Source organism: Burkholderia sp. AcTa6-5 (assembly GCF_017815075.1).
GTDB classification, from domain to species: domain Bacteria; phylum Pseudomonadota; class Gammaproteobacteria; order Burkholderiales; family Burkholderiaceae; genus Burkholderia; species Burkholderia sola.
The window spans coordinates 1-57671 of the sequence record NZ_JAGIQE010000013.1 but is presented as its reverse complement, the minus strand read 5'-3'; the positions used below and the strand labels follow the sequence as shown (position 1 = coordinate 57671).

48 protein-coding genes and 1 pseudogene (1 of these 49 running past the window's edge) are annotated in these 57671 nt (G+C 66.6%); 26 read left to right on the top strand and 23 right to left on the bottom strand.

The window, feature by feature from the left end:
* On the top strand, positions 1 to 557 hold the 3' end of the coding sequence (locus J8I33_RS18590) for a porin (RefSeq protein ID WP_209924178.1). It extends 616 nt beyond the left edge of the window; only the last 557 of its 1173 coding nucleotides appear in the window; its start codon lies off the left edge, out of view; it ends in the stop codon at positions 555 to 557.
* Between the two features lie 80 nt (positions 558 to 637).
* On the opposite strand, the gene J8I33_RS18585 is transcribed toward J8I33_RS18590, so the two are convergent.
* From J8I33_RS18585 to J8I33_RS18575, 3 genes are all read right to left on the bottom strand, one after another.
* Positions 638 to 1102 (bottom strand): sodium:proline symporter, encoded by a 465-nt coding sequence (locus J8I33_RS18585; RefSeq protein ID WP_209938541.1) that lies wholly within the window; start codon positions 1100 to 1102, stop codon positions 638 to 640.
* A 60-nt stretch (positions 1103 to 1162) separates the two neighbouring features.
* On the bottom strand, positions 1163 to 1828 hold the full coding sequence (locus J8I33_RS18580) for a hypothetical protein (RefSeq protein ID WP_050015628.1): 666 nt from the start codon (positions 1826 to 1828) through the stop codon (positions 1163 to 1165).
* A gap of 220 nt (positions 1829 to 2048) precedes the next feature.
* Positions 2049 to 3011, bottom strand: a complete 963-nt coding sequence (locus J8I33_RS18575) for a LysR substrate-binding domain-containing protein (RefSeq protein ID WP_050015630.1) — start codon at positions 3009 to 3011, stop codon at positions 2049 to 2051.
* A 57-nt stretch (positions 3012 to 3068) separates the two neighbouring features.
* On the opposite strand from J8I33_RS18575, the gene J8I33_RS18570 reads away from it, so the two are divergent.
* From J8I33_RS18570 to J8I33_RS18560, 3 genes are all read left to right on the top strand, one after another.
* Positions 3069 to 3968: an EamA family transporter gene (locus J8I33_RS18570; protein ID WP_124555163.1), complete on the top strand. Its 900-nt coding sequence runs from the start codon at positions 3069 to 3071 to the stop codon at positions 3966 to 3968.
* A gap of 570 nt (positions 3969 to 4538) precedes the next feature.
* Positions 4539 to 5693, top strand: coding sequence for a branched-chain amino acid ABC transporter substrate-binding protein (locus J8I33_RS18565; protein ID WP_050015633.1), 1155 nt, complete (start codon positions 4539 to 4541; stop codon positions 5691 to 5693).
* A gap of 87 nt (positions 5694 to 5780) precedes the next feature.
* Positions 5781 to 6083: a hypothetical protein gene (locus tag J8I33_RS18560; RefSeq protein WP_050015635.1), complete on the top strand. Its 303-nt coding sequence runs from the start codon at positions 5781 to 5783 to the stop codon at positions 6081 to 6083.
* A gap of 95 nt (positions 6084 to 6178) precedes the next feature.
* Here J8I33_RS18560 and J8I33_RS18555 read toward each other — a convergent pair whose 3' ends face one another.
* The gene (locus J8I33_RS18555; RefSeq protein WP_209938539.1) at positions 6179 to 9226 is read right to left on the bottom strand and encodes an FAD-binding and (Fe-S)-binding domain-containing protein; all 3048 of its coding nucleotides are present in this window, start codon (positions 9224 to 9226) and stop codon (positions 6179 to 6181) included.
* Positions 9227 to 9379: 153 nt separating this feature from the next.
* Between J8I33_RS18555 and J8I33_RS18550 the strand changes: the two genes are divergently transcribed.
* Positions 9380 to 10270 (top strand): LysR substrate-binding domain-containing protein, encoded by an 891-nt coding sequence (locus J8I33_RS18550; RefSeq protein ID WP_124679234.1) that lies wholly within the window; start codon positions 9380 to 9382, stop codon positions 10268 to 10270.
* 21 nt (positions 10271 to 10291) lie between these two features.
* Here J8I33_RS18550 and J8I33_RS18545 read toward each other — a convergent pair whose 3' ends face one another.
* Complete coding sequence (locus tag J8I33_RS18545) at positions 10292 to 11140, bottom strand: LysR substrate-binding domain-containing protein (protein ID WP_050015640.1); 849 nt, start codon at positions 11138 to 11140, stop codon at positions 10292 to 10294.
* Positions 11141 to 11251: 111 nt separating this feature from the next.
* Here J8I33_RS18545 and J8I33_RS18540 point away from each other — a divergent pair, with 111 nt between their 5' ends.
* Complete coding sequence (locus J8I33_RS18540) at positions 11252 to 11899, top strand: LysE family translocator (RefSeq protein ID WP_050015704.1); 648 nt, start codon at positions 11252 to 11254, stop codon at positions 11897 to 11899.
* 59 nt (positions 11900 to 11958) lie between these two features.
* Here J8I33_RS18540 and sfnG read toward each other — a convergent pair whose 3' ends face one another.
* Positions 11959 to 13062 (bottom strand): dimethylsulfone monooxygenase SfnG, encoded by a 1104-nt coding sequence (gene sfnG / locus J8I33_RS18535; protein WP_209938538.1) that lies wholly within the window; start codon positions 13060 to 13062, stop codon positions 11959 to 11961.
* Between the two features lie 37 nt (positions 13063 to 13099).
* Positions 13100 to 13660: an FMN reductase gene (msuE, locus tag J8I33_RS18530; protein WP_089490148.1), complete on the bottom strand. Its 561-nt coding sequence runs from the start codon at positions 13658 to 13660 to the stop codon at positions 13100 to 13102.
* A 453-nt stretch (positions 13661 to 14113) separates the two neighbouring features.
* Here msuE and J8I33_RS18525 point away from each other — a divergent pair, with 453 nt between their 5' ends.
* Together J8I33_RS18525 and dhaL are read left to right on the top strand one after the other, a co-directional pair.
* Positions 14114 to 15241, top strand: a complete 1128-nt coding sequence (locus J8I33_RS18525) for a sigma 54-interacting transcriptional regulator (RefSeq protein ID WP_209938535.1) — start codon at positions 14114 to 14116, stop codon at positions 15239 to 15241.
* Between the two features lie 246 nt (positions 15242 to 15487).
* Positions 15488 to 17188 carry a dihydroxyacetone kinase subunit DhaL gene (gene dhaL / locus J8I33_RS18520; protein ID WP_124555170.1) on the top strand — a complete coding sequence of 567 codons (1701 nt, stop codon included), beginning with the start codon at positions 15488 to 15490 and terminating at the stop codon, positions 17186 to 17188.
* A gap of 19 nt (positions 17189 to 17207) precedes the next feature.
* Here dhaL and J8I33_RS18515 read toward each other — a convergent pair whose 3' ends face one another.
* Positions 17208 to 17495 carry a DUF1330 domain-containing protein gene (locus J8I33_RS18515; protein ID WP_209924171.1) on the bottom strand — a complete coding sequence of 96 codons (288 nt, stop codon included), beginning with the start codon at positions 17493 to 17495 and terminating at the stop codon, positions 17208 to 17210.
* A 263-nt stretch (positions 17496 to 17758) separates the two neighbouring features.
* On the opposite strand from J8I33_RS18515, the gene J8I33_RS18510 reads away from it, so the two are divergent.
* The gene (locus tag J8I33_RS18510; protein ID WP_124592552.1) at positions 17759 to 19141 is read left to right on the top strand and encodes an MFS transporter; all 1383 of its coding nucleotides are present in this window, start codon (positions 17759 to 17761) and stop codon (positions 19139 to 19141) included.
* Positions 19142 to 19448: 307 nt separating this feature from the next.
* Positions 19449 to 20381, top strand: a complete 933-nt coding sequence (locus J8I33_RS18505; protein ID WP_209924169.1) for an MBL fold metallo-hydrolase — start codon at positions 19449 to 19451, stop codon at positions 20379 to 20381.
* Positions 20382 to 20521: 140 nt separating this feature from the next.
* On the opposite strand, the gene J8I33_RS18500 is transcribed toward J8I33_RS18505, so the two are convergent.
* The 8 genes from J8I33_RS18500 to J8I33_RS18465 all read right to left on the bottom strand — a co-directional run bounded on the left by J8I33_RS18500 (position 20522) and on the right by J8I33_RS18465 (position 29767).
* The gene (locus tag J8I33_RS18500; protein WP_209938534.1) at positions 20522 to 21916 is read right to left on the bottom strand and encodes an aspartate aminotransferase family protein; all 1395 of its coding nucleotides are present in this window, start codon (positions 21914 to 21916) and stop codon (positions 20522 to 20524) included.
* A 20-nt stretch (positions 21917 to 21936) separates the two neighbouring features.
* Positions 21937 to 23415 (bottom strand): NAD-dependent succinate-semialdehyde dehydrogenase, encoded by a 1479-nt coding sequence (locus tag J8I33_RS18495; RefSeq protein ID WP_209924168.1) that lies wholly within the window; start codon positions 23413 to 23415, stop codon positions 21937 to 21939.
* A 121-nt stretch (positions 23416 to 23536) separates the two neighbouring features.
* Positions 23537 to 24007: an Lrp/AsnC family transcriptional regulator gene (locus J8I33_RS18490; RefSeq protein WP_034208857.1), complete on the bottom strand. Its 471-nt coding sequence runs from the start codon at positions 24005 to 24007 to the stop codon at positions 23537 to 23539.
* 13 nt (positions 24008 to 24020) lie between these two features.
* Positions 24021 to 25046, bottom strand: coding sequence for a N(2)-acetyl-L-2,4-diaminobutanoate deacetylase DoeB (doeB, locus tag J8I33_RS18485; protein ID WP_124651813.1), 1026 nt, complete (start codon positions 25044 to 25046; stop codon positions 24021 to 24023).
* A gap of 4 nt (positions 25047 to 25050) precedes the next feature.
* Complete coding sequence (gene doeA, locus J8I33_RS18480) at positions 25051 to 26259, bottom strand: ectoine hydrolase DoeA (RefSeq protein WP_124679240.1); 1209 nt, start codon at positions 26257 to 26259, stop codon at positions 25051 to 25053.
* A 10-nt stretch (positions 26260 to 26269) separates the two neighbouring features.
* Positions 26270 to 27274, bottom strand: a complete 1005-nt coding sequence (locus J8I33_RS18475) for a cyclodeaminase (protein ID WP_209938528.1) — start codon at positions 27272 to 27274, stop codon at positions 26270 to 26272.
* Position 27275: 1 nt separating this feature from the next.
* Complete coding sequence (gene eutB, locus J8I33_RS18470) at positions 27276 to 28247, bottom strand: hydroxyectoine utilization dehydratase EutB (RefSeq protein WP_209938526.1); 972 nt, start codon at positions 28245 to 28247, stop codon at positions 27276 to 27278.
* A gap of 107 nt (positions 28248 to 28354) precedes the next feature.
* A complete protein-coding gene (locus tag J8I33_RS18465) occupies positions 28355 to 29767 on the bottom strand; it encodes a PLP-dependent aminotransferase family protein (protein ID WP_209938523.1) in 1413 nt (470 codons plus the stop codon).
* A gap of 356 nt (positions 29768 to 30123) precedes the next feature.
* Here J8I33_RS18465 and J8I33_RS18460 point away from each other — a divergent pair, with 356 nt between their 5' ends.
* From J8I33_RS18460 to J8I33_RS18435, 6 genes are all read left to right on the top strand, one after another.
* Entirely contained in the window at positions 30124 to 30603 is a 480-nt protein-coding gene (locus tag J8I33_RS18460) for a MarR family transcriptional regulator (RefSeq protein ID WP_050015660.1), read from the top strand.
* The gene (locus J8I33_RS18455; protein ID WP_209938520.1) at positions 30600 to 32723 is read left to right on the top strand and encodes an FUSC family protein; all 2124 of its coding nucleotides are present in this window, start codon (positions 30600 to 30602) and stop codon (positions 32721 to 32723) included. The genes J8I33_RS18460 and J8I33_RS18455 overlap by 4 nt, the downstream gene beginning before the upstream one ends.
* A gap of 34 nt (positions 32724 to 32757) precedes the next feature.
* A complete protein-coding gene (locus J8I33_RS18450; RefSeq protein ID WP_006481008.1) occupies positions 32758 to 32970 on the top strand; it encodes a DUF1656 domain-containing protein in 213 nt (70 codons plus the stop codon).
* A gap of 1 nt (position 32971) precedes the next feature.
* Positions 32972 to 33949: an HlyD family secretion protein gene (locus J8I33_RS18445; protein WP_209938513.1), complete on the top strand. Its 978-nt coding sequence runs from the start codon at positions 32972 to 32974 to the stop codon at positions 33947 to 33949.
* Positions 33946 to 35442, top strand: coding sequence for an efflux transporter outer membrane subunit (locus tag J8I33_RS18440; protein WP_209938511.1), 1497 nt, complete (start codon positions 33946 to 33948; stop codon positions 35440 to 35442). Before J8I33_RS18445 ends, J8I33_RS18440 begins: the two co-directional genes overlap by 4 nt.
* Positions 35443 to 35609: 167 nt before the next feature.
* Positions 35610 to 36035 carry a TOBE domain-containing protein gene (locus tag J8I33_RS18435; protein ID WP_050015667.1) on the top strand — a complete coding sequence of 142 codons (426 nt, stop codon included), beginning with the start codon at positions 35610 to 35612 and terminating at the stop codon, positions 36033 to 36035.
* A gap of 118 nt (positions 36036 to 36153) precedes the next feature.
* On the opposite strand, the gene J8I33_RS18430 is transcribed toward J8I33_RS18435, so the two are convergent.
* Both J8I33_RS18430 and J8I33_RS18425 read right to left on the bottom strand, forming a co-directional pair.
* The gene (locus J8I33_RS18430) at positions 36154 to 37215 is read right to left on the bottom strand and encodes a DMT family transporter (protein WP_209938509.1); all 1062 of its coding nucleotides are present in this window, start codon (positions 37213 to 37215) and stop codon (positions 36154 to 36156) included.
* 470 nt (positions 37216 to 37685) lie between these two features.
* Positions 37686 to 38402, bottom strand: coding sequence for a ProQ/FINO family protein (locus tag J8I33_RS18425; RefSeq protein WP_245170035.1), 717 nt, complete (start codon positions 38400 to 38402; stop codon positions 37686 to 37688).
* Between the two features lie 649 nt (positions 38403 to 39051).
* Here J8I33_RS18425 and J8I33_RS18420 point away from each other — a divergent pair.
* Positions 39052 to 39636 carry a DUF2889 domain-containing protein gene (locus J8I33_RS18420; protein ID WP_209938507.1) on the top strand — a complete coding sequence of 195 codons (585 nt, stop codon included), beginning with the start codon at positions 39052 to 39054 and terminating at the stop codon, positions 39634 to 39636.
* 107 nt (positions 39637 to 39743) lie between these two features.
* Here the strand turns inward: J8I33_RS18420 and J8I33_RS18415 are convergent, their stop codons facing one another.
* Both J8I33_RS18415 and J8I33_RS18410 read right to left on the bottom strand, forming a co-directional pair.
* Positions 39744 to 40235 (bottom strand): NAD(P)H-dependent oxidoreductase, encoded by a 492-nt coding sequence (locus tag J8I33_RS18415; protein ID WP_209924159.1) that lies wholly within the window; start codon positions 40233 to 40235, stop codon positions 39744 to 39746.
* Positions 40236 to 40408: 173 nt separating this feature from the next.
* Positions 40409 to 41062: a TetR/AcrR family transcriptional regulator gene (locus J8I33_RS18410; protein ID WP_209938505.1), complete on the bottom strand. Its 654-nt coding sequence runs from the start codon at positions 41060 to 41062 to the stop codon at positions 40409 to 40411.
* An 84-nt stretch (positions 41063 to 41146) separates the two neighbouring features.
* Between J8I33_RS18410 and J8I33_RS18405 the strand changes: the two genes are divergently transcribed.
* From J8I33_RS18405 to J8I33_RS18390, 4 genes are all read left to right on the top strand, one after another.
* Positions 41147 to 42271, top strand: a complete 1125-nt coding sequence (locus J8I33_RS18405; RefSeq protein ID WP_124637407.1) for an MBL fold metallo-hydrolase — start codon at positions 41147 to 41149, stop codon at positions 42269 to 42271.
* 127 nt (positions 42272 to 42398) lie between these two features.
* Positions 42399 to 43415, top strand: coding sequence for an AraC family transcriptional regulator (locus J8I33_RS18400; RefSeq protein ID WP_050015681.1), 1017 nt, complete (start codon positions 42399 to 42401; stop codon positions 43413 to 43415).
* Between the two features lie 1635 nt (positions 43416 to 45050).
* A complete protein-coding gene (locus J8I33_RS18395) occupies positions 45051 to 45746 on the top strand; it encodes a ParA family protein (protein WP_006497839.1) in 696 nt (231 codons plus the stop codon).
* Positions 45739 to 46770: a ParB/RepB/Spo0J family partition protein gene (locus J8I33_RS18390; RefSeq protein WP_124555189.1), complete on the top strand. Its 1032-nt coding sequence runs from the start codon at positions 45739 to 45741 to the stop codon at positions 46768 to 46770. Before J8I33_RS18395 ends, J8I33_RS18390 begins: the two co-directional genes overlap by 8 nt.
* A gap of 95 nt (positions 46771 to 46865) precedes the next feature.
* Here J8I33_RS18390 and J8I33_RS18385 read toward each other — a convergent pair whose 3' ends face one another.
* Complete coding sequence (locus J8I33_RS18385) at positions 46866 to 48182, bottom strand: replication initiation protein (protein ID WP_069619691.1); 1317 nt, start codon at positions 48180 to 48182, stop codon at positions 46866 to 46868.
* Between the two features lie 2347 nt (positions 48183 to 50529).
* Between J8I33_RS18385 and J8I33_RS18380 the strand changes: the two genes are divergently transcribed.
* Entirely contained in the window at positions 50530 to 50838 is a 309-nt protein-coding gene (locus J8I33_RS18380; protein WP_124651852.1) for a DUF4148 domain-containing protein, read from the top strand.
* Positions 50839 to 50992: 154 nt separating this feature from the next.
* Here J8I33_RS18380 and gcvA read toward each other — a convergent pair whose 3' ends face one another.
* Positions 50993 to 51898 carry a transcriptional regulator GcvA gene (gene gcvA, locus J8I33_RS18375; protein ID WP_209924155.1) on the bottom strand — a complete coding sequence of 302 codons (906 nt, stop codon included), beginning with the start codon at positions 51896 to 51898 and terminating at the stop codon, positions 50993 to 50995.
* Between the two features lie 140 nt (positions 51899 to 52038).
* On the opposite strand from gcvA, the gene J8I33_RS18370 reads away from it, so the two are divergent.
* Positions 52039 to 53337, top strand: a complete 1299-nt coding sequence (locus J8I33_RS18370) for an adenylosuccinate synthase (RefSeq protein ID WP_209938503.1) — start codon at positions 52039 to 52041, stop codon at positions 53335 to 53337.
* A 299-nt stretch (positions 53338 to 53636) separates the two neighbouring features.
* Positions 53637 to 54587 carry a LysR family transcriptional regulator gene (locus tag J8I33_RS18365; RefSeq protein WP_209938502.1) on the top strand — a complete coding sequence of 317 codons (951 nt, stop codon included), beginning with the start codon at positions 53637 to 53639 and terminating at the stop codon, positions 54585 to 54587.
* Positions 54588 to 54756: 169 nt separating this feature from the next.
* Here J8I33_RS18365 and J8I33_RS18360 read toward each other — a convergent pair whose 3' ends face one another.
* The gene (locus J8I33_RS18360; protein ID WP_245172200.1) at positions 54757 to 55611 is read right to left on the bottom strand and encodes an AraC family transcriptional regulator; all 855 of its coding nucleotides are present in this window, start codon (positions 55609 to 55611) and stop codon (positions 54757 to 54759) included.
* Positions 55612 to 56332: 721 nt separating this feature from the next.
* On the opposite strand from J8I33_RS18360, the gene J8I33_RS18355 reads away from it, so the two are divergent.
* Both J8I33_RS18355 and J8I33_RS18350 read left to right on the top strand, forming a co-directional pair.
* A complete protein-coding gene (locus J8I33_RS18355; protein WP_069619685.1) occupies positions 56333 to 57214 on the top strand; it encodes a LysR family transcriptional regulator in 882 nt (293 codons plus the stop codon).
* A gap of 224 nt (positions 57215 to 57438) precedes the next feature.
* Positions 57439 to 57671 (top strand): annotated as a pseudogene (locus J8I33_RS18350) (efflux transporter periplasmic adaptor subunit); the annotation flags it as partial.

Genomic DNA, 57671 nt, shown 5'->3' with positions numbered 1-57671 from the left:
TGTCGCTCGGCGCCGGCTTCTTCTACGCGAACGGCGGCACGACGGTCGCGAACGGCGTGCGCACGTGGTCGAGCAGCTCGGACACGCTCTTCAACACCGTGATCAACCAGGGCTTCTCGAGTGCGAAGTCGATCCAGATCGTGCGCGTGGCCGGCCAGTACGTGGCCGGGCCGGCGACCTTCGGCCTCGCGTATTCGAACACGCAGTACGGCGCGGACACGCTGTCGGCATTCAGCCAGAACGCGAAGTTCAACAACGGCTCGGCGTTCTTCAACTGGCAGTTCTCGCCGGCGCTGCGCGCGGGCGTCGGCTACAACTACACGTCGCTGACGGGCCCGGCTTCCGCGCACTACAACCAGGTCAACCTCGGCGCGGATTACGCGCTGTCGAAGCGCACCGACCTGTATGCGCTGTTCGGCTATCAGAAAGCGAGCGGCAACACGCTCAACGCGAGCGGGGCGACCGTGAAAGCGGCCGCGTCGGTCGGCTCGTACGGCGTGAACTCGGGCACCGATACGCAGGAACTCGCGATCGTCGGCATCCGCCACAAGTTCTGATCGTCGCGTCGCACGACGATCGTTCCGACAGGCGCGCACCGCCGTGCGCGCCATACCGCAACGCAGCAGGTTCGAAGCCATTACGCCGATTCGCGTCGGGCCGCATAGTAGACCGCGGCTGCCGTGATCCCGAAGACCAGATGAGCGATCAGCGTGATCGCGCCGCGAACCGGGATGAACCACGGAAAGATCGCCGTGAACCCGTACAGGTTCACGCCGTACAGGAGCAGCCCGAACGCGCCGCCCGCGAACAGCGCGGCCACGCACGACAGACTGCGGACCAGCCGTGCCAGCACGGCCGCATAGACGAGCGAAAGCATCGCATGCACGAGCGTCGCCACGCCCATCACCAGCGGATCGAAGCCGCCGGACGGCCCGAGCACGCTTCGCCCCATCACGATCGCGGTCGTGAGGCGCGCGTCGCGGAACAGATTCTGGATGGCGTCATCGCCGGCGATTGCCCAGAGCAGCAATTCGATGACGGTCGATCCGACCGCCGCGCCAACCGCTGCCCAGAGAATCGACACCACACGCGCTTGCTTCAATGCTCGTCCTCATGGCGGCCCGATCGATGCATCAAGCGAACCGCCGTGCAAACCGGCGTACTACGCCCCTTCGCAGTCCGACCAGTACGCAAACGGGTCGCGATGTTTCGGATAGTGCTCGTCCAGCCATTTCAACAGCGTCGCGCGGGCATTGTCCATGTCGGCCTTCAACGACGACGTCGTCAGTTCGTGCACTTCGACGGACTTTTCCCGATCGATCACGAAGCAGTTCCAGTCGGGGCCGTCGAGATCCGGATCGTCGGATGCCTTCGACGACTTGCTCCAGCCGAAACGCTTGCGCGCATCGATGTAGTAGCGCGGATGCACCTTCAGATACGACATCTCGCCACCCTGCAGGCTGCTCTCGGCGCGCAGCACGTCGCGTTCGTCGACGATCTGCGTGACTTCCGGCAGCCGGCGCGAGCGCCATCCGGCCGGCAGCGTCGCCACCGCGCGGACGCTGTCGTACGCACCCCACTCGAGGCCCCACGCTTCGGCCATGCGCTTCATGAACGCGTCGGCGCTCGGATAACCGCGCAGCTGGATGCGGGTCGACAGCGTGACTTCCACCCCGCCGCGACCGCCGGATGCGCTCGACACCTCGTCGTCCGTTGCGAACGGATTGCCCGGACGCGGCGATTCGCGCTTCGCGTCCGTGGGCGCCAGGCCGGAAAAAAGTTGATCCAGCGCCGCACGCGCTTTCGACGATTTGTCTGGTCTATTCATCGGTTCCCTTTTGTGCAAATTTGAACCCGTACTGTCATGGTTGGTGATTGCCCTGCCGTCGGGCAAAGGCTCGATTCCGCTTCACTGCGGCGATCTCGCCGTATTCCGCGGCTGCATTGTAACGATTCGGCGGCCGCGGCCGAGCGAACGTGACAGGCGGCCCGCCATACGCGTGACGTGCGTGCCGAAGCGGTCGCCTGCGCGAACCGCCGGGTGCGCGCTACCGCAGCGCCTTCACCATCCGCTCCATCAACGCGAGCACCTCCGGCCGACTCTCGCCCTTCGCATGCACGAAGTGATAGCTGAGCAGCGAATCGACCTCGTGGCGGCTCACGCGCACGAGCGCACTGCGCTGCAGATACGCATCCGCAAGCGGCGTTCGCGCAAGCGCCACGCCCAGCCCCGCTTCGGCCGCCGCGAGCACGAGGTTGTAATCCTCGAACCGGCGATCCTGCGCACGCGGCTTGAACGGAATGCCGAGCGCGTCGAACCACGTGCGCCAGCCGGTCACGTCGGAATCGTGCAGCAACGGCATGTCGAGCAGCGCGGCGTCGCCCGTTGCGCGGCGCATCCTGGCCAGTTGCGCGGCGAGCCGCGGATGGGCGACCGGATACAGCCGTTCCGGCATGAACGGCCGGGTGTCGAGCCGACGCCAGTTGCCGCGCCCGTACCGGATCGACAGATCCGCTTCACCGCCGGCGATATCCACGTTGCGCAGCTCGATACCGAGCTCGATGCGCAACGCGGGCGCTTCACGCTCGAGCATCTGCTGCCGCTCCAGCAGCCACAGCTGCGCGAACGCGGGCACCACGCTCATCCGGACCAGCCGCGGCGTGCGCGGCGAGCGCCACTGATCGGCCGCGCTGTCGATGATCGCAAACGCCTGCTCGATCCGGCCGACGAAGCGCTGCCCGTCCGGCGTCAGGCGCACGCCGCGCGCATGCCGTTCGAACAGCGCCATCCCGAGCCAGTTTTCCACGGCGGCCACCCGTCGGCTGATCGCGCCGTGCGTGACGCCGGAGACGTCGGCGGCCGCGAGAAACGAACCTTCGCGCGCTACCGTGCAGACCGTCTCGAGGCTCGCGAGCGGCGGCCGCGGGGCCGGCATCGGCGCGGCGGCCACCGGGCGCACCGGCGCCGGACCGTCGGCCCGCCGTGCCCCCGAGCTGTGAGCCATATTCATATCCGGGTGTTGATCTGTGCGCTAGCTTAGCATCTCGCGACGCCGCACCATGGCTTCATGAATACACTTTCGTCACCGACGTCGCGCGGCGCGCGACAACCGCTCATCGCGGCAGCGGCGGTCGCGTTCACGATCGTCTCGTGGGCGTCCGCGTTCCCGTTCATCCGGATCGGCCTGCACGGCCTCGCGCCGCTGCAGCTCGCGGCCGCGCGCTTCGCGACCGCCGCGTTGCTCGTGATCGCGTGGCTCGCATGGCGACGGCCGCCGCTGCCGACGAAAGCCGACGCGTGGCGCTTTCTCGCGTGCGGCCTGCTCGGCATCGCACTCTACAACGCGCTGCTCAATACCGGCGAACAGACCGTGTCGGCCGGCGCGGCGAGCTTCATCGTGAACACGCTGCCGATCTTCACCGCGTTGCTGGCCGCCGTGTTTCTGCGCGAGCGCTTCAATCGCTGGGGCTGGCTCGGGTCGCTGATCAGCCTGGCCGGCATCGCGGTGATCGCACAAGGGCAGCCCGGCGGCCTCGTGCTCGGCTCGGGGAGCACGCTGATCCTCGGCGCGGCGCTGTGTTCGGCCAGCTATTTCGTGTTGCAGCGGCGGCTGATTCCCGTGTACGGCGCGCTGCCGTGCACCGCGTACACGCTGCTGGCCGGCGCGGTGCTGCTCGCGCCGTGGCTGCCCGGCGCGCTCGTGTCGCTCGGCGGCGGGTCGCGCGACACGGCGTGGGCCGTCGTCGTACTCGGCGTCTTTCCCGCCGCGCTCGGTTACGCGACCTGGACCTTCGCGCTCGGCTACTTCGGCGCGGCGCGCGCGGCCAGCTTTCTCTATTTGACGCCGGCGGTCGCGACGCTGCTGTCGGTGGTGCTGACGGGCGAGCGGCCCGGCATCGCGACGGCGTGCGGCGGCCTGCTGGCGATCGCGGGGGTGGTCGTCGTCGCGTTGCGCGGGCGGTCGTAGCGTGACGTGCAGCGAATTGCGTGGCCGCCGCGACGATCCGAATGTAGAAGCGACGCCGGCCCCAAAAACGCCCCGGGCTTTGTCGATCCGGATGCGCGGTTCGGCCCGTGCAATCGGCACCCATTCGCGGGCGCCACCGAACTTGACCGTTAGTTGCATTGCGGCGGCAATCACGCTGGACGAAGCGCGACCATGAAACCGGCTACGCGATGCGCAACCGACCAAACTGTGCAGACAAATCGACCGAACAGTTCCGGATTGACCGCCCATCAGTGTCCATGGCTTCGCCGTGGCGACCGGTCGAATAATGGATGCAGCCGTAAGGCCCACGACAGCGAACCGCAATCCGCGGGCCGCCGCGGCGCGCCGCAGCACACGGAAGCGGGTTCCGATATATTCATACGAATTGCATGGCGTCAGGCGCTCGCTCCCTCGGCCGGGCGGCAGGTCACCCGGCCCGACGCCATGCAAGCGACGCCCATGACGGGTAGCGAAAACCGTCCGATCGCCCCGGCCCCTGGCCGGCCGGTCGAGACGTCAATAGAAAGACATTCAATTCGGAGATGGCAGATGGAACGAAGCACTGTCGGCATGCGCTGCAAACCCCTGATCACCGTTGCACTGGCTGCCGCCGCGTTCGCGGCCGCGTCGAGCGCGATGGCCGACCAGGTCGTGAAGATCGGCAGCGTCGAACCGACGACGGGTGGCATTTCGCACCTCGGCAAGGACAATGAAAACGGCGCGCGCCTCGCGGTCGAGGAAATCAATGCGAAGGGCCTGACGATCGGCGGCAAGAAGATCACGCTGCAGCTCGACGCGCAGGACGACGCGGCCGATCCGCGCCAGGCGACGCAGGTGGCGCAGAAGCTCGTCGACGACAAGGTCGTCGCCGTCATCGGCCACCTGAACTCGGGCACGTCGATTCCGGCGTCGAAGATCTACAGCGACGCGGGCATCGTGCAGATCTCGCCGTCGGCCACGAACCCGACCTACACGCAGCAGGGCTTCAAGACGACCTACCGCGTGGTCGCGACCGATGCGCAGCAGGGGCCGGCGCTCGCGAGCTATGCGCAGGCGAAGGGCGTGAAGAGCGTCGCGGTGATCGACGATTCGACCGCGTACGGCCAAGGCCTCGCGAACGAGTTCGAGAAGAAGGCGAAGGCGCTCGGCCTGAAGGTGCTGTCGCACGACGCGACCAACGACAAGGCGGTCGACTTCCGCGCGATCCTGACGAAGATCAAGGGCGAGAACCCCGACGCGATCATGTACGGCGGCATGGACGCGACCGGCGGCCCGCTCGCGAAGCAGGCGAAACAGCTCGGCCTGCGCGCGAAGATCCTGTCCGGCGACGGCGTGTGCACCGACTCGCTGGCCCAGCTGGCCGGCCCGGCGGCCGACAACGTGCTGTGCTCGCAGGCAGGCGCTGCGCTCGAGAAGATGCCGGGCGGCGCGGACTTCCTCGCGAAGTACCAGAAGCGTTTCAACCAGGGCATCAAGTTCGATGCGCCGTTCGCGTATGACGCGGTCTACATCGCGGTCGACGCGATGAAGCGCGCGAACTCCACCGACCCGGCGAAGATCCTCGCGGCGATGCCGGCGACGAAATACGACGGCGTGATCGGCACGACGACGTTCGACGCGAAGGGCGACCTGACGCACGGGATCATCTCGATCTACGGCTACAAGAGCGGCAAGAAGACCTTCCTCGACCAGGTGAAGATGTAACCCGACGCGGCGCCGGCACGACGGGAACGCCACTCGTCGGCGCCGGCGCCGCGCGGGCCGAATGCTGATTCACGGAGACGAAGCATCATGTGTGCAATGGCGTATGCGGAATTCCAACAGGAGTTGAAGAAGGCGCAGTTGACGGCGCGCGAGTTCGCCCGGCTGATCCGGATGAACGAAAGTTCGATCACCAACTATTCGAGCAAGGGCACCGTCCCTTCCCACCTCGCGGTCATCGCGAAACTGATCGGCACGCTGGCCGCGCACGAAATCGACTTCCGGCGCGTGATCCGGCAAATGCGGATCGAGCCGAAACGGCCGCGCGGCGTCGGCGTGTTTCCCGCGGCCGAAAAACCGCGGGCGCGGAAAGCGGCGAAAGCCGACGCCTGACCCGCGCCGGCGAAGGTCGACAGCGGCACGGGGACGGCCGCTCGACACGCGATCGACGCCCCGTTACCGGCCGTGCGTCCCGCACCGCCCTGTCGTCACCCCACCGCCCGCACGTGATCGAGCAGCGCCTGCAACGGATGGCGCAGTTGCTTCGACGACAGGCGCTTCACCTGGCTGCGACACGAATACCCGGTCGCCAGCGCCTCGCCTTCCTGCTCCATCCCGTCGACGTGCGCGGCCCACGACTGCGCATAGATCGTCTTCGACGTCGCGAGATTGCGCGCCTCGTGTCCGTACGTGCCCGACATCCCGCAGCACCCGGCCGCCTGAACCTGCAAGCGCAGCCCGCGACGCGCGAACACCTGCGTCCATTGCTTGCCGCTGTCCGGCGCATTGGTTTTCTCGGTGCAGTGCGGCAGCAACCGATATGAAACCGTCGGCCCGCCCGCACCGGCTTCGGGCAGCACATCCAGCAGCCATTCCTGCGGCAGCGCGACCTTCGGTACGTCGGCGAGCCCCGTCACCTTCAGGTATTCCTGCCGATACGTGAGCGTCATTGCCGGATCGAGGCCGACCAGCGCGACACCCGAGCGCGCCAGCGCCGCAAGTTGCGTCGCGTTGCGGATCGCGGCCTGTTCGAATGCGCGAAGAAAGCCCTGCACGTGCAGCGCCTTGCCGTTCGGCCCGAGCGGCGCGAGCCACACCTGAAAGCCCAGGCGCGCCGCCAGCTCGATCAGCGTCGCCAGTTGCTCGGTATCGAAATAGCGCGTGAACGTGTCCTGCACGATGACGACGCTGCACACGCGCTGCGCATCGCTCAGCGCGGCCAGCGCGTGCGGATCGGCCGGCTTCACGTTCCATGAGCGGATCACGGCTGCGAGATCGAAGCGGCTCAGCAGCGGGCTGTCGACCATGCCGACGTGGCGCTCGAGCAGCGTCCGCACCCAGCCGGCGCCCATCAGCCCGTTGTACAGCATGGGCACGCGCGCCATCCACGGCATCGTGAATTCGAGCGAACCGATCAGGTAGTCGCGCAACGGCCGCAGATAACGCTGGTGATACAGCTCGAGAAAGCGCGAGCGGAACTCGGGCACGTTCACCTTGACCGGGCACTGCCCGGCGCACGACTTGCATGCGAGGCAGCCGGCCATCGCGTCGTACACCTCGTGCGAGAAATCGGCGTCGCCATGACGCGCGTGGCGGCTGTTGCGCCAGCGCTCGGCCAGCCCGCGCAGCCACGGCTGACGTTTGCGCCCCGCCGCGACGACGTCGACGCCGGCCTGTCCTTGCAGACGCAACCATTCGCGCATCAGCGACGCGCGCCCCTTCGGCGACTGCACGCGTTCGCGCGTCGCCTTCCACGACGGGCACATCGCGTCGTCCGGATCGAAGTTGTAGCACGCGCCGTTGCCGTTGCAATGCATCGCGGTGCCGTAGCTCTGCCACACGCGCTCGTCGATCTGCCGGTCGTGGTCGCCGCGCGTCGGCACCTCGTCGATCTTCAGCAGCCGCAGCGTCGAATCCGGCGGCGTCGCGATCTTGCCCGGGTTGAACTGGTTGTGCGGATCGAACGCGGCCTTCAGTTGCTGCAGCGACGGATACAGCTCGCCGAAAAACGCCGGCGCATATTCGGAACGCACGCCCTTGCCATGCTCGCCCCATAAAAGGCCACCATGGCGCTGCGTGAGTTCGGCCACCGCGTCCGACACCGGCCGCACCAGTGCCGCCTGCTTCGGGTCCTTCATGTCGAGCGCCGGACGCACGTGCAGCACGCCCGCGTCGACGTGGCCGAACATCCCGTACTGCAGCCCGTGGCCGTCGAGCAGCGCGCGGAATTCGCCGATGTACGCGGCGAGGTTCTCGGGCGGCACCGCGGTGTCCTCGACGAACGGCTGCGGACGCGCCTCGCCCTGCACGTTGCCGAGTAGCCCGACCGCACGCTTGCGCATCGCATACACGCGCTTGACCGCATCGTCGCCGGTCGCGAGCGTATGGCCGAGACGCTCGACGCTCGTATCGGTGCGCAAATGCTCGACGAACGCGCGCACGCGTGCATCGACGTCGTGTTCGTCGTCGCCGCTGAATTCGATCAGGTTGATGCCGAGCGTCGGACGCGCGTCGTCCTGCGGGAAATACTCGGCCACGCTGCTCCACACGAAGTCTTTCATCGCGAGCATCAGCACCTTCGAGTCGACCGTCTCGATCGACAGCGGCTTGAGTTCGAGCAGCGCGCGTGCGTCGCGCAGCGCGTCCATGAAGCCCGCGTAACGCACGTTGACCAGCACCGAAAACTTCGGGATCGGCAGCACGTTGAGCTTCGCCTCGACGACGAAGCCGAGCGAGCCTTCCGCGCCGCACAGCACGCTGTTCAGGTTGAAGCGGCCGTCCGCTTCGCGCAGGTGCGCGAGGTCATAGCCGGTCAGGCAGCGGTTGAGCTTCGGAAATTTCGCGTCGATCAGCGCGGCCTTGTCGTCGCTGATGCGCCGCGCGGTGCGATACACCTTGCCGACGCGGTCCTGCCGCGCGCAGCGGCGTTCCAGTTCCTCATCGTCGAGCGCGTCGCTGTGCAGCCGCTCGCCGCCCATCAGCACGACATCGAGTTCGAGCACGTGGTCGCGCGTCTTGCCGTACGTGCAGCTGCCCTGTCCGCTCGCGTCGGTGTTGATCATCCCGCCGACGGTCGCGCGGTTCGACGTCGACAGCTCCGGCGCGAAGAAGAGCCCGTACGGCTTCAGCGCGGCATTCAGCTGATCCTTGACGACACCGGCCTGCACGCGCGCCCACCGCTCTTCGGCGCTGATTTCGAGGATCCGGTTCATGTTGCGCGACAGATCGACGACGATGCCGTCGGTCAGCGACTGCCCGTTGGTGCCGGTGCCGCCGCCGCGCGCGGCCACCGCGACGTCACGATGCGCGGGCTCGGCCAGCAGCCGGGCCAGCAGTTGGACATCTTCCGCATGCGCGGGGCAGACCACTGCCTGCGGCAGGCGCTGGTAGATCGAGTTGTCGGTGGCCTGCACGGTCCGGTTCGCGTGGTCCGCATGGATTTCGCCGGCGAAGCCGGCCGCCTGCAGCGCGGCGAGAAAATCGCGGTAAACGTTCGCGGACGGGCTGACGGGACGGGGCAACGGGGCGATCGACATGGGGCAAAAGCGCAATGTAGGTGGAGCCAGCCGGTTCGCGCACGCCAAAACATGATTTTTTGGCAAGTTTCCGCACAACCGGGAATTCCAGTATCTTTGGATATTCCACCAGAAACAAACGAATTCTCGCCCCGCGAAACTTGCATAAAACTCATGAATTACCGTCGCCTCACCCCGTCGATGTCGCTGCTGCTCGTATTCGAGGCCGCCGCGCGGCATGAAAGCTACACGCGCGCGGCCGACGAGCTGTCGCTGAGCCAGAGCGCGATCAGCCGGCAAGTGCAGACGCTCGAGGATCAACTCGGCGTGCCGCTGTTCCGGCGCGAGGGCCGCTCGGTCAAGCTGACCGAAGTCGGCCGCCGCTACTTCGCCGAGCTGAGCGGCGCGCTCGGGCGCATTCGCGGCGCGACGCTGCAGGCGATGTCGCATCAGGCGGGCGCCGGCTCGCTGCGGCTGGCCACGCTGCCGACCTTCGGCTCGAAATGGCTGCTGCCGCACCTGCACGGCTTCTACGCCGCGCATCCGGGCGTGACCGTGCACCTGCATTCACGGATCGGCGCGATCGATTTCCTCAACGACGATCTCGATGCGGCGATCACCGTCGGCGCGGGCGACTGGCCGGGCCTGCACGCGCACCGGCTGTACAACGAGTTCCTGGTCGCGATCGCGCCGCCCGACACGGGCCGCGGCCGCAAGGCCGACGCGCGCACGCCGGCCTGGGCCGCGAAGCAGACGCTGCTGGGCGTGACGAGCAATCAGCAGGCCTGGGCCGAGTGGTTCTCGCACTATCGGCTCGATCATCGCCAGATGCGCGTCGGCCCGAGCTTCGAGCTGACGTCGCACCTGATCCAGGCCGTGCGCGCGGGAATGGGGATCGGGCTGGTGCCGAAGGTGCTCGTGGAGGACGAATTGAGCCGCGGCGAGCTCGTGTCGATCGGCGACGCGATTACCAGCCAGCGCAGCTATTACCTCGTCTACCCGCCGGGCAACGACACGCTGCCGTCGCTGGTCGCCTTCCGGGAATGGCTGCTGGCGTCGTGCTGACGCGCTGCCAGTAGGCGGACCTCAGGCGCGCCATTCACCGAGAATCTGCTCGGCGAGGTAGTCGCACGGCGGCCGCGCGGACTGCGCGCTGCGTGCAAGCACGACCTCGAGTTCGCCGAGCGACGGCAGCCCGTGGCTCTCCGACAGCTGCAACAGGTGATCGGGCACGCAGCAGCGCGCGAGCGGCGCGATCGCGAGGCCGGCCTCGACCATGCTGAGCAGCCCGAGAAAGCTCGGGCTTTCATACGACATCCGGAACGGAATCTTCCGCCGGTTCAGCGCCTTGATCGCATGATCGCGCGCCATGCTGCCGTGCGAGAACAGCGCGACCGGCAGCGGCCGCTCTTCCCATACGTTCCGTTTCGCCGATCCCGTCCAGACGATCGGCTCGAGCCGGATCAGCTCGCCGGACACGCCCTTGACGCGGGTCAGGCATGCGAGATCGACCGTGTTGTCCTTCAGCATCGGCACGAGCGCGCTGCTCGGCTGGCCGATCACGCGCACCTCCACGCGCGGATGCATCGCGGCGAACTTGCCGAGCACCTGCGGCAGCAGCGACGAGATGTAATCGTCGGGCACGCCGATCGTCACGCGGCCGCGGATCTCCGGACGCACGACCGACGCCCATGCCTCGTCGCGCATCGCGAGCATCCGGCGGCCGTAGTCGGCCAGCATCCTGCCGTCGTCGGTCGCCGTCACGTTGCGCGTGTCGCGAATGAACAGCGGCTTGCCGAGCGCGTCCTCCAGCGTCTTGATCTGCATGCTCACCGCCGACGGCGACCGGTGCACGACTTGCGCGCCCTGCGCGAACGATCCGGATTCCGCAACGGCCACCACCATCGCGAGCACATCGAGGTCGAGCTTCTTCATGTCGATTCAGAAAAACTGATCAATCGATTCAGTTTATCCCGTTTTACTGTTCGCTTCCAGCGCCGGACAATGAACTCCGTCAGCACTCATTCGATGCAGGAAGCGGAAAACATGCACACGTCCGGATCGCTCTACGGGTTTCTCGTCATCGGCGGCATGCTCGCGGTCACGCCGGGGCCGAACATGGTCTACGTGATGTCGCGCTCGATCGCGCAAGGGCGGGCGGCCGGGCTGGTGTCGCTCGCCGGCGTGATGCTCGGTTACCTGTTCTACATGTTCGCCGCGGCGTTCGGCATCACGACGCTGTTCATGAGCGTGCCCTACGCGGGCAGCGTGCTGGGCGCGGTCGGCGCGACCTATCTGCTGTACCTTGCGTGGCAGGCGGTGCGGCCGGGCGGCCGCTCGCCGTTCGAAGTGAAGACGCTGCCGAACGAGCAGCCGCTGCGGCTGCTCGCGATGGGCGCGACGACCAGCGTGCTGAACCCGAAGCTCGCGATGCTGTTCGTGTCGCTGCTGCCGCAGTTCATCGACTACGGGCAAGGCAGCGTGTTCGGCCAGTCGCTGTTTCTCGGCTCGCTGCTGATCGCCGCGTTCGCGTCGGCCAACGGGATGGTCGCGATCTGCTCGGGCAGCCTCGCGAAGTTCCTGCATGGCCGCCCGACGCTGCTGCTCGCGCAGCGCTGGGCGATGGGCGCGGTGCTCGGCGGCCTCGGCGTGGAGATGATGATCGACGCGTCGAAGTTGGCGGGAATCGCGTAAGCGTCGTGCCGCCGCGCGCGCCCGCACGATCGCGGGCCACGCGCCGGCGGCAGGCGGCGTCACGCAGCGATCGCCTGCCGCTGTGCCTCGAGTTCGCGCACGAGCGGCAACACGCGCTTGCCGAAGTACTCGACTTCCTCGATGAAATGCAGGAACCCGGCGAGCACGAGATCGACGCCGATCGCCTTCAGCGCGACGATCCGCTCGGCGATCTGCTGCGGCGTGCCGATCAGGTTCGTGCGGAAGCCGTCGTTGTACTGCACGAGATCCTCGAACGTCGATTTCGCCCAGTTGCCCTCGCCTTCGGGCGACGCCTTGCCGGCCTGCTTCACCGCATCGCCGAACGCGTGCACGGCCTCGACGTGCGCGTGCCGGATGATGTCGTCGAGCACGGCCTTCGCCTCTTCCTCGGTGTCGCGCGCGATCACGAAGGCATTGACGCCGATCCGCACGCGATGGTCGTTCGCGGCCGCCTTCGCGCGAATGTCGTCGATCTGCGCCTTCAGGTTCTCCGGCGTATTGCCGTTCGTGAAATACCAGTCCGACACGCTCGCCGCGTTGTCGCGCGCCGCGCGCGAGCTGCCACCCTGGAAGATTTCCGGATGCGGCTTCTGCACCGGCTTCGGGCTCAGCGTGTAATCGTTGAAGCGGTAGAAGTCGCCCTTGAACGTGAAATTGTCCTGCGTCCAGATGCCCCTCAGCGCCTGGATGAATTCCTTCGAACGTCGATAGCGTTCGTCGTGCTCGAGCCACGGCTCGCCGATCGCGGTGAATTCGCCCTTGAACCAGCCGCTCACGACGTTGATCGCGATGCGCCCGTTCGAGATGTGGTCGATCGTCGCGAGCTGCTTCGCGACCACGGCCGGATGCCACGGCCCCGGCAGGATCGCGGCGAGCACCTTGAGCTTCGTCGTCGCATGCAGCAGCGCCTGGCTGAACGACACCGACTCGTGCTGGTATTCGGCGCCGTAGCCGGCCGTGAAGCGGATCTGGCTCAGCGCGTAGTCGAAGCCGGCCGCCTCGGCCGTGCGTGCAAGCTTCTGGTTGTATTCGAGGCTCCAGTCGGTGCGCTGCTCGATCGTGCTGACGACGAGGCCGCCGCTGACGTTCGGCACCCAGTATGCGAATTTGACGCCGTCGGCGGAAGGGTCGGGAAGGCTCATGAAGGTGTCCTGGTCGAAGGGGGAACGAAAAAGCGGCTTACGCGGCCGCGGCGGAAAGCGCGTGCGGGCGCAGTTGCGGCGCCGCGCGCGCCACGGCGAGCGCGATGCGCTCGCGCAACGCCGGGTTCGCGATCTGGTACCGATCGAAATCGCTTTCGGACGCGTACACGCCGATCGGCAGCGTGCGCGCCTGGAAGAAGCTGAACAGCGGGCGCAGCTGATGGTCGATCACGAGCGCATGACGCTCGCTGCCGCCGGTGGCCGCGAGCAGCACGGGCACGTCGATGAGCGCGTCGTGGCGCACGAGGTCGAACAGGTGCTTGAAGAGGCCCGTGTACGACGCGCGATACACCGGGCTCGCGACGACGAGCGCGTCCGCCGTCTCGATCGCGCGGATCAGCGCATCGAGATCGGCCGGCACCTGCGCGCGCGTGAGCGCGCCGGCCAGCCGGCTGCCGATCTCGCCGAGTTCGATCAGCCGCGTCTCGATCGGCAGCGCGGCGCCGAGCGCCGCGACGATCGCGTCGGTCAGCGCCAAGGTGCGCGACGGCCGCTGCAGGCTGCCCGATATCGCGACGACGTTCAGGGTGTGGCTCATGCAATGCGTTCCCGTGGTGAAGCCGCGTGCCGTGCGGCGATACCGGTTCGGGTCAGCAAGGAGCGTGCCATCGGTTCGGGTGCGTGACGGAAAGGTCATCTGGATCCCGAAATTTTTCGCCATCGCCCAGCAGAAATGGCGCTCGGCCTCATGCGCGACAGTGACAAGCGTTCCCGTTCGTGCGTCACATCGATATTCCGTCACGCGATGAACACCATGCAGCGGGCCTGCTGATGCGCTGCTGATCAGGCAGCAGCGCATCGCACGCGATAGCACCGAATTCGACGACAAGGCGTCACGACACCGCCGCTCGTCCGCGCCATTGCGGGTTCCGCAGCAATCGCGCTTTGGTTATCAGAAATCGATGCTTTTCGCGCGCGGAGAAACGTTCAACACTCTGCTGACCACGCAGCAGCCGGCCCGCATTGCCCGGCCATCCAACGGTTCATCGCCATGACTTCCATTTCCGCATCGCCGCGCCCGCTCAATCTTCGTGTCGTCAACGCTTCCCGCGACCCGGCCGCGCTTCAGGCCGCGGCGCCCGTGCTCACGCAGCCCGAACGTTACGCGCCGTCACGCGCGCACGCGCAGGTGTTCGCCGATCCGCGCTCGCTCGCGCTGCTCGAACAGGTTCGCCGCGTCGCGCCGAGCGACGCGAACGTGCTGATCGTCGGCGAGACCGGCACCGGCAAGGAATTGATCGCACGCCGCGTGCACGATCTCGGCGCCCGGCGCGAGGGGCCGTTCGTCGCGGTGAACTGCGGCGCCTTCTCCGAAACGCTCGTCGACAGCGAGCTGTTCGGTCACGAGAAAGGCGCGTTTACCGGCGCATTCAGCGCGAAGCCCGGCTGGTTCGAAGCCGCGCACGGCGGCACGCTGTTCCTCGACGAAATCGGCGACCTGCCGCTCGCGATGCAGGTCAAGCTGCTGCGCGTGCTGCAGGAACGCGAGGTCGTGCGGCTCGGGTCACGCACGGGCATTCCGGTCGACGTGCGCGTGGTCGCGGCGACCAACGTCGACTTGCAGCAAGCGGTCGCGGCCGGGCAATTTCGTGGCGACCTGTTCTACCGGCTCAACGTCGTGCAGCTCGCGGTGCCGCCGCTGCGAGACCGGCCGGGCGACATCCTGCCGCTCGCGCGCCACTTCTTCGACCTTTACCGCGACCGGCTCGGCGGCGGGCCGCGCCGCATCGATCCGCGTGCCGAGCGCCGGCTCGAGGCCCACGGCTGGCCCGGCAATATCCGCGAACTGGAAAACGTGATCCATCACGCGCTGCTCGTAAGCCGTCACGATGCGCTGCAGGACACCGACCTGCAGATCGCGACGCCGTGCCTGCCGGCCGTTGCCGCGCCTGTGGCCGAGTCGTCCGCCGATGCACAGGCGGCGCTCGAACACGCGCTGCGCGACCTGTTCGACGACGGGCACGGCAATCTCTTCGAACGCATCGAGGACACCGTGATGCGCGTCGCGTTCGAATTCAGCCATCGCAACCAGATCCGCGCCGCGCAGTTGCTCGGCATCAGTCGTAACGTGCTGCGTGCGCGGCTGATTCGCGCGAAGGCGATCGCCGCGCTGAAATAGCGGCATCCGGCGCGCGCCCCGACGCCATGGCGCCATGACGCCATCGCGCCGCGATCCGTGTCGCAACATCCGAACCTGATGTATCGTGGCGCGAAGCGTACGCTTCGTTGCCCGCGCCGCACCAGGTCGCCGTATACGACCGCCCGTGACCGGCAACAGCACACGCACGATCCTCCGCAACACGAAAGCCGTCCGGCGCCCGTGCGCGTCCGGCCGAGCCCCGTTCACCCGTCCGGAACCGTCGCCATGAAAAAGCTTGTGAACCGCCCGTCCGACGTCGTGCGAGAAATGCTGGAAGGCATCGCGCGGCAATCGCCGCATCTCGCGATCCTCGGCGACGAGCACGTGCTCGTGCGCCAGCCGCTGCCCGAGCCGTCGCAGCGGCCGGTCGCGATCCTGTCAGGCGGCGGCAGCGGCCACGAGCCCGCGCACGGCGGTTATGTCGGCGAAGGGATGCTGAGCGCGGCCGTGTGCGGCGAAGTGTTCACGTCGCCGTCGACCGACGCCGTGCTCGCCGCGATCCGCGCGAGCGCCGGCCCGAACGGCGCGCTGCTGATCGTGAAGAACTACACCGGCGACCGGCTCAATTTCGGGCTCGCCGCCGAGCTCGCGCGTGCGGAAGGCATTCCGGTCGAAACCGTCATCGTCGCCGACGACGTATCGCTGCGCGGCCGCGTCGAACGCGGCCAGCGACGCGGGATCGCGGGCACCGTGCTGATCCACAAGCTAGCGGGCGCCGCCGCCGCGCGCGGACTGCCGCTTGCCCGCGTCGCGAGCATCGCGCGCGACGCGGCGGCCGAACTCGGCACGATGGGCGTCGCGCTCGACGGCTGCACGATCCCGGGCGCCGACAAGTCGGGCTTCAGCCTCGCCGATCACGAAATCGAGCTGGGCCTCGGCATCCATGGCGAGAAAGGCGTCGAGCGTCGCGCGCCGTTACCGGCCGACGCGCTGGCCGACACGCTGCTGTCGAGCATCGTCGCCGATCTCGTGCTCGAGCGCGACGAGCGCGTCGCGCTGTTCGTCAACGGCCTCGGCGCGACGCCGGACATGGAACTCGCGATCGTGCTGCGCGCCGCATTCGACAACCTGACCCGGCGCGGCATCGTCGTCGCGCGCGCGTGGGCCGGCACGTTCCTGTCCGCGCTGAACATGCCGGGCTGCTCGATCTCGGTGCTGCGACTGAACGACGAGCGCGCGGCGCTGCTCGACGCGCCGACGCAGGCGCGCGCATGGCCGGGCGGCGGCCTCGTGAACACGCAGATTCGCGTGGCCGCGGCCGCGTCGCAGGACGCGCCGCCGCCGCCGCTCGACGCGGCCGGCCGCGCATGGGCCGCGCGCCTGCAACCGGCGCTGCACGCGGTCGCGCAAACGCTGATCGATCACGAGCAGACGTTGACGGATCTCGATGCGGCAGCGGGCGACGGCGATCTCGGCGCGAGCATGCGCCGCGCCGCGCAGGCGATCCTCGAACTGCCCGACACCGCGTACGGTACGCCGTCGGGTGCATTGGCAGCGCTCGGCGCCGCGTTGCGCCGCGCGATCGCCGGCAGCTCCGGGCCGTTCTATGCGACCGCGCTGCTGCGCGCGTCGCGCCGGCTGGCCGATATCGCCGAGCCGTCGCCGCGCGACTGGGCTGCGGCGTTCCGCGCGGCGGTGGATTCGATCGGCGAACTCGGCGGCGCGCAGGCCGGCGACCGGACGATGCTCGATGCGCTGGCGCCGGCCGTCGACGCATTCGGCCGCGCGCTCGACAGCGATCGCGATCCCGCGAGCGCATGGACGGCGGCCGTCGACGCGGCCGAGCGAGGCGCGGAGAAAACGACGCGCATGACGCCGCGCGCGGGACGGGCCAGCTATCTCGGCGAGCGTGCGATCGGCACGCCGGATGGCGGTGCGGTGGCCGTCGCGTACTGGCTGCGCGCGCTGCTGCCGCACGTGCGGTAACGGGCGCGCGCGGCCGCGTTCAGACGCCTTCGACCAGCACCGCGCGATAGCGCGCGCCGTTGAAGCGGTGCCGGACGACCGCCTGGTATTCGGGGCCGTGATACCACGCGTGCGCGGCCTCCTTCGACGGGAACTCGACGATCACGACGCCTTCCGGGCCTTCACCCTCGAGGATTTCCTGCGGCCCATAGGCGGCGAGCACCTTCACCGGATGGCCGGCAAGGGTCGCGCCGACCTGGCTCGAGTAGAGGTCGAGCTCCTGCTGGTTCTGCGTGCTTTCCCGTGTAAAGACGATGTAGGTCGCCACGATATGCGCTCCTGATCAAGGGTGAAAAAAGGGACGCCACGCGCGGCACAGTCCGAGAAATCCCGCGTGGCAGCGCGCAGCTTACCGCCGTTCGCCGACCGGCGCTGCGCCGAGCCGGCCACGGCCTCCGCGGGCCGCCCGCCACGGCGCGGGAAAACCCCGATCTCCACATCGTCCTATGACATCGGGCAGCGCTAATTGGCGGGATTACTTTGATCCTCGTCGGCGCCCGCCCGGGCGCACGCTGATAGCGAGGACCCCTCATGCGATACGTGCCATCGTGGACTTCCGTTTCCGCCGCCGCGTCCGTTCCGGACGAGACGGCTTCCCGCGGCGACGAGCCGCATAGCCTGCCGCGGGTCGCGATCACGGCCGCCGCGCTCGGTAACGCGACCGAATGGTTCGATTACGGCATTTACGCGTACGGCCTCGCGTATATTTCCGCTGCGCTGTTTCCCGGCAACACGGCCAGCGCGACGCTGTTCGCGCTCGGCACGTTCGCGATCTCGTTCCTGATCCGCCCGCTCGGCGGCCTGTTCTGGGGCCCGCTCGGCGACCGGCTCGGCCGCAAGCGCGTGCTCGCGCTGACGGTGCTGACGATGTCGGGCGCCACCTTGCTCGTCGGCGTGCTGCCGAGCTATGCGACGGCCGGCTGGCTCGCGCCGGCCGCACTGATCGTGCTGCGCATGGTGCAGGGCTTCTCGACCGGCGGCGAATACGGCGGCGCAGCCACCTTCATCGCCGAATACGCGCCCGATTCGCGGCGCGGCCTGTGCGGCAGCTTCCTCGAATTCGCGACGCTCGCCGGCTTCTCGCTCGGCGCGTTCCTGATGCTCGGCTTCGCGCTGCTGCTCGGCGATTCGGCGATGCATGCGTGGGGCTGGCGCCTGCCGTTCCTGGTCGCCGCGCCGCTCGGCCTGATCGGCTTCTACCTGCGCTCGCGCCTCGAGGAAACGCCGGTGTTCCGCGAGCTCGAGGAACAGGCGCACCGCCGCGAGAAAAGCGTCGCCGCCGCGCTGCCGATCCGGCTGCTGCTGGTGCGCTATGCGAAGCCGCTGCTGCTGCTCGGCGGGCTCGTCGTCGCATTGAACGTCGTCAACTACGTGCTGCTCGCGTACATGCCGACTTACATGCACAAGGAACTCGGCGTCAGCGAGAACATGTCGCTGCTGATTCCGTTGATCGGCATGCTCGCGATGATGGTGCTGCTGCCGTTCGCCGGCTGGCTGTCGGATCGCGTCGGTCGCAAGACGATGTGGTGGTTCTCGCTGGTCGGGCTGTTCGTCGCGGCCGTGCCGATGTTCACGCTGATGACGCACGGTCCGCTCGGCGCCTTCATCGGCTTCGCGGTGCTCGGCGTGCTCTACGTGCCGCAGCTCGCCACCATTTCCGCGATGTTCCCGGCGATGTTCCCGACCCACGTCCGGTATGCGGGCATGGCGATCGCGTACAACGTGTCGACGTCGTTGTTCGGCGGCACCGCGCCGATCGTCAACGACTGGCTGATCGGCAAGACCGGCAACGCGCTGATTCCCGCGTACTACATGATGGCCGCCTGTGCGGTCGGGCTGATCGCGCTGCTGGCGGTGATCGAGACGCGCGGGTGTTCGCTGCGCGGCGACACCCTCCCCGGCCAGCCGGGCTGACCCGCGCCCCGGCGGCGCCCGGCTTCCCATAAACGGCATCCACCGCATCGCCCGCCGTCCGGCAACGGATGGCGGGCGATGTGCATTTCGGGCGGCTGAAGCCGCCGCCGGATTGTTGTCGTCCGGACAACACGATGTGCGCACCTACGGCGCTGTCGGCACGTATCGGCCGTCACTACAATCGCTCACACGCTCACCCTCAACCGGAATCCGGGCGAACCGAAGCGCGATCTTCACGATCGCGCTCGCGAACCGCGCTGCGCCGCGCAGGGCGGATTACCTCACTCGACGAACAGGATTACTGAACATGAACGCACCCATCCGCAACGTCCAGCCGGTCATCGAACCCCTGGGCAACGAAGCTTCGGGCGAACTCGTTCCGTCCCGCTACGCCGTACGCATCGGCGACGTCGATGTCGTGCTGATCAGCGACGGCGTGCTGCCGCTGCCGACTTCCACCATGTCCACCAATGTGAGCGAAGCGGATCGCAACGCATGGTTCGACGGCCGCTTCCTGCAACGCGACATGTTCGACTGGGCGCTCAACATCGCGCTCGTGCGCAGCGCCGACCGCCTGATCCTGATCGATTCGGGCGTGGGCGACGGCTTCGAATACTTCACGCGCGCCGGGCGCTCGGTGATGCGTCTGGAATCGGCCGGCATCGACCTGGCTGCGATCACCGATATCGTGATCACGCACATGCACATGGATCACGTCGGCGGGCTGAACGTCGACGGCGTCAAGGCGAAGCTGCGCCCCGACGTACGCATTCACGTATCGGCCGCGGAAGTGGCGTTCTGGAAAAATCCGGACTTCAGCAAGACGGTGATGCCGGAAACCGTTCCGCCCGCGCTGCGCAAGGCGGCCGCGACGTTCGTGGAACTCTATGGCGAAAACATCGTGCCGTTCGACCGGACCGTGGAAGTCGCGGCGGGCGTGTCGGCGCGGGTAACGGGCGGCCATACGCCGGGCCACTGCGTGGTCGACATCGCATCGAAAGGGGAGAAGCTGACGTTCGCGGGCGACGCGATTTTCGAAGTCAACTTCGACAATCCCGACTGGCAAAACGGCTTCGAACACGATCCGGACGCGGCGGTCGACGTGCGTCTCGCACTGTTCAACGAAGCCGCCGACACCGGCGCGCTGCTGGCCGCGGCCCATGTCGCGTTCCCGTCCATCGGGCACGTTGCGCGGCACGGCGACGGGTTCCGTTTCGTCCCGGTCGTGTGGGATTACTGAGTGACGGCCGGTAGCCGACGCGCGCCGCAGGCGATGCGCTGACGGTTTCCGCGAACCATACCGGCAAAAAAGACGCCGCCGCACTCGCATGCGGCGGCGTCACCTCACGCGCCGGAGCGCGCATCAGCACCGCTTGATAATCAAGCGACGGTCGAAAGATTCCGCTCCGCGACCTCATCCACCGCGTCCTTCACGATCGCGACGATCTCGTCGGCTTCAGCACGCGTCATCACGAGCGGCGGCGCAAACCCGAGAATGTCGCCATGCGGCATCGCCCGCGCGATCACGCCGCGCTGCAACGCGGCAGCCGACACCTGCGCACCGATCTTCAGCGCGGAATCGAACGGCGTGCGCGCGTCCTTGTCGGCCATGAACTCGAGCGCGGCCAGCATGCCGACGCTGCGCACCTCGCCGACGAGCGGATGCGCGCCGAATGCATCGCGCAGCTTCGCGCCGAAATACGCGCCCACTTCCGCAGCGTTGCCAACGAGGTTCTCGCGCTCCAGGATCGCAAGGTTCGCGAGCGCGGCGGCCGCGCACACCGGGTGCCCCGAATACGTCCAGCCATGCCCCATCGGCCCGTGTTCCTGCGAGCCGCGCGCGATCACGTCCCACACCCTCTCGCCGACGATCACGCCCGACAGCGGCGCATACGCGCTCGTCAGCCCCTTCGCGACCGTGATCAGGTCGGGCTCGATCCCGAAGTGCTGCGCGCCCATCTTCGAGCCGAGACGCCCGAACCCGCACACGACTTCGTCCGAGATCAGCAGGATGTCGTGCTTGCGCAGCACGGCCTGGATCGCGGGCCAGTAGCCGGCCGGCGGTTCGATGATGCCGCCCGTGCCCATCACCGGCTCCGCGATGAACGCGGCGACCGTGTCGGCGCCCTCGCGCGCGATCAGCTGCTCGAGTTCGTCGACGCAGTACGCGACGAACTGCGCTTCGTTCATGCCGGCCGGCGCCTTGCGATACCAGTGCGGACACACCGTATGCTTCACGCGGTCGATCGGCAGGTCGAAATGCTGATGGAAGCTCGGCAGGCCCGTGAGGCTGCCCGTCACGATGCCCGAGCCGTGATAGCCGCGCTCGCGCGAGATGATCTTCTTCTTGTTCGGGCGGCCGAGCACGTTGTTGTAGTACCAGACGATCTTGACCTGCGTTTCGTTCGCATCGGAACCCGACATCCCGTAATAGACCTTCTTCATCCCGGCCGGCGACCAGTCGATGATGCGCGACGACAGCTCGATGATCGCGTCCGACGCGTGGCCGACGTACGTGTGGTAGTACGCGAGCTGCTTCGCCTGCTCATGCATCGCGTCGGCCACTTCGGTGCGGCCGTAGCCGATGTTCACGCAGTAGAGGCCGGCGAACGCGTCGATATATTGCTTGCCCTGGTGATCCTCGATGCGGATGCCTTCGCCGCCGCGCACGATCTTGCCCGGCAGCGCGCCGGTCTCGTGGTCGTACGCGTGCGTCGACGGGTGCATGAAGTGGGCGCGGTCCTCGCGCAGCAGTGCGTCGATCGATTTTGTCATGATGTGCTCCTTTGAATGGGTCAGGCCGTCGCCGCGACAGGCAGGCCGAGATTGCCGAGGCAGAAGTACTTGGTTTCGGTGAACGGCTCGAAGCCTTCGGCGCCGCCTTCGCGCCCGAGTCCCGACGCCTTCATCCCGCCGAACGGGATCGGCGCGCCGGTGAATTTCACGCCGTTGACCGACACCATCGCGAAATCGAGCCGCCGCACGAGCTGGAAGATCGTGTCGATGCGCGTCGCGCATACGTACGCGGCGAGCCCGTACTCGGTGTCGTTGGCCGTTTCTACCGCTTCGTCGAGCGTGTCGAACGCGCAGACGGCCGAGATCGGCGCGAAGTTTTCCTCGTCGACCACGCGCATGCCCGGCGCGGCATCCGCGATCACGGTCGGCTCGTAGAACCAGCCGCCGAGCGCGTGCGGCCGGCCGCCCGCGACGATGCGCGCGCCGCGTGCCCGCGCATCGTCGACGCGTGCGACGGTCGCGTCGAACGCAGCCTGATGCACCAGCGGACCGACGTCGACGCCTTGCTCGAACGCAGGCCCCGTCTTCAGCACGCGCACCGCGTTCGCATACCGTTCGACGAACGCGTCGTACAGCGGTCGCGCGACGAGAATCCGGTTCGCCGCGCAGCAGTCCTGGCCGGACGTCTGGAACTTCGCGCCGACGGCAATCCGCACCGCCTGGTCGAGATCCGCATCCTCGGTCACGATGAACGGCGCGTTGCCGCCCAGTTCGAGCGCGATCTTGCGGATGCCGGCCTTCGCGGCGGTTTCGGTCACGAGCCGCCCGACCCGCGTCGAGCCGGTGAAGCTGACCGCACGCACACGCGTATCGCCGACCAGCGTTTCCATCGCCATCTGCGGCTCGCCGAGCACCACGTTGAACACGCCGGCCGGGAAGCCGGCCTCGTCGGCGAGCTGCGCGAGCGCGAGCGCCGAGAACGGCGTTTCGTGCGCGGGCTTCACGACCACGGTACAACCGACCGCGATCGCGGCCGCCGCCTTGCGCGTGATCATCGCGGCCGGGAAATTCCACGGCGTGATCAGCGCCGCGACGCCGACCGGTTCCATCACGGTGCCGAGATGCGCGCCGTCGATATGCGTCGGAATCGTGCGGCCCGCGACACGCTTCGCCTCGTTCGCGAACCATTCGACGAAGCTCGCCGCATAGCGGATCTCGCCGCGCGCTTCGGCCAGCGGCTTGCCCTGTTCCAGCGACAGCAGCGCGGCCAGATCGTCGACGTGACGCAGGATCAGCGCATGCCAGCGCAGCAATGCCGCGCTGCGTGCGGCCTGCGGCGTCCAGCGCCAGGTGTCGTACGCGCGCTGCGCGGCGTCGACGGCACCGACGATCTGCGCGCGTTCGAGCATCGGCACGTGGCCGATCACGGCCTGATCGGCGGGGTTCACGACGGCGACCGTCGCGGCACTGTCGCTGTGGATCCAGCGACCATCGACGTAGCAGGTCGACTTGAACAGAACGGGGTGTCCGGGCAGCATGCTGCGTCTCCTGGTTGGTGGGCACGAACTTCATTGTGTCGCGCCCGCGCATGCGGAAATTTCGGTTTGCACGGCGGGAAATGCCGGTTTTTTCCGTATTGCCGCGCGCCGGCGCGAACTTTTACAGCCAGTCCGGCGCGCCGCCGGAGCCGCACTTCACGACCTTCGTCACGATGTACGTGAAGTAGCGCTCGATGCCGAGGTCTTCCATCAGCAACGCATCGATGAAGCGCTGGTAATGGTCGATGTCGCGCGCGACCACGTGCAGCACGTAGTCGACGCCACCGCCCGTCGCATAGCACTGCGCGACTTCGGGCGCGGCGGCCACGCGATCCTCGAAGCGCCGCATGTCGGGCGCGGTGTGCCGCGACAGCGTCACTTCGACGACGATGCGGCTGCCGGAGAACGCGCCGATCCAGTCGACGTCCGCGCGATAGCCGCGGATCACGCCGCTTTCCTCGAGCTTGCGCACGCGCTCCCATGCGGGCGAAATCGACAGGTTCACGGCTTCCGCGAGCTTCGACTTCGTGATGCGCCCGTCGCGCTCGAGCAAGCGCAGGATCGCGAGGTCGTATCGGTCGAGCTTGATCACGTCGTGCGCGTCCTTATACGGCGACCGGGATGTTGCGCTCGACGATGTCGGCGACCACCGCGATCGTGTCGCCCGGTTGCACGATGCCCGGGAAGTGCCGGGCCGCGAGCAGCCCGCGCCGCCGTGCGACGTACTCGATGGGCGTGACGCCCGTGCGGTCGATGTCGTGCACGCGCGCGAGCACGTCGCCGGCCTTGACCTCGCTGCCGAGATCGCGGCACATCTCGAGCAGCCCGTGATGCTCGCTCGTCGTGTAGCAAGAGCCGTCCGGCATGTCGAGCAGCGTCGTCGTACGCGGCGCGTTGCCATCGATGACGTCCTTGGCGATCACGCCCGCATGCGCAAGCAATCCATACACGCCGCGCTCGGCGATCGCGACGCTCGCCGCCGTCGACGTGCCGCCGCCACCGAGCTCGGTCGACACGAACACCTTGCCGGCTTCCTCGGCCGCGCTGTCGTACAGGCCGACGCTGTCGAGTTCCAGCATGCGCATCGAATACGGCGCGCCGAACGCACGCATCGCGCGCTCGCAGCGCGCTTCCTGGTCGCGATCCTGCAGCACGTGAATCGCCGCGAACGGCACGAAGTCGAGCGTGCGCCCGCCCGCGTGAATGTCGAGCACGTGCGTCGCGAGCGGCAGCAGGTGGCGCTGGAAGTAGTCGGCGATCTTCTCGGTCACCGTGCCGTCCGGCCGGCCCGGGAAGCTGCGATTGAGGTTGCCCGCATCGATCGGCGACGTGCGGCAACCGGCGCGGAACGCCGGGTAGTTCATGAACGGCACGACGATCACGCGGCCGGTCACGTCGGCCGCCTTCAGCGAGCCGGCGAGCTTCGACAGCGCGACCGGCCCTTCGTATTCGTCGCCGTGATTGCCGCCGGTCAGCAACACCGTCGGCCCGTCGCCGCGCTTCACGACGGTCACCGGAATCATGATTGCGCCCCACGCGGAATCGTCGCGCGAGTATGGCAGCTTCAGGAAGCCGTGCTGTTCGCCGTCCGCGTCGAAATCGACGGTCGGCGTGATCGGGGAAGCACGCATCGCCCTACTCCTTTACGAACAGCTTGCGCGGTGCGTTGCAGAACGTCTCGACGCCGGTCTCGGTGATCAGGATGCTCTCCGTGATCTCCAGCCCCCAGTCGTCGAGCCACAGCCCGGGCATGAAATGGAACGTCATGCCGGGTTCCAGCACCGTCCGGTCGCCCGGGCGCAGGCTCATCGTGCGCTCGCCCCAGTCGGGCGGATAGCTCGCGCCGATCGGGTAGCCGCAGCGGCTGTCCTTGTCGATGCCCGCGCGGCGCAGCACCGCGAAGAACGCGTTCGCGATGTCCTCGCATACGTTGCCGGGCTTCGCGGCCGCGAGCCCGGCCTCGATCCCTTCGACCACCGCGCGCTCGCCTTCGATGAAGTGCGCGGGCGGCTTGCCGAGATAGACGGTGCGCGACAGCGGGCAGTGATAACGGCGGTAGCAACCGGCGATCTCGAAGAACGTGCCGGCGCCGCGCGCGAACGTCGAGTCGTCCCACGTCAGGTGCGGCGCGGCCGCGTCGGCGCCGGTCGGCAGCAGCGGGACGATCGCCGGGTAGTCGCCGCCGAAGCCGTCGGCGCCGCCGATGCCGGTCGCATAGATCTGCGCGACCAGGTCGCTTTTCTTCATGCCCGGCTCGATCGTCTCGACGATGTGCGCATGCATCCGCTCGACGATGCGCGCGGCCACGCGCATGTACTCGATCTCGCGCGGCGACTTCACCGCGCGCTGCCAGTTGACGAGCGCGGTCGCATCGACCCAGCGCGCGGCCGGCAGATGCTTCTGCAACGACGCGTATGCCGCTGCGCTGAAGTAGTAGTTGTCGAGTTCGACGCCGATGCGCAGCGCGCTCCAGCCGCGCGCCGCGATCACTTCCGTGGACAGGTAGTCCATCGGATGGCGGGCCGTCGACTGCACGTAATGGTCTGGATACCCGACGATGTTCTCGTGCGCCATGAACGCGGTGCGCTTCGCGCCGTTCGCGTCCTGGCCGCGGCCGAACCACACGGGTTCGCCGTCCAGCGCGAGCAGTACGCACTGGTGCACGTAGAACGACCAGCCGTCATAGCCGGTGAGCCAGCCCATGTTGGTCGGGTCGGTGACGATCAGCAGGTCGATGCCGGCCCGCTCCATCGCCGCGCGTGTCTTCGCGATGCGCGCGGCATATTCGCTGCGCGCGAACGCGAGCCGCGGCGCGGCTGTCTGGGTTTCGATGACTGCGGACATCTGTCTCCTCTCAAGTCGTGAGGTCGTTGTGAAAAATCGTGCCCACTTCCGCCGCGCGGGCGCGTTGCAGCGCGAGCACGGCAATCGCGGTGTCCTGCGCGCCGGTGCCGGTCAGGTCGCAGATCGTGATGTCGTCGCGATGCGTGCGGCCGTCTCGGCGGCCGGCGATCACTTCGCCGAGTTCGGGAAACACCGCGTCGGCTGCAACGGCGCCGGCCGCGATCGCATGCGCGAGCTCGCCGGCCACGCGGGTCTGCCGCAGCCGGTCGCAGAAATAGCGCGCGGCGCCGAATACCGACGGCGCGAGTTCGGTCTTGTAATCCGCATCCGAACCCATCGCCGTCACGTGCAGCCCGGGGTGCAGATCTTCCGCGTGCACGAGCGGCGCACGGCTCGGCGTGGTCGTCACCGCGATGTCCGCGTCGGCGAGCGCCGCGTGCACCGAGCGCGCGACGACCGCGTCGATCCCGTGCGCGGCACGCACGTCGGCCGCGAATCGCGCGGCACGTTCGGCATCGCGTGCCCACACCGTCACGTGCGTGATGTCGCGCACGAGCATCAGCGCGGCAAGCTGCAACCGCGCCTGTTCGCCCGCGCCGACGATCGCCGCGCGGCGCGCATCGGCGTGCGCGAGCCGGCGCGCGGCCACGGCGCCGGCGGCCGCGGTGCGCACGGCTGTCAAGTAACCGTTGTCGAGCAGCACGGCCTCGGTCAGGCCGGTGCGCGCGGACAGCACGAGCATTAGCCCGTTCAGGCTCGGCAGCCCGAGCGACGGGTTGTCGAAGAAACCGGGGCTGACCTTGATCGCGAAGCTGTCGAAGCGCGGCAGGTACGCCGTCTTCACGTCCACTTCGGCGTGGCGCTCGGGCAGCGCAAGATTCAGGATCGGCGGCATCACGACGGCGTCGGTCGCGAGCGACGCGAACGCGGCCTCGACCTGGTCGATCGCGGCGAGATCGAGTGGCACCAGCGCACGCAGTTGCGCGTGGCCAAGCAACGTGACGGGATGGGCCATGTCAGTTCTCCGAAACGAGCCTGCGATGCACGGCCATGTCGATGTTCGCGCCGCTCACGACGACCACGATCGGGCCGCTGCGATCGCGGCGTGCGATCCGTCCATCCAGCAGGGCGGCGAGGCCGACCGCGCCAGCGCCTTCGACGACGAGCCGCTCTTCCCGGTACGCATGCGCGATGCCGCGCGCGATCGACGGCTCGTCGAGCAGCACGACGTCGTCGGCCAGCGCGCGCGTCATGTCGAACGTGTAGCGGTTGTCGAGGCCGATGCCGCCGCCGAGCGAATCGGCCAGCGTCGGCTGCTCGGCGACGTCGACCGGGCTGCCGGCGGCTAGGCTCGCGTGCATCGCGGCGCCGCGCGTCATCGATACGCCGATCATCTCGATCGGTGGCCGGATCGCCTTCGCGGCAAACGCGACGCCGCTGAACAGGCCGCCGCCCGACAGCGGCACGACCAGCGTCGCCGTATCGGGCAGCGCTTCGAGTATCTCGACGCCGATCGTCGCCTGGCCCGCGATGATGCGCGGATCGTCGAACGGCGGCACGTATGCATAACCTTCGTCGCGCACCAGCCGCCGCGCTTCCACCTGCGCGTCGTCCTGGCTGTCGCCGACGATCACCACGCGCGCGCCGAGCGCCGCGACCGCCTCGACCTTGTTGTCCGGCACGAGCGACGACATGCAGACGGCCGCATCGATGCCGAGCGCGCGTGCCGCATGCGCGACCGCGCGGCCATGATTCCCGGTCGATGCGGTGACCACGCGCGTCACGCGCTGCGCCGCAAGTTCCGCTAGCGCGTTGGTCGCGCCGCGCAGCTTGAAGCTGCCGGTCGGCTGCAGCGTTTCGAGCTTCAGGTAGACCGGGGCGCCGACACGCGCGGACAGCGCGGCGGACGCGACGAGCGGCGTACCGTCGGCGCGCCCGGCGAGACGGCGGCGCGCGCGGTAGACGTCGGACAGCGACAGGGAAGACATGGAACGCGCGCCTCGCGACGAATGTGATGCGATCCAGTCTAATGTTCCAAATCGCGCTTTCGAATGTCCTGATACATTGCGCGCGATGTCGCGGCAGCGCCGCCGGTTCAGTGGAAGTCGTTCAGGTGCGGATACTGTTCGAACACACCCGCGATCGTCTCGAGCGCTGCATTGCACGCCGCATCGGAGGTTTCGGCGCCGATGCACACGCGCACCGCGTTCGGTCGCTCCGTGCCGCCGACGAGAAACGGATCGGGTGACGTCACCGCGATCTTGCGCGTGCGCAGTTCACGCACGATCCGCTCGGCTTGCCAGTAGTCGGGCACGCGCAGCCATGCCGACAGCGCGTTGGGATGCGCACCGAGCACATACGGCCCCAGTGCGGCCCGCACCATCTGCTGACGCACGGCGAGCCGCTGGCGCTGCAGTTCGACGAGCCGCCGCGCGGTGTCGTCGACGATCCAGCGCGTCGCGATTTCGGCGATCGGCGACGTCGCCATCCAGCTGCTCACGCGCAGCACGCTCTCGACGCGCAACGCGAGCCGTCGCGGCATCGCGAGATAGCCGGTGCGCAACCCCGTCAGTACCGATTTCGTCATGCTCGTGCAGTAGAAGCCGAGCTCCGGAATCAGGCTGGCGATCGGCGTGCCCGTCTTCTCGAGCAGCGGACCGTACACGTCGTCCTCGATCACGTATACGCCGTAACGCGTCGCGATGCGCGCGATCGAGCGGCGCCGCGAATCGGTCATCAGCGACACGGTCGGGTTATTGAGGGTCGGCGTGCAGACGAGCGCGCTGATCCGCTCGCCATCGCACATCTCCTCGAAATGTTCGGGACGGATGCCGTGCTCGTCCATCTCGAGCCCTTTCAGCGTAAACCCGAGCACGTTCGCGGAGCCGATCACGCCGTGATCGGTCAGGCTCTCGCACAACACGGTGTCGCCCGGCCCGACGATCGACGCGAGCGCGAGAAAGATCCCGTGCGCCGCGCCGTTCGTCACCAGCAGCGATTCGCGGTGCACCGGCATGTTCAGCGACGCGAGCCAAGCCGCGCCGGCGTCGCGATGCGCATCGAGGCCGGCGATCGGCCGGAACGAACGGATCCACGGCTGATCGTCGGTGCCGGCCAGCGCCGTGCACACGCTGCGCCATGCCGCGTCGTGCTCCGGCGTGTGCACGATGCGGGCGATCGAGAAGTCGACGAGTTCGCGCTCGGTCGTATCGAGGATGTAGTTCGACATCGATTCGGTCACGCGCGCGGCCACGAAGCTGCCGCGGCCAACCTCGCAGCGGATCAGCCCCTGACGCTCCAGCTCCTTGTACGCGTTGGTGACGGTCTGCACGCTGACACCGAGGCTCGACGCGACGTCGCGCTGCGGCGCGAGCCGCGCGCCCGGCGCGAGCGCGCCGTTCTCGATGTCGCTGGCGATCGCCTTCACGAGCCGCTTGTATTTCGACTCGATGCCGCGCACCGCGCCGAGCGCGTCGCGCCAGCCTGCCGATACCTCGGTCCGTCCCATCTCGATGTCTCCGTCGTGGCTTCCGCATGGTCGCTCAGAAAGACACCCCGAAAATATTGTCCTAGTGCAATCGCGTTCGAAAGCAGGACGTCGTGGGCGAATCGCGCGGTGCAATCGGCGTGCCCAAGCGACCGCGGCCCACACATTTTCCGATCGGTCGAAAGTCGCGGGCTACCTACCCGCCCAGCGGGCGGCGCGCGGGCTTGGAATTTGCTTCACATGCACGGCCGTGCTCGTGTGGTCGAACAGTGGTCGTCTGACAATTCAATATCGTCGCCGCGCCCCATGCGACGTGTCATCCCGGCGACGAAAACGATAGTTTGCTATCGAATATTTTTGCCCCTATCATCTCGCCCATGACCAATCTGCACGACCTCCGCCTCGCCGTCAGCAGCCTGCTCGTGCTCACCGCGCGCAAGTGGCGCCGCACCAGCGACGGCGTGCTGACCGCGTACAACGTATCCGAGGCCTGCGCGACGCCGCTCTTGATCGCCGGGCGTCTCGGCGAAGGCGTGCGGCAAGGCACGCTCGCCGAGCACGTGGGCATCGAAGGGCCGTCGCTGGTGCGCCTGCTCGACCAGCTGTGCGCGGCCGGCCTCGCACGCCGCGACGAGGATCCGCACGATCGCCGCGCGAAAACGATCTCGCTGACGGCCGCTGGCCGCGCGGTCACCGCGAAGATGGAGGAAGACCTGCGCGCGCTGCGCGCCCAGGTGCTCAAGGGCGTGTCGCGCGCCGATCTCGAAGCGACGCTGCGCGTGCTGAACGCGTTCAACGCCGCCGACGCGCATCCTCCGGCGTCGCACGCGTCCCACCCCGCCGATTCCGCGTCATGACCTATCCGAGCCTTCGCGACTGGCTGTTCTCGGGCAAGACGTTCGCCGCGTCGATGCTGGCGCTGTACCTCGGCCTGTATTTCCAGTTGCCGCGCCCGTACTGGGCGATGGCGAGCGTCTACATCGTGTCGAACCCGTTCGTCGGCGCGACGCGCTCGAAGGCGCTGTACCGCGCGCTCGGCACCGCGCTCGGCGCGGCCGCCGCGATCTTCTTCGTGCCGCCGTTCGTCGAGACGCCGCTCCTGTTCAGCATCATCGTCGCGACCTGGTGCGGCACGCTGCTGTACCTCGCGATCTCGGATCGCACCGCGCGCAGCTACGTCTTCATGCTCGCCGGCTATACGATGCCGCTGATCGCGCTGCCGACCGTCACCGATCCGTCCACCGTGTTCGAGGTCGCGATCGCGCGCACCGAGGAAATCGTGCTCGGCATCGTGTGCGCGAGCGTGGTCGGCAGCGCCGTGTTCCCGAACCGGCTCGCGCCGACGCTGATCGAGCGCACCGACGCGTGGTTCAAGGACGCCGCGTTCTACGGGCGCGAAACGCTGTCCGGGCACCTGGCCGGCAAGGCGCTGTCCGCATGCAGGCAGCGGCTCGCCGCGACGATCACCGGCCTCGAATTCCTGCTGAGCCAGCTGGGCTACGACCATGCGCATCCGCGCGTGCTTGCGCGCGCGCAGGCGCTCGCGGGCCGGATGCAGCTGTTCCTGCCGCTGATGTCGTCGCTCGCCGATCCGCTGATCGCGCTGATGCGCGACCTGCACGTGCGCCCGCCCGCGCTCGACGCGCTGCTGGCCGACGCCGCGAAATGGTTCGACGCGCCGCTGCCGGCCGTGAAGACCGGTTCCGACGGCGATATGGCGCACGATCCGGTCGCGGACGACCTGCGCGCGCGCATCGCCGCGCTGCAGCCGCCCGACAGCGCGCTGGCGAGCTGGGACGGCGCGTTGCTGTCGAATGCGCTGTGGCGGCTGCGCCAGGTCATCGACATCTGGCAGGACTGCCGCTCGCTGCGCGCGCTGATCGCGAACGAGTCGGGCGTGTGGCAGCCGCGCTACCGGCACTGGCGGCTCGGCGGCACCGAGCGCTTCTTCGATCGCGGGATGATGCTGTTCTCGACGCTGACCGTCGTGTTCGCGATCGTGTTCGCGTGCTGGCTGTGGATCTCGTCCGGCTGGCACGACGGCGCGGCCGCCGTCACGCTCGTGGCCGTGTCGTGCAGCTTCTTCGCCGCGCTCGACGAGCCCGCGCCGCTGGTGTTCAAGTTCTTCCTGTCGACCGCCGCGAGCGTCGTGTTCGCGGGCCTGTATCTGTTCGTCGTGCTGCCGCACGTGCACGATTTCGCGATGCTCGTGCTGATGTTCGCGGGGCCGTTCATCCTGATCGGCACGCTGCTGCCGCGCCCGCAGTTCAACATGGTGACGATGCTCGTCGCGGTCAACACGGCCACCTTCATCAGCATCCAGAGCGCGTACGAGGCCGATTTCTTCGTGTTCCTGAACAGTAATCTCGCGGGCGTCGCCGGGCTGCTGTTCGCGTACGTGTGGACGCGCGCGACGCGGCCGTTCGGCGCGGAACTCGCGGTACGGCGCCTGCTACGCTCGGGCTGGGAGGACGTCGCGCGCTCCGCGTCGACGCAACCGCTCGACGATCAGCGCAACCACGCATCGCGGATGCTCGATCGCGTCACGCAACTGCTGCCGCGCCTCGGTGCGTCCGACGACCACCGCCACCCGTCGATCGAAAGCTTCCGCGACCTGCGCATCGCGCTGAACGCGCTCGACCTGCGTCGCTCGCGGCGCCGGCTGTCGGGCGACGTGCCCGACGCGATCGATCGCGTGCTGGCCGGCGTCACCGATCACTACGCGCGCTGCGCGGCCGCGAACGCGCGCCAGCCCGCGCCGCCCGCCCTGCTCGCGACGATCGACGACGCGCTGCGGCGCGTGGCCAGCCGCAACCTGCCGGGCGCCGCGCCGGCCGACGGCACCGCCGCGCCCGCGGCGCCGGTCACGCACCGCCGGCTGCGCGACACGCTGCATGCGCTTGTCGGCCTGCGCCTGTCGCTGTATCCGGCCGCGGCCGCGCAAGCGCCACAGACGCCGGACGGAGCACGCGCATGAGCCGGCTTTCCACCTTGTCCTTCCGACCGCGACCATGATCGGCGAAATCGATATCTTCGGCGTGTTCGTGCCGGCCCCGCTCGTACTGATGTTGATCGCGTACCTGATCAACATCGTCGTGCGCGCAGTGCTCGAGCGCGTCGGCTTCTACCGCCTCGTCTGGCACCGTTCGATCTTCGACCTCGGCATCTACGTGTTCGTGCTGGCCGCCGTCGTGATCGTGTCCCACCAACTCGTGGCTACCTAACGTGAAAAAAACCTGGCTCTCGGCAGGGCAAGTCCTGCTCACCCTGATCGTCGTCGTCGTGGCCGGCCTCGTGCTGTGGCGCATCATCAACTACTACATGTTCTCGCCGTGGACGCGCGACGGGCACGTGCGGGCCGACGTGATCCAGGTCGCGCCGGACGTGTCGGGCCTCATCACGTCGGTGCAGGTCGCCGACAACCAGGAGGTCAAGCGTGGCCAGGTGCTGTTCGTGATCGACCAGGCGCGCTACGCGCTCGCGGAACGGCTCGCCGAAGCGACGCTCGCGCAGCGCCGCGCGACGCTGGCGCAGGCGAAGCGCGAATACGCGCGCAACCTGCAGCTCGGCAACCTGGTCGCGAGCGAACAGGTCGAGGAAAGCCGCACGCGCGTCGAGCAAGGCGAAGCCAGCGTCGCCGATGCGCAGGTGTCGCTCGACACCGCGAAGCTGAACCTGCAGCGCACGACGATCGTCAGTCCCGTGGACGGCTACCTGAACGACCGCGCCCCGCGCGTCGGCGAATACGTGCCGGCCGGCCGCGCGGTGCTGTCGGTCGTCGACCGCAACTCGTTCCGCGTCGACGGCTACTTCGAGGAAACCAAACTGCGCGGCATCCATATCGGCCAGCCGGTCGACATCATCGTGATGGGCGAGCCACATGCGCTGCGCGGCCACGTGCAGAGCATCGTCGCCGCGATCGAGGATCGCGACCGCACGCAGGGCGCGAACCTGCTGCCGAACGTGAACCCGGCGTTCAGCTGGGTGCGGCTCGCGCAGCGCGTGCCGGTGCGCGTCGTGCTCGACGAGGTGCCCGACGATTTCCGGATGATCGCGGGCCGTACCGCGACCGTATCGATGCGCGGCGCCGACACGCACCGCAACGACGACGCGAAGCCGGTGGGCACCGGCGCCGCATCGGCGGCCGCGCCGGATTCGGCTACGTCAGGTACGGCCGCCAGCGCCGCGGGAGCCTCGCAATGAAGCGGCATGGTCTGCGCGTCGCGGCGACGCTCGCCCCGCTTGCGCTCGCACTCGGTGCGTGCAAGTCGGTCGGCCCCGACTACACGCTGCCGCAACAGGCGTACGTCAACGCGCCGCTCGCGAACCATGCGCTCGACGACGCGAACGGCACGCTGGTGTCGCGCGACGCGGTGCCCGGCAACTGGTGGCAACTGTACGACGACCCGGTACTCAATGGGCTCGTGCGCGATGCGCTGAAGTCGAACACCGACCTGCGCGTCGCCGCGGCGAACCTCGCCCGCTCGCGCGCGGCGCTGGTGGTCGCGAACGAACAGGGCGGCTTCTCCGGCAAAGCCGAGGCAGCCGTGCAGCGCGCGCAGGAATCGGCCGAGCAATACCTGCTCGAAAACAAGCTGCCGGTCGTCAACGAAGGCACGGTCGGCATCAACGTGTCGTACGAGCTCGACCTGTTCGGCAAGCTGCGGCGCGGCGTCGAAGCCGCGCGCGCGGACAGCGAGGCCGTCAAGGCGGCCGGCGACCTCGCGCGCATCACGGTCGTGGCCGACGTCGTACGCGCGTATGTCGAAGCGTGCTCGGCCGGCGACGAACTGGCGATCGCGAAGCAGTCGCTCGCGCTGCAGCAACAGCGCGTCGCGCTGTCGCAGCGGCTGCGCGACGCGGGGCGCGGCAACCAGACCGACGTGACGCGCGGCGTGACGCAGGTGCGCACGCTGTCCGCCGACATTCCGCGCTTCGAAGGCCGCCGCAAGATCGCGCAGTACCAGCTCGCCGCGCTGCTCGCGCGCGCGCCGGCCGACCTGCCGAAAGCCGCCGCCGAATGCGAACGCCTGCCGAAACTGCGTCGGCCGATTCCGATCGGCGACGGCGCCGCGCTGCTGCGCCGCCGCCCCGACGTGCGCGAAGCCGAGCGGCAGCTCGCCGCCGCGACCGCGCGGATCGGCGTGGCAACCGCCGCGCTGTATCCGTCGGTCAGCATCGGTGCGTCGGCCGGTTCGGTCGGCGTCGCCGCCGACCTGTTCTCGTCCACCACGAATCGCTGGTCGTTCGGACCGCTGATCAGCTGGTCGTTCCCCGTGAACGGCCAGCGTGCGCGCGTGCGTGAAGCCGAAGCCGCGACGGGCGGCGCACTCGCGCACTTCGACGGGGTCGTGCTGAACGCGCTGCGCGAAACGCAGTCGAGCCTCGCGACCTATGCAGCCGACGTGCAACGCACGGATGCGCTGCGCACCGCGTACGAATCGGCCCGCAGTTCCGCCGCCGAAACGCATCGTCTCTATGCGGCCGGCCGCGAATCGTTCATCGCCGATCTCGACGCGACGCGCACGTTGACGAGCGTGCGGGCGCAGGTCGCGGCGGCCGAAGGGCAGGTCGCGGCCGACCAGGTGCGGCTCTTCCTCGCGCTCGGCGGCGGTTGGGACGGCGACGGTGCGGCAGCCGCCGCGAACGCCGGCTCCGCGGCCGCGGCACCCGCGGCCGGCCCGTCGGCGCCGTAGCGACATCGGCTATATCGCATGCGTGACGACACGCCCCGCGGCAACGGGTTGGACTGATTCGCGCGATGGCACTCGCAGGGCCGGCGTTGACGGTACACTGGCCGATGCATTTCCAATCACCTTTTGCCGCAGCCGGCTCTGCCGCGGCAACCACCCGGAGAGTCATCATGCGAACGAGCGCCCGCAACCAATTCGCCGGCGAGATCAGCGCCGTCAAGCCCGGTGCCGTCAACGACGAAATCACGCTGCGCACGCAGGACGGCCTCGAGATCGTCGCCGTGATCACCCATGGCAGCGCGGCGTCGCTGGGCCTCGCGGCCGGCACGAACGCGTTCGCGCTCGTCAAGGCGTCGTCGGTCATCGTGATGGTCGACGTCGACAGCAGCAAGGTGTCGGCTCGCAACTGCGTCGCGGGCACCGTCGCGTCGGTCGCGAAGGGCGCGGTCAATTCGGAGGTCGTGATCAAGGCGGCGAGCGGTGCGGAAATCGTCGCGATCGTCACCAACGACAGCGTCGATCGTCTCGGGCTCGCGAGCGGCGCCGCCGCATCCGCGGTCTTCAAGGCATCGAGCGTGATCGTCGGCGTCGAGTGATCGCGTGACGATCGCACGCAATGTGCGGGCAACCAGCATTCCGGAACCAACGATCGGCTGTTAGCGTTCCCATAAACGGCCACCTTGCAATGCGCAGCGCCCGTCGCTCACGACGCGGTCAGTGTCGATGCCGGTGATGAATATCCGGAAAATGCGCATGACTGTGCGTGATCGGCAGATGCACGTGCGGATGCGTGTGCGGTTCATCGCCGTCATACGGGAAGTCGTGCGCGTGCTGGTGATGGTCGTCGTGCCGATGCCGATGCGTATGCTCGAGCCGCTCGTGCGCATGCGTGTGTTCGTGCCGTTCGCGCACGTGCAGCCAGATGCCGAACGCCATCAGCGCGGCCGCGATCCAGAACGTCGCGGGCGGCAACGCGGGCCAGATCAGCAGCGACAGCACGACCCCGAACAGCGGGGCAATCGAAAAGTACGCGCCGGTGCGCGCGCTGCCCAGATGACGCAGCGCGACGACGAACAGCACGAGGCTGATCCCGTAGCCGCCGAGCCCCGTCAGCATCGCCTCCGCCGTGACCGGTATCGCAGGTAGCGTCGCGCCGGTCGCCAGTGCGATGCCGATGTTCACCGGCCCCGCGATCAGCCCTTTCACGCACGCGATCACCATCGCGTCGTTGGCGGCCACCTTGCGGGTCAGGTTGTTGTCGATCGCCCAGCACAGGCATGCGCCGACGATCAGCAGCGCGCCGACCGGCACGCCGGCCCGGCCCGGCGTCCACGACAATAGCGTGCCGCCGGCGACGATCGCCACCATGCCGAGAAATATCTGCGTATCCACGTTCTCGCGAAACACGACCCACGCAATCACGGCCGTCAGCACGCCCTCGAGATTGAGCAGCAGCGCGCTCGTCGCCGCCGGCGTGCTCGATAGGCCGAGCATCAACAGAGCCGGGCCAGCCACGCCGCCCGCCGCGATCGCCCCGGCCAGCCACGGCAGATCGGCGCGCTGCAACGGCGCGGCGTCCGCGGCCGGTGCGTGACGGCCGTGCCAGCCGCGCAGCAGCATCCCGATGCCGAGTCCGACGCCACTGCCGAGATAGAAGAGGCCAGCGACCATGAACGGCGACATCGCGCCGATCAGCGCCTTGGCGAGCGGTGTCGCGGCGCCGAACAGCGCGGCAGCGGCGAGCGCGACGAAAATCGCGGAACGTCTCGGGTTCATGGTCCGGGTTGAGTTGGCGTTAACGGCGCTGGGCGTGGCTTTGGGTCGAGCCAGGCCTGCCCTATTTTTCGAATGACGGTTGTATCGCGGCAATCGGCTTGCCCGCGGGCTGATGATCCAGTCGTGATTATCGCGCGCAATTTTTATCGCGACGAGCAGGCGGGATCGCTCACGCGTCGATCGACGCGTTTCGCTTCATCATTTCGTAACGCGAATTATCTGGTCGGCCCGCCAATTACTCAGGGATGCGAATTATCTGAACGCAAGCGGAACAATCAAGATCTCGCGCGTGTCGAGCCCGATCGACGAATGTGAGTCGTCCGGTCGCGTTGTCTGTTCGACGGGGAGGAGATGGACCGGCAGGTTCAGTGCCGGTAGAGGCAGTCCCGACCTGCGTCTGTCGACGCCGGTCGGTCTGTCGTGTCATGCGCCGCCGCGGCTTGCAGCGGGTACGCGGCGCGCGATGTGGATTACTCGTTGCCGGCCGCTTGCTGTTCGACCTGCGGTGCGGCGCCGGTCTGCACCTTCGCTTCCGCTTCGACCTGCGGCGCGGCATCGGTCTGCACCTTCGCTTCGGCTTCGGCTTGCGCCGGTTGCAGTGCAGCAGCGACCTCGGCCTGCTGCTCGGCCTTCGGCTGCTGCGGCGCACCCTTGGCCGATTGTGCCGCGCCCTTGCCGCCGGGGCGACGAGCCTTCAGACGGCGCGCACGCGCCGCGTCGTCGTGCGTCACGCGCCCGGCTTCGTTACCCTGCAGGTCGACGCGCACCGCGTCTTCGACGAGGCAGGACCAGTAGCGGTTGCCGCGGCACCACGTCGACATTGCCTCGCGCAGTTCCGCTTCGCTGAGGCCCACGGCCTGCGCTTCGCGGGCGAGATCGTCCCAGATGCCAACCTTGAGCGGCACTTTAGGGGCCGGATTCTTCGGGAACGCGCGCGGAAACTTCCGCTGCAGTTTGCCGATCGCGACGATGACCGGATCGACCGGCGCCGACGGCTTCGTCGGAGCAGGCTTCGCCCGCTGCTGTGCCTTCGCGCCGGCGCCCGGTTTGGCGCCGCGGGACGGCTGGTCGCCGGACTTCGGCTTCGCGCCGGCGTCCGTCGGCGCCGCCGGCCGCTTCGCGTTGCGCTCCTGCTTGGCCTTCGCTGCGAGCTGCGCCCGCAATTCGGCAAGTTGTTCAAATCCCATAAATTCAATCCACCAGGAATATAAGGTGTGGTTCGTGCGGCCATGCCGCGCGGCGCAAAAGCATCGCCGCCATGCGTGCGGCCGGCCTGCCGCCGGTGCGGAACACTACGGGGCCGCATCGCGCACGCCACTCTGTTTTCAGGCACCCGGCCTCGATGCCGGACAAGGCAGGAGTGGAAGTATACCGGTACGCGGGACGGTCGGTTGACTCGCCGGTCCGCATTTGCCCGAGCCGCGGCGCCGAAAATGCGTCCGCGTGGTCGTGTTGCGCATTATATGGATACGTTTCCGGATGTCACGCCATTCGCGGCCCGGCCGGAAATCGGGCCGGGCGGACGCTCGACTGAATATGCGATCTTCCGCGCGACAGCCGTCGAACAGCGTCGTGCCGCGTCCGCAAAGCGTTGCATTGCATGGCCCCCGACGTCGCCCGACACGCCCGCCCGACCCTCGCTTGCGCCGGCATCGGCGGCCGATTGGTTGCGTCCGCATCGAACGCGTCGCGGACGAAAATATCGGAAAGTGCGTAGTATGGCCGAATCGACTTCGTTGGCAGCACGTCCCGCCGGCTTTTCACCGTACGCCCGATCGGCCGTGCGCGATCCCGTTGCCTGCGAAAAGACCCGGTTTCAAGAGACGGAGCGGATGCATGGTTTCCCAAGACGACACCCCGCACGACGGCATCGCGCGCGACGAGATCCACCATCGGCAGATCGACATGCGCGGCTATCGGCGCAGCGACGGCCTGTTCGAAGTAACGGCCTGCCTCGCGGACCGCAAGACCAGCGATTTCACGCCGCCCGGCGGTGCGCGGACGGTCGCGGCGCTGACGCCGCTCCACGAGCTTGGCGTGACGCTCGTCTTCGACGTCGACATGGTCGTGCGCGCCGTATCCACGTTCATCCGTTCGCATCCGTATGCGCAATGTCCGGGCGGCGGCGACTCGCTGCAGGCGCTCGTCGGATTGACCATCGGCGCGGGCTGGAACAGCGAGGTGCGCAAGCGCCTGCCGTCTTGCGATACGTGCACGCACCTGAAGGAATTGCTCGGCCCGATCGCGACGACGGCCTATCAGACGATGGTCGGCATGCGGCGATCGTCGCTCGATTACCGCGACAGCGAAGGCAAGCCGCTCAAGATCGACAGTTGCTACGCGTACGGCGCATCGCGCGATCTCGTCAAACGTCTTTGGCCCGAACATCACCGGCCTTCGGGCACTGCGAAGGGCGGCTGAAGCCCCGGCACGCGGCGGTCCGGCGTTGTTTGCGAAACCGGTATTGCGCGAACGACTGCAGATCCCGCCTGTGTCGATTCGGCAGATCGGCGCTGCCGTATCCGTCCTCAGAACACGCCCAGTGCCAGCCCCGCGGCAAGCCCCGCACCCAGTTCGGCACAGCGCGCGAGCGCGTCTTCGTCGATCGTCTTCGTCGCGAGAATACGCTCCGGCGTCTGCGCATGTGTGCAGACGATCAGCCCGGGTGCGACGTTCTTCAGCCGCCATCCGGTCGCAATCCGGTCGATCTGCCGCAACGCGTTCTGTCCGTCGCTGCCCGCGCAGATCATCGCCGCATACGGACGACCGTTCACGCGATCGAGCGCCGCGTAGTAGCAGCGATCGAAGAAATCCTTCAGCAGCCCGGACATCGCCGCTAGATTCTCCGGCGTCGCGAACAGGTACGCGTCGGCTGCCAGCACGTCGTCGGCGCTCGTCGCGTCCGCGCGCTGCAGCCTGACGTCGACGCCGGGCTGCTCGCGAGCCGCACCGGCAGCCGCTTCGGCCATCTGCTGCGTGCCTCCGGTCATCGTGTGATAGACGATCAACAGCGTTTTCATGGGTCGTTGCTCGCAGTCGGTTTCGGGTGCGCGGACGTATCGCCGGGTTTGGGCCGGCTGGCTGGTCGACACGGGTAGGTGCGATTGTGCGTTCGGCTTCTCCGGATTGGCGGGTTTCGCGCATCGCAGCGATTTCGACTGGTCCGCGCTACCGGATGCCCGCGGATGCGCGTTCAGCCCTGCGCGCGATGCGATGCGGCGCCGTCTTCGTGTCGCGCGTAGTACGCGAGGAACATGTCGGCGGCCGATTCCGCCACTTTCTGCTGCTCCTGCGCCGTCAGCGGCGGCTGGCCCATCGTGATCTGCGGCCAGAACGCGAATGCCTTCATCGCGCCATGCAACTGATGCGCGGCGAACACCGGATCGGTGACCGCCAGCCGGCCGGCCGCCGCGGCCGCACGCACCCAGACCGTGACGTCTTCCTCACGCTCGCCGAGACGTTCGACCATGTCGCGCGCGCGTTCCGGCGAATGGATGGCCGCGCCGATCGCGACGCGCGCCAGCGCGAGAAACGCTTCGTCGTTCATCAACCGCAATTTGCGCTCGAGCAGCGCGAGCAGTTGCTCGCGCAGCGGCACGTCGGCGCGATAGGTCGGCAAGTTGCCGGTCCGGGTCGCATCCCACAGCTTGTTCAGGATCGCGGCGAATAGCGTCTCCTTGCTCGGAAAGTGGTTATAGACCGTGCGTTTCGACACATCGGCGCGCGCGGCGATACGATCCATGCTCGTCGCATCGTAGCCGGCCGCGAGAAATTCCTCGATCGCCGCATCGACGATGGCTGCGCGCTTTCGGTCGGTCAGGCGCTGAGGGGAAGTGCTGGTATCCATACAGAAATTTTACACCGGGCAGTTTACTTATCTCAAAAATAAACTACACTGTTTAGTGTACTTTATTCTTCGGACGAACCGGACATGGCATCGCCTCTCGTTTTGATTCACCGCATTCTGGGCTTTGCGGCGGCCCGCCGCGGCCGGACGCTGTCCGGCGGTTCGCCGCAGCACAACGGCGAGCGCTTTGCCAATGTCGCGCCGCGGCCCGCCGAAGGATTGGGCAAGACGCTGGGCATCGCATGGAACATGCTGGTCAACAAGCCGCGTCATACCGTGCCGGCCGGCGCCCTCCCCGTCGATTCGCTGACCCGCGCGGAACTCGACGCGGCGCCCGATCGCAGCCTGTACCGGCTCGGCCATTCGACGCTGTTGCTGAAGCTGCGCGGCGAATTCTGGCTGACCGATCCGGTGTTCGCCGAGCGCGCGTCGCCGTTTCGGCGCATCGGCCCCAAGCGCTTTCATGCGCCGCCGATCGCGCTGGAAGATCTTCCGCCGCTGCGCGGCGTGATCCTGTCGCACGATCATTACGATCACCTCGATCGCGACACGGTGCTCGCGCTTGCCGCCACCACCGGCGTGTTCGTGACGACGCTGGGTGTCGGCGATCGATTGATCGAATGGGGCATCGACGCGGACAAGGTTCGCCAGCTCGACTGGTGGCAAAGCGCGGACGTGGCCGGGCTGACGCTGACGGCTACGCCCGCCCAGCACTTCTCCGGGCGTAGCCTGTTCGACGGTAACAGTACGCTGTGGGCGTCGTGGGTGATCGTCGACGACGACCTGCGCGTATTCTTCAGCGGCGATACGGGTTATTTCGATGGCTTCCGGGAGATCGGCGAGCGCCTCGGGCCGTTCGACGTCACGCTGATCGAAACAGGCGCCTATGATGCGCAATGGCCGTACGTGCACATGCAGCCGGAAGAAACCGTGCAGGCGCACATCGATTTGCGCGGACGCTGGCTGGTCCCGATCCACAACGGCACGTTCGACCTCGCCATGCATCGCTGGCAGGAGCCGTTCGAGCGTGTCACGGCGTTGGCGCTCGTACGCGGCATCGAACTGTCAACACCGAGAATGGGCGAACGCCTCGATCTCGACGCGCCGCATCGTGGCGAGCGCTGGTGGCGCGCGGTCGACGAGCGCGCGGCAGCGCCGGCGGCGAAATCGCGACGCTGGCAGCTTTGCGCATCGCAGGCGACGAAGTAGTCCGCCAGTCGCTGCGCGTGCCTGCCGGGAAGATGACCGTGCCGCGATTCCGGGTGGTGAATGCGTTGCCGGCCTCCCCTGCACGTCGACGGCTGCCTGTCGACCCGATTACCTGAGTAGAGAAGTCATGCATCCGGTACCCGTCCGATACATGCCCGGCCAACGAGACGATGATGTCGCCATCACCGCATTCGACCAGGCAGGCCACCGTTCGACCCGCCGCAGCCGCGAGAACGAATTGCGGCAGGCGCTCGCAGAGCGCGTCGCGAGATGGACCGAAGGTGTCGATCACCTCAACACGGCCATTCCCAATCTGAGCTTTCATCGAAGGGAAGCGCCGACGCTGCCGATGGAATGCATGGTCGAGCCGAGCTTCGGCCTCGTCGTTCAGGGCGCGAAGCGGGTCATACAGAGCGGGGATGCGTATATCTATGACGCCGACCGCTTTCTGATCACGTCGCTCGATCTGCCCGGTTCGACGCAAATCATCGAGGCCAGTCCCGACAAACCGTTTCTCGGGCTCGGCCTCAAGCTCGATTTCCGCGTCATGGCCGAACTGATGATGCAAGTCGCGCCGGATCACGACGATGCGCCGGCTGGCCGCGGACTCGTCGTCGGCGACATGACCGAACCGCTGTACGACGCGCTGAACCGGCTACTCGCGCTGCTGGACGACCCGAACGCGATTGCCGTTCTCGCACCGTATATCGAGCGGGAAATCTACTATCGGCTGCTGACGAGCGACCAGGGCGCGCGCCTGCGCCAGATTGCGTCCACCGGCAGTCAGTGCAACCGCGTGTCGCGCGCGATCCGGTGGTTGCGCGCTCACTACGACGAATCGTTGCGCGTCGATGATCTCGCGGCGCAAGTTCAGATGAGCAGTTCGACCTTCCATCATCACTTCCGTCAGCTCACCGGCATGAGTCCGTTGCAGTATCAGAAATGGATACGACTCAACGAGGCGCGTCGGCTGATGCTGGCGGAGCGGCTCGATGCAGCGTCGGCGGCGTTCAGGGTCGGGTATGCGAGCCCAACGCAGTTCAATCGGGAATATAGTCGGCTGTTCGGTAATTCTCCGCGACGGGATATCGATAGCCTGCGAGGTGGCGCGGACGTCGCTCTGTCGATCGTGGCGAGTTATTGATCGCGAGCGCGGACGGTAGCGATGTACGGGCGTCGATGGGATTCGCAAAGTACGGGGCTGGATTTGTCGCATGCAGTTTAAGGGGACGCGCGCCACTCTGTCAGATCATGTTGTACCGGCGGCGCTCCAGAATCCTGCTCGACGACTCCCCGGCCTCAGCTTCTCCGTTCCATATTTCGCGATTTCACGAATCCGGGGCTCGGCACATGCGTTGTCACGTGACAACCGGCGCTAAATACCAAGCCCACTTGATGCCGAATTGGCGGCTCGATGCCACGCAGTGGTGGAGTGATCCTCCGACACGTCGACAACCTCTAGCTGCGCCCCGCCACAAAACGTCTCATAAACTACAAATCACGTATCGATTGAGACGAATCTATCTGCGATTGGGCCGATCCCCAACGCCGTCGCACTGAAATAGCATACGCCCCCATTTTCAAGCCTTTTCGCGCTCATTTCGCGTGAAACAGGATGAAGAATGTGGCGCAAGTCCTTGCCACACAAGGATTTCGAGCGAGCATCGATTTTCGACGAATGTTTCACGACCCGACCCGTTTGGGTTGGCACATGTCCCTGGCACATGGATTCATCACCCATTGCGGCCGGTATACGCGGCGATCTCGCGCACGTCGAACCTCTCCAGGGCACGGTGAATTGATACTTGCCACGAGACAGCCCTCTTCCTATTGGCCGACACGAGCAGCAACACTAATTTCGCTCCACCGTTTAAATGGGGACACATCATAATCGCCACGATATCGTCGTGGGGGCGCACCTCAGCAGTTGTTCTGACGCATAGCTTCGACACGTGAGCGTCCATGCGACGATAGCGGAATAACGGCCCGATGATGTCCGGACCACGCTACCGAGACGCTCGTTTGCAACCCTCGCGCGGGCCTCTTCCCTTCATATACAGCCCGCCCGCCGCACGAGTCTTCCAGACACCGGCTCCTGTTGTCACGTGACAACTCGCTAGCGATTCAGTGACGAGCCGAGACCGAAAACTGTCGACGATGCCGTTCCTCCTTAGCAATAAGCCCTGTACGCCACGAGCACACGCCAACCGCGACGACTCCCTGATGATCGCGGAGTTCCCGTTAGGAGATGCGTCGGAATCCATTTGTCACGTGACAACTCACCTCGTTACCGACGAGGGGTATATGGTCACGCGCCGCGCGCATCGACAATTGAAGTAAGGAAATTTCTGACGTTCCTGCGGAATCCGAGACGCGGCGTATGCAATAGTTCCTCACGACGTACGGCCCAAGAGAAATCGGAGATCCAGCGACTTGTCACGTGACAACCCTCTGTTTCTCCGTGACCAACATCATCACCGACATGGATTCGTATCGAATTTCGAATGAAATCTACGCACGCCAAAACGCCAAGTCTCTCCATAAGATCTCGTTATGGACCCCAAAGACCGTCGGCTTCCCTCACATTTGTCGTTCGTTCTTTTGCAACCGAGAGCGACGGTTTTTTATCGAATCCCTACTCTCGAATAACGCCTAGCTATTCGGCCTACTTGTCACGTAACAACCACAACGACCAATAAAACGTCCATAGCATTGAACACTTTTGTAGACAACCTATGAATAACTGCCTATATTACGTAAAACTCCTAGGAGGAATTCAATGGCTTTCAAGATCGCCGTCAGTAATCAAAAAGGTGGAACTGGAAAGACAACCATCTCCGTCAACATCGCGGCGGCATTCGAAGCCGGCGGCAATAAGGTCGCGCTGATCGATGCCGACCCTCAAGGCACTTCCGTCCGGTGGGTCACAAGTGGCGAGAACACGCTCCCGATGACGGTCCTGTCGCTGGCGCCTGCCGGCCGTGGCATCGGCGGCGAAATCAAGAAACAGGACGCGAACTTCGACGTGATCGTCGTCGACTGCCCCGGCAACCTCGAAGATCCACGTATTGCATCCGTCCTCGAAGTGGCGGACTTCTGCCTGGTGCCGCTTTCGCCGTCGCCGGCCGATCTGTACAGCACGGTTGCAATGATCCGCATGATCGAGTCGATGCGCGCCGTTCGAAATCCTCAACTTTCTTCCGCATTAATGCTGAATAGCGTTAATGGAAAAACTAAAATGCGTGAAGAAATTTTAAAAATTTTACGAGCTGAAGAAATAGGGGAGCATCTGCTCGACAGCCAGATTGCGCAACGCGAGGTCTATCGTCAGACGTTCGCGCTCGGCACCACGATCCATCACCATAATCGATACCTGAAGGGCCTGAAGGAAGCCCGCGCGGAAATCGAAAAACTGGTCACGGAAATGGCCCAATACATCGCGTCGACGCGCGCTACCGGAGCCGCCCATGGCTAAGGACACCTCGAAAGACAAGAAGCCGACCGGCAACCTGCATCTGGCAGCCGGCCTGTTGCGCGGACTCGCGCAGGAAAACGCGGCGCTCGAAACGCGGCTGCCCGAGCCGGCGGCCGCACCGGCTGCCGTCGTCGAAGCGGCGCCCGCCAGTGCGCCGGCCGCAACCGCGCCCGCCGGTGCGCCCGATCTGGGCGCGCCGCAGAAGGTGCTGGTCAAGGACTGCATTCCGAACCCGTTCAACCCGCGCGTGTTCTACTCGGAGTCGAGCCTGCACGAACTCGCACTAACGTTGAAACGGGAAGGGCAGATCGAGCCGATCAAGGTCACGCGGCTCCCCGAATTTCCCGGCAAGCTCGTCGTGATCGACGGGCAACGCCGGCTGCGTGCGACGAGCATCAACGGCGACGAGACGATCAATGCGACGTTCCGCACCGATCACACGCCCGAGCAGCTCTATACGATCGCGTACCGCGCGAACCACGACCACGAACGCCAGACGATCTTCGACGATGCGGTCGCGTGGAAACGTCTGCTCGACGAGAAGGTCTTTGCCGACCAGAACACGCTGGCGGAAAAAATCGGCAAGGACAAGGCATCGATCAGCAAGACGCTGTCGCTGAACGCGCTGCCGAACACGCTGCTGGAGCGGATGGCGAGTGCGAACGACGTGGTCGGTCTGCAGGCCGCGTACTTTCTGAAGCTGATCTTCGAACGCCTGGGCGAGCCGACGGCCGACCGGCTGCTGACGGCCGTGATCGACCGGAAAAAATCCGTCCGCGATCTCGAGAATTTCCTGCGTGCGCAAAGCGACGGCGCCAAGAAGCCCGGACGGACGCGCTATAGCGTCCGTCATGACTTCGCACTCGAATCGCGCGCAATCGGTCAGTTGAAGACTTATCCGGACGGACGTCTGGATCTGCAGCTCAAGGGCGTCGACGCATCCCACCAGGAAGCGCTTGCCGACAAGCTCAAGACCGTCATCGACGCATACGTCGCCGATCTGGCGGCGGCAACGCCAAAGTAACGCGCCACCGGCAAAAGGCCTCGCCTTCGCGCTGCGCCGCACAGCCGGACCACAACAGGGTCCGGCGCACGGCGCGCACGACGGCGAGGCCTCGTTCAGTTGCCCGCGAGACTGCTTTTCAGCAGGAATTCCAGCAGGTCATCCGAGGTCGGCTCGCCCCACGTATCGAGCGCCAGCCAGCGGAAGAAGCTGGTCTGCGCGAGCTTGCTCGCCTTCTTCTTCGGCGACAGCGTCAGGTCCTTCGAACCCGCCACCGTCTCGTTGTAACGCTCGATCAGCTTGGTCTGGTCGTCGATCTCCAGCTCGCGGAAATACGCGCCGGCTTCCTCGACCTTCGCCGCCAGATACTTGTCGCGAATCTGTTCCTGCTTGCTCTGCGCGGATTCCTTCGCCGGTGCGGCCGCTTCGGTTCCCTGCCCGTCGGCCAGCGTGTAACCGTGCGTCAGCGCCTTGCGGAAATACGCGGCGACGTTGTCGACCGGCGCCGCATTTTTCTTCGTGGTCCGATTGAGCGTATAGGCGATCGCCGCCTTGATGCGCTGCACGCCGTATTGCGTGATCAGCCGGCGCGCCTCCGAACGCGGAATGCCGAACTTCGCGACCTCCTCGACCAGCGCTTCGTTCTTGACGTCGCCGTCTTCGACCGTATCGGTGCTCTGCTTGCGTGTCACCTTGAACTGCACGGCTTCCACGCTGCGGCCGGATTTGTGTTCGATCAGCTCGAGCGTGTGATCCGATACTTCGTTCACCTCCTGAATGCACGGCACCAGGACCTTGCTCTTGAACAGCTTGTATTCCTTGTACGACTGCGACGCCTTGTCCTGGCCGAGAATGAGGTCACGGAATTTCGGCAGCGGAATCTTCGCGGTGATGCCGATCCCTTCGTAGCGCACCGTGTTTTCCCACAGCGCGAGCGAGTGCGATCGCCGGAACTCGCGAGCGATCCGCATATCGATCAGCGCGTAGATTTCGGGATTGAGCAGTTCGCTGCGAATCTGGTCGGAGAAGCTGTACTTCAGCACCGATTGCTCGAGCTCCGCGCCGGCGAGCAGGCCCGACGCTTTCCAGACCGTCGAACGGTCCGCGGCCAGGTAGTCCCAGTTGACGACGGTACTGATCAGCGAGTTGACCGTATCCTTCACGTACTTCGTGTTGTTGCTGTTCAGCCCGCTCTCGTGCGACAGCGACGCGATCGAGATCGAGAAGCTCGTCCGGCCCGGTTCGAACGCCTCCTGCCGAAGTGCGTTCTTGATCAGCGAGCTGAACATCTTGCGCTGCTGCAGACCGATCTTTCCCGACTTCGGTGCGATATGAATCGCCTGGACCGCCTTGCGCAGCAAGTCGGGCGGCTCGGGTGTCTGAAACAGCGAAACCTGTTTGTCTGAGCCTTTGCTTGCGGGCTTGCGCGGCATCGTGGTGTCCGGGTAAGGTTGCCTTATTGAGAGCGGACTTTATACCTTTTCGCGCGACGGAGCAACGCCCTTGCTCCAGCATCACTTTCACTATATTAGCTAACCATCTGATACGTAAGGAGAAATCCGTGTTTCACGATTTGTTCAGAGCCCCATATCCGTCTACCTTTTGATCAAAATACCTCCCAAAAGCCGCTACCTTTCCCGGCTCGACAGGGCAACCCGGCACAAGAATTGCCATACGAAGGTACCCATCCATGGGGGCAAACGGACGGAATCGAGATCGCCGGGAAGATTCGTGGTGCCCCGCAACACAGCTGCCTTTTTCTCCCATAACAGGCTACCTTTGTCGTTTCCCATAGGAGGCTACCTGTCACCGGGGTCGACGCAGCTGCTTTCCGGATTGAAGGTGGAAATCGCTCCCATAAACGGCAACCATTCGTTTTCCCCATAGGCAGTAACCTGTCCGTGGCCTTAGCCCTGTCTATGGGAAAGCTTCACGGCGTCCCCGAGCAAAGGGCAGCAAATTGACTGAGACCGACTCCCATAAATAGGTACCGTCCAGATTTCCCATAACCGGCTACCCGAAGAAAATCACTGTGCACGCATCGGACTACCAACCGAGAAAAGCCCCCCATAAAAGGCTACCTTCCTGTGTTCCCATAGACGACTACCGAGCGCGATTGACGGTCGATTTCCCATAACCGGATACGTTCGCCCCATATCCACAACCCGGATTCCCCACAACACGGTACCCCAACCCCCAAATCCACAGACCTGAAACCCCAAACCCTTCCACCTGTGCTCCCATAAATGGGCACCGAACACCCCTCAAACCCTTGCCAGACAAGGCTGTGAGCCGTCTAAAAGTAGTTAAAGAAGTAAACGTGGTTTACCAAAGATGTAAACACACGTGTGCTTGCACAGAAAGACGAACCCCATAAACCGCTACCAATGGGAGTCTTCTGTGGGACGCAAGGCGTTCAGATCCTGCGATCCAGGCCGACTCGGCTCTGTTTGACACACCGTTCCAGGAAGGCTCCAGGCCTGACAGGGCCTCCCGAAGAGGTGAGTACCCACTCACAAACGCCGAAACGTAGAAACTTATGGGAGGAAATGCGCGGTTTCGACGTAGAGGTTCCCGTTTATGGGACCCAAAAATGTGCCCCATGGCACCCTCGGCACCATGACTGACGAGCGCAGCGAATCCCGTCGCTTCGTCCACAGCAGTTCGAAATCATCCTGGACTGCCCGCGAATGGTTTTTTGTACTCGCGCGGCCTCGTCTATGGACAAGTTTTTTGTCGATCGCCTGTGATGCCGCTCGCCAAATTTAGCCTGTGGACTGTGCCCGACGGAATCCGATCCCGGCTGTTTCCATCCCACGTCCGGTCCGTTTTTCTACCTTTGGAGTGCCACCCGGCAAGCCGTGCTGTGTCCGTCGACATCGTTGCGAACCAACGTGAAGGTGCTGTCGGTGCCGGAGCTCACCGCAATCGAATTCCCCGATGCTCCCGAATATGCTCACCTTCCGAAAAAGCGGAATCCCGTAAAAGCTCACCGATAGGCGGTGGCACATGTATAAGCAAGCTGTGTAGATCCCAGCCCTCATCCACATAAGGAACCATCGATGGGAGCAAACGGGAAACGATCGGTATCCTTGTGTGGCGCTTCAGCGTCGGCAAGCACGGTTGCACAGACGGATAGGCTTCACGGCCATGGGCATATCCACCCGACGAGCGCTGCTCGCTCATGATCAGTTTCAGCGCATGCGTGCAGTCCATCGGGCCGACGTCTTCACCGCTTGCGCCGCCCCGCCTTTTTTGTCAGACCTACGGATCGACCACCCGCTTTGCCTCCACACACAGACAACCTTCTGCATCACAGTGCGGCAAGCGGTACCGAACAGATCGCCGCACGCCGCAACGACGCAACGTAACCCTCCTGACCGCCGAAGAAACGAATCGTGGTCGTTTATGGGAGGAACCGTCGCTCGAGCCGCATCGAACGATAACGTGACGCATGGATCGACTGCTGCTGCGGTGATCGTGCAAGCACGACGATCCTCACGTCGCGCATGAGTGCATGAGCGTATCGATATCGCCACCAGTGAAACACGCGTCGGCGCCTCGCACCGCGTCGAGCACCGCGGCGGCCGACCTCGAGCGCACCAACCGCGTCGTCTCCCATACGTGTATCCCCAATTCCGTCAGCACGTTGACGCCACAATTTTTGCGACACGGTTATGATGCTCAAGTCCTGACCGCGACATGACGACTGGTCAGGGCAGGGGCGGTATCTCGATGGTTTTTCAAACCGTGATGGTCATCAAAAAAGAGAGTTCAGCGATGCGAATCCAGATCAGAAAACTCACGCTGGCTGCTACCGCAGCCGCTTTCCTGTTCGGCTCGGCCGTTCCGGCCTTTGCACAGGAAACCGCAAGCGCGCCGGCTGCACAGGACGCCAAGGCCGCGAAGAGCGAAGCGCGCAAGGCGGCCAAGGCCAAACGCAAAGCCGAGCGCAAGGCTGCGCGTGCGAAGAACACCGCCGAGCTGAAGAAACTCGAAGACGCCGGTTACAAGCCGGCGGCCAATGATCCGAACTATCCGCAGAACCTGCAGAACGCGGAAAAGAAGGCCGGCGCCGCAAGCCAGTAAGCGTCGTCCGGCGGCAAGCCACGGGGCCGATCCGCGGCTTGCCGCGTGTGTCGCGATCGCGCGATGCACGAAAGCAAACATGCTCCATACGTTTATTCAATTCGATTCGGAATCCTGCATGTCGTGAAGATGCACGACACACAGGCGCGGGCGCTCAGCGCCGCTCGCCCGACGCAGTCGCGCTTCCCGTTGCTTTCAGCCAGTCCTTGAACGCGCGTACGGCGTCGTCGTCCGCTCGCGCGGACGCCACATATGTAAAGTAGCGCCACGGCGGCAGCGCCGGTTCGCTGAACGGCTGCACGAGCCGGCCTTCGGCGATGTCGTCGGCGACCAGCGCGATCGGGCCCATCGCGACGCCGAGCCCGTCGAGCGCGCCTTGCAGCGTCAGGTAGAAATGCTCGAGCGTGAGCGAGTGCCGCGGGACGAGGTTCGGGTGCCCGGCCGCCGCGAGCCATTCCGGCCACATGCCCGGATAGGTTGCCGCGTGCAGCAGCGTGAAGCCGGCGAGATCGGCAGGCGTCTCGAGCGACCGGCCCTCCAGCAACTTCGGCGCACACACCGGCAGCCGGACTTCGGACAGGAATTCCTCCGCAACGTACCCGTCGATGGCCTGCGGGCCGCCGCGAACGATCAGGTCGACCTTGTCGCGCAGCTTGTCGATCGGCTCGTTCGACGTCGACAGCCGCACCTCGATGGCCGGATGCGCGACCTGGAATGACGACAGCTTCGGGACGAGCCAGCGCAGCGAGAACGTCGCGGGCGCGCTGACGCGCAGCACGCGCTGCTGCGCGTGGCCGAAATGCTGCGCGGTGGCAAGTGCGATCCGGTCGAACGAAGCGCCGACCTCGGCGAGGTACGCGCGGCCGGCCGCGGTCAGTTCGACGCGCCGGTTGTGGCGTTCGAACAGCGGCCGCCCGAGCCACGCTTCCAGTTGTTGCACGTGCCGGCTGATCGCGCCGTGCGTGACGCACAGCTCGTCGGCGGCCAGCGTGAAGCTGCCGAGCCGCGCGGCGGCTTCGAACGCGCGCAGCGAATTCAACGGAGGGAGTCGTCGGGCCATTGCATCGTTTCGCGTGAAATTTACTCACACGATGGTTCAGGTTTAATCGTTTGATCGGGTGATTCGGCTCCGTCAATATGGCACACAAACGGCCAACCGGGCCGACCGAGTGTCTGAATTTCTCACATGGAGTACGGAGCATGCCGAACGTGGTGGTCGTGGGCGCCCAATGGGGCGACGAAGGCAAGGGGCGCGTCGTGGACTGGTTGGCGGCGCAGGCCGATGTCGTCGCACGCTACAACGGCGGCCACAACGCGGGCCACACGCTGGTCGTCGGCGGCAACACGTACAAGCTGGCGCTGCTGCCGAGCGGCATCGTGCGCGGCAAGCGCGGCGTGATCGGCAACGGCGTGGCGCTCGATCCGGAAGCGCTGCTCGCGGAAACCGGGCGGATGGCCGAACTCGGGCTGTCGGTGACGCCGGACAACCTGTCGATCGCCGAGAACGCGACGCTGGTGCTGCCGATTCACCGCGCGATCGACGAGGCGCAGGAGCGTTTGCGCCGCGAACCCATCGGCACCACGCTGCGCGGGATCGGGCCGGCCTACGAGGACAAGGTCGGGCGTCGCGGGCTGCGCGTCGGCGATCTCGCCGAACCGGGCGGGCTCGCCGCCAAACTCGACGTGCTCGTCGACCATCACAACGCGTGGTTCCGCGGCCTGGGGCTCGACGAGTACGATCGCGACGCGATGCTGGCGACGCTGGTTGCGCTTGCGCCGAAGATCCTGCCGTTCGTGCGTCCGGTCTGGGCCGACCTCAACGACGCGACCGATCGCGGCGAGCGCATCCTGTTCGAGGGCTCTCAGGCCGTGATGCTGGACATCGACTGGGGCACCTATCCGTTCGTGACGTCGTCGGGCACCGTGGCATCGGCCGCGGCGGCCGGCACCGGGCTCGGGGCAGCGAAGCTCGGCCACGTGCTGGGCGTGACGAAGGCGTATGCGACGCGGGTCGGCGGCGGCCCGTTCCTCACCGAGCTGACTGACGTGACCGGCGAAACGCTGCGTACGCGCGGACAGGAGTTCGGCGTCAACACCGGCCGGCCGCGACGCTGCGGATGGCTCGATGCCGCGCAACTGCGCCAGGCCGTCAGGATCTCGGGCATCGAGTCGCTGGCGCTGACCAAGCTCGACGTGCTCGATGGTTTCGAGTCGATCGCGCTGTGCGTCGGTTACGAATTCGACGGCGCGCGCGTCGATCATTTGCCCGCGAGCCTCGATGCGCAGTCGCGCGCGAAGCCGCTCTACGAACGGTTCGAAGGCTGGCAAGGCTCCGTGCAGGGCGTGCGCGAGCGTGCGGCGCTGCCGCGGGCCGCGCAGGCTTTCATCGCGCGCATCGAAGCCGTGGCGGGCGCGCCGGTGTCGATGATCACGACCGGCGCGGAGCGCGACGACACGATCGTGTTGCGCAATCCGTTCGATGCGGCGGGCGTCGCGTAACGCGCGAGATGCACAGGGTGTCGATCGAGAGCGCGATCGTGGTCGGCGGGTAGCTTTTGCCGATCGCAGCGGTTGGCCTGTCGGTCCCTCCGATACGCATGTCCGCCCGGCCCGGATGCCGCTCGGTGAGCGGCTTCGCAGCACGATTCGGCATCCGGATCGTGCCGCCTACGGCGAACTGGACACGCCTGCACCGCTGCTGTACTGTTCCGCACAATTCGCGCCAGACCGGCGTGTGCCGGCGCTGCCGGCACCCTGGCCGCACGACGGCGCGACGTGACAATCGCGGGGACAGGTCGATGGACACGTTACAGATGATGCGCATTTTCGTCCGGGTCGCGGAAGAGGGCAGCTTCACGAGCGCGGCCCAGCGCCTGGACATCACGACGGCCTACGCGTCGCGTTCGGTCGCGCAACTCGAAACGCATCTGCGCACGCGCCTGCTGAACCGCAGCACGCGCCGCATCGCACTGACCGACGCCGGGCAGCGCTATCTCGACCGCTGCCAGCGCATTCTCGGCTACATCGACGAAGCGGAAGCCGAGGCGGCCGATGCACAGGCGAAGCCGTCCGGACGGCTGCACGTCCACGCGACGACGAGTTTCGGCCAGTCCTACGTGGTGCCCGCGGTCGTGCGCTACCGCGAACGCTATCCGTCGGTCGCGGTCGAGCTGACGCTGTCGCAGCACGTGCCTGACATCATCGACGAAGGCTACGACGTGTCGCTGCAGTTGAGCACGACGGAGCTGCCCGATTCCGGGCTGGTATCGCAGCGGCTCGGCGACGTGGGCAGCGTGCTGTGCGCGTCGCCTGCCTACCTGAAGGCGCGCGGCACGCCGCGCGCGGTGAGCGATCTCGCCGGGCATGCGTGCCTGCGGCTCGTCACGTCGTTGTTTCCGCGCGACCGCTGGCATCTCGACGGCCCGAACGGCCGCGAAACGTTCGAACTGTCGGTGCCCGATTTCCAGGTGAATATCGCCGATGCGCTCGGCGCCGCGCTGCGCGCGGGGCTCGGGATCGGCCCGCTGCCGATGTCGGCTGCGCTGCCCGCGCTCGCGAGCGGCGCGCTGGTGCGCGTGCTGCCCGATTACCGGTTGCAGAAGCTGACGGTCTATACGCTGTATGCGTCGCGTCAGTATCTCGATGCGAAGATCCGCACGTTCGTCGATTTCCTGCGGGAATGCGTGCCCGAGATGCTGGCCGCCGACGAGGCCGCGTTGAACGCTTGCTGCGTGTCTCGTCAGTCCTGATTCACGCATGATCGATACGTGAGTACCGCGCACTGTCTTTCGGGTCAACTGAAATAATTCGCAGTCCTGCGTTAAAGGCAGGCGACGCATGCATGTGCGCGGACCGGTTGGACAATGATGCCCGTGTTCCCGGCACGTCCTTATGAAAGCGTTTTCTTGCGATTCGCGTTCATGGTGCGACGCGCGACAGCGGCACCGCTTCGCCGCGCAGCCGAGCGACGTCGCGGCCCGGTGCGTCGCCGAACAGCCGTGCGTATTCACGGCTGAACTGCGACGCGCTCACATAGCCGACACTGCGGCACGCCTGCCGCGCATCCATCGCCGACACGCACATCAGGCGGCGCGCCTCCTGCAGCCGCAGCACCTTCTGGCATTGCAACGGACTCATCGACGTGACCGCACGGAAATGATGGTGGAAGGTCGACGGGCTCATCTCCACCTGTCGCGCGAGCGCGTCGACCGCCATCGGATCGAGATAGTGATCGCGAATCCATGCGACGGCGCGCGAGATGCGCTGGGTCGTCGAACCGGCGTCGCCGATCTGCGCGATGCGCGCGCCCGACGGGCCGCGCAGCAGCCGGATGAGGATTTCGTCGACGATCAGCGGTGCGAGGAGGTCGAGGTCGTCCGGTTGTGCGATCAGTTGCATCAGCCGCGCGACGGCGTCGACGATTTCGGGCGTCGCGTCGAGCGTGTCGAGCGCGCGGTAGTCGACGGCTTTCGGCAGCCCGCGCGGAAAGACGACGGGCGTGAGCGCCGCGATGCGGTGCGGATCGAGTGCGAGTTGCGCGTAAAGGAACGGCTCGGCGGGGTTCGCGCGCGTCACGCGTCCGGTCACGGGGAGGTCGGCGGTGGCGACCAGCATCCGCGATTCGTCGCTCGTGTAGGTATCGTCGCCGACCCGCATCGACTTCGCGCCTTGCCCGACGATGCTCAGGCACGCGTGGTGCACGCCGTGGTTCCACTGCGGCGGCAGCGCGGACGCGCGCGCGACACGCATGCCGCGCAGCGGAAGGTCGAACATGCCGTCGTGCGGCGCGTACACGGCGATCAGCGCCGCGAGCCGGGCAGCGGGCGATCGGGCTGGCGACCTGGCATCGTGATCCGGTGGATGGCGCGGTTGCGGCGGCGTTCGGGCGTCGATTTCCATGTTGCGTGAGCGGTTGGCGGAGCGGGCGATGCCGTGCGTGCGCTGCGATTCGCTGCCGGCGTGCAGGCATGGCGGTCACATCGTACGGCCAGTTGCGTGCGCGGGATTGCCTAAAACTGTCCGAAATTAGCCCGATCATCCGGACCTGCATGATCGGCGGCCGCGTCGCCTGTCGTGGCAGGGTGTGCGACGCACAAATTCGGAAATTAAGGCAAAACAATCGCAGGATCGGGCAAGCCATTTTCCGGCGGTTTCCCTACCATTGCACCTGCTGAAGGAAATGCGATTCAGCGTGCCCGGACGATACGGGCAACACCGTCCGCGTGATGCGCGGACGCCGCCGGCCTTGCCGCGCGCGTTGCCGCCGCGAATCGCCGGGAAAGACTCAGGACTGCTATTGAACGATCGTGCATCGGGCTTGCCGAGGCCGGCTTGCGTCCGTTGCAAGCCGACGCGTGCCCGTCGCGAGCGTGTCGACCGACCCGGCGGAGCCGGTGTCGGGGCCGCCGCATTGGCCGGGCCGATGCGGGTCGGCTGTGGCGCGGCGTCGGGTGCAGATGGACGGGCAGTCGTCCGCGCAGGGAAATCCGGACAAATGGACCAACTTCAATCGATTCGGGCATTCGTGACGGTGGCAAGGGAAGGCGGGTTTCGCCGGGCGGCGACGCGGTTGCGCGTGTCGACGGCGATGGCCAGCCGACTGGTCGATGCGCTCGAGACGCGCCTCGGCGCGCGCCTGCTTCAACGCAGCACGAGCCACCAGTCGCTGACGGAAATCGGCGAGCTGTATCTCGCGCGCGTCGAGCGGATTCTCGGTGCGATCGACGAGATCGACGGCCGTTTCGTCGCGATGGGCAGCAAGCCGGAAGGCGTATTGCGCGTGGCCGCGCCGGTCGCGTTCGGGCTCAGCCAGCTGAGCGCGCTGCTCGATCGTTTCGTGCACCGGTTTCCGGACGTGCGGCCGACCGTGACGCTGACCGATGCCCACGTCGACCTGACTACCGAAGACATCGACGTCGCGTTCCTGACCGACGGCATGCCGGTGTCCGGCGCGCATGCATTGCATACGCTGGCCGCGTACGAATCCGTGCGCGTCGCGGCGCCTGATTATGTCGCCGCGCACGGCGGCGCGGCTGCGTCCGGCGACTGGCCGGACATCGCGACCGTGCGGCTCGAGTTGCCGGCGGCCGATGACGACCACGCGGCCGGGATTCGATCCGGCGTCGCGCCCGGCAATACGGGCGTCGGCCATCTCGAGATGGCACGGCGGCTGGCCGTGGCCGGCATGGGCGCGGCGGTGCTGCCCGCGTATCTCGTCGACGCCGATCTGGCGGCCGGCACGCTGGTGCGCGTGGCCCCGCTCCATCCGCTCGCGCCCGTCACGTTGAAGCTTGCGCATGCGCGTGCCGCACGTCTGCCGGCCGCCGCGCGCGCGTTCATCGAATTCGCCGGCGCCGCATTCCGACCCGCGCGCTAGCAGTCTGGCAGAACCCATGGCAACGCGATCCCGCCGAGGCAGCGGGCTCGCCGTTCCTTTTCGGAAGCAGTTCGGCGAACGAACGCTCCGCCGGGTGCAACGCACACCCGCAACACGTGTCCGCATCCGCGGCGGACAGGACCCTTCAGGTTCGCCGCGCGTCAGGGCCATGAGGAGATCTGGTGATTCCCATTGAAGGTCGTCTAATTGTGAGAGGTCGCTCCATGCGCGTCGAACGGGTTCCATACCGCTTAATCACTGCCGCAACGGCTGCCGTTTTCCTGGCCGCGTGCGGGAAAAAAGAAGCGGCGCCGCCGCCGCAAACGCCGGAAGTCGGCGTCGTCACCGTCCAGCCGCAAGCCGTGCCCGCGGTGACCGAGCTGCCGGGCCGCACCAGTGCATTCCTCGTCGCGCAGGTCCGCGCGCGGGTCGACGGCATCGTGCTGCGCCGCGAATT

Coding starts and splice junctions, on each gene's coding strand:
- doeA (WP_124679240.1), bottom strand. CDS start 26,259: ATGTCCGCAGTCATCGAAACCCAGACAGCCGCGCCGCGGCTCGCGTTC.
- J8I33_RS18525 (WP_209938535.1), top strand. CDS start 14,114: ATGACTTCCATTTCCGCATCGCCGCGCCCGCTCAATCTTCGTGTCGTC.
- J8I33_RS18460 (WP_050015660.1), top strand. CDS start 30,124: ATGACCAATCTGCACGACCTCCGCCTCGCCGTCAGCAGCCTGCTCGTG.
- J8I33_RS18450 (WP_006481008.1), top strand. CDS start 32,758: ATGATCGGCGAAATCGATATCTTCGGCGTGTTCGTGCCGGCCCCGCTC.
- J8I33_RS18435 (WP_050015667.1), top strand. CDS start 35,610: ATGCGAACGAGCGCCCGCAACCAATTCGCCGGCGAGATCAGCGCCGTC.
- J8I33_RS18420 (WP_209938507.1), top strand. CDS start 39,052: ATGGTTTCCCAAGACGACACCCCGCACGACGGCATCGCGCGCGACGAG.
- J8I33_RS18440 (WP_209938511.1), top strand. CDS start 33,946: ATGAAGCGGCATGGTCTGCGCGTCGCGGCGACGCTCGCCCCGCTTGCG.
- J8I33_RS18355 (WP_069619685.1), top strand. CDS start 56,333: ATGGACCAACTTCAATCGATTCGGGCATTCGTGACGGTGGCAAGGGAA.
- J8I33_RS18380 (WP_124651852.1), top strand. CDS start 50,530: ATGCGAATCCAGATCAGAAAACTCACGCTGGCTGCTACCGCAGCCGCT.
- J8I33_RS18405 (WP_124637407.1), top strand. CDS start 41,147: ATGGCATCGCCTCTCGTTTTGATTCACCGCATTCTGGGCTTTGCGGCG.
- J8I33_RS18385 (WP_069619691.1), bottom strand. CDS start 48,182: ATGCCGCGCAAGCCCGCAAGCAAAGGCTCAGACAAACAGGTTTCGCTG.
- J8I33_RS18510 (WP_124592552.1), top strand. CDS start 17,759: ATGCGATACGTGCCATCGTGGACTTCCGTTTCCGCCGCCGCGTCCGTT.
- J8I33_RS18580 (WP_050015628.1), bottom strand. CDS start 1,828: ATGAATAGACCAGACAAATCGTCGAAAGCGCGTGCGGCGCTGGATCAA.
- J8I33_RS18410 (WP_209938505.1), bottom strand. CDS start 41,062: ATGGATACCAGCACTTCCCCTCAGCGCCTGACCGACCGAAAGCGCGCA.
- J8I33_RS18555 (WP_209938539.1), bottom strand. CDS start 9,226: ATGTCGATCGCCCCGTTGCCCCGTCCCGTCAGCCCGTCCGCGAACGTT.
- gcvA (WP_209924155.1), bottom strand. CDS start 51,898: ATGGCCCGACGACTCCCTCCGTTGAATTCGCTGCGCGCGTTCGAAGCC.
- eutB (WP_209938526.1), bottom strand. CDS start 28,247: ATGTCTTCCCTGTCGCTGTCCGACGTCTACCGCGCGCGCCGCCGTCTC.
- doeB (WP_124651813.1), bottom strand. CDS start 25,046: ATGCGTGCTTCCCCGATCACGCCGACCGTCGATTTCGACGCGGACGGC.
- J8I33_RS18565 (WP_050015633.1), top strand. CDS start 4,539: ATGGAACGAAGCACTGTCGGCATGCGCTGCAAACCCCTGATCACCGTT.
- J8I33_RS18370 (WP_209938503.1), top strand. CDS start 52,039: ATGCCGAACGTGGTGGTCGTGGGCGCCCAATGGGGCGACGAAGGCAAG.
- J8I33_RS18400 (WP_050015681.1), top strand. CDS start 42,399: ATGCATCCGGTACCCGTCCGATACATGCCCGGCCAACGAGACGATGAT.
- sfnG (WP_209938538.1), bottom strand. CDS start 13,062: ATGAGCCTTCCCGACCCTTCCGCCGACGGCGTCAAATTCGCATACTGG.
- J8I33_RS18360 (WP_245172200.1), bottom strand. CDS start 55,611: ATGTTCGACCTTCCGCTGCGCGGCATGCGTGTCGCGCGCGCGTCCGCG.
- J8I33_RS18455 (WP_209938520.1), top strand. CDS start 30,600: ATGACCTATCCGAGCCTTCGCGACTGGCTGTTCTCGGGCAAGACGTTC.
- J8I33_RS18430 (WP_209938509.1), bottom strand. CDS start 37,215: ATGAACCCGAGACGTTCCGCGATTTTCGTCGCGCTCGCCGCTGCCGCG.
- J8I33_RS18365 (WP_209938502.1), top strand. CDS start 53,637: ATGGACACGTTACAGATGATGCGCATTTTCGTCCGGGTCGCGGAAGAG.
- J8I33_RS18500 (WP_209938534.1), bottom strand. CDS start 21,916: ATGACAAAATCGATCGACGCACTGCTGCGCGAGGACCGCGCCCACTTC.
- J8I33_RS18505 (WP_209924169.1), top strand. CDS start 19,449: ATGAACGCACCCATCCGCAACGTCCAGCCGGTCATCGAACCCCTGGGC.
- J8I33_RS18465 (WP_209938523.1), bottom strand. CDS start 29,767: ATGGGACGGACCGAGGTATCGGCAGGCTGGCGCGACGCGCTCGGCGCG.
- J8I33_RS18395 (WP_006497839.1), top strand. CDS start 45,051: ATGGCTTTCAAGATCGCCGTCAGTAATCAAAAAGGTGGAACTGGAAAG.
- J8I33_RS18570 (WP_124555163.1), top strand. CDS start 3,069: ATGAATACACTTTCGTCACCGACGTCGCGCGGCGCGCGACAACCGCTC.
- J8I33_RS18575 (WP_050015630.1), bottom strand. CDS start 3,011: ATGAATATGGCTCACAGCTCGGGGGCACGGCGGGCCGACGGTCCGGCG.
- dhaL (WP_124555170.1), top strand. CDS start 15,488: ATGAAAAAGCTTGTGAACCGCCCGTCCGACGTCGTGCGAGAAATGCTG.
- J8I33_RS18560 (WP_050015635.1), top strand. CDS start 5,781: ATGTGTGCAATGGCGTATGCGGAATTCCAACAGGAGTTGAAGAAGGCG.
- J8I33_RS18425 (WP_245170035.1), bottom strand. CDS start 38,402: ATGGGATTTGAACAACTTGCCGAATTGCGGGCGCAGCTCGCAGCGAAG.
- J8I33_RS18550 (WP_124679234.1), top strand. CDS start 9,380: ATGAATTACCGTCGCCTCACCCCGTCGATGTCGCTGCTGCTCGTATTC.
- J8I33_RS18415 (WP_209924159.1), bottom strand. CDS start 40,235: ATGAAAACGCTGTTGATCGTCTATCACACGATGACCGGAGGCACGCAG.
- J8I33_RS18495 (WP_209924168.1), bottom strand. CDS start 23,415: ATGCTGCCCGGACACCCCGTTCTGTTCAAGTCGACCTGCTACGTCGAT.
- J8I33_RS18390 (WP_124555189.1), top strand. CDS start 45,739: ATGGCTAAGGACACCTCGAAAGACAAGAAGCCGACCGGCAACCTGCAT.
- J8I33_RS18545 (WP_050015640.1), bottom strand. CDS start 11,140: ATGAAGAAGCTCGACCTCGATGTGCTCGCGATGGTGGTGGCCGTTGCG.
- J8I33_RS18475 (WP_209938528.1), bottom strand. CDS start 27,274: ATGGCCCATCCCGTCACGTTGCTTGGCCACGCGCAACTGCGTGCGCTG.
- J8I33_RS18540 (WP_050015704.1), top strand. CDS start 11,252: ATGCACACGTCCGGATCGCTCTACGGGTTTCTCGTCATCGGCGGCATG.
- msuE (WP_089490148.1), bottom strand. CDS start 13,660: ATGAGCCACACCCTGAACGTCGTCGCGATATCGGGCAGCCTGCAGCGG.